38 protein-coding genes are annotated in these 43,956 nt (G+C 39.4%); 26 read left to right on the forward strand and 12 right to left on the reverse strand.

Annotated elements, in window-relative coordinates; genetic code table 11:
• From AC4MRQ_RS08520 to AC4MRQ_RS08560, 9 genes are all read right to left on the reverse strand, one after another.
• Positions 1-295: UDP-N-acetylglucosamine--N-acetylmuramyl-(pentapeptide) pyrophosphoryl-undecaprenol N-acetylglucosamine transferase (locus AC4MRQ_RS08520; protein WP_491197241.1), on the reverse strand; the 295-nt coding region annotated here is incomplete at its 3' end.
• Positions 296-298: 3 nt separating this feature from the next.
• Positions 299-1,471 (reverse strand): FtsW/RodA/SpoVE family cell cycle protein, encoded by a 1,173-nt coding sequence (locus tag AC4MRQ_RS08525; RefSeq protein WP_491197242.1) that lies wholly within the window; start codon positions 1,469-1,471, stop codon positions 299-301.
• Between the two features lie 9 nt (positions 1,472-1,480).
• A complete protein-coding gene (gene murD, locus AC4MRQ_RS08530) occupies positions 1,481-2,821 on the reverse strand; it encodes a UDP-N-acetylmuramoyl-L-alanine--D-glutamate ligase (RefSeq protein ID WP_491197243.1) in 1,341 nt (446 codons plus the stop codon).
• Between the two features lies 1 nt (position 2,822).
• Complete coding sequence (mraY, locus tag AC4MRQ_RS08535; protein ID WP_491197244.1) at positions 2,823-4,055, reverse strand: phospho-N-acetylmuramoyl-pentapeptide-transferase; 1,233 nt, start codon at positions 4,053-4,055, stop codon at positions 2,823-2,825.
• A 10-nt stretch (positions 4,056-4,065) separates the two neighbouring features.
• Positions 4,066-5,523: a UDP-N-acetylmuramoyl-L-alanyl-D-glutamate--2,6-diaminopimelate ligase gene (locus AC4MRQ_RS08540; protein WP_491197245.1), complete on the reverse strand. Its 1,458-nt coding sequence runs from the start codon at positions 5,521-5,523 to the stop codon at positions 4,066-4,068.
• A gap of 3 nt (positions 5,524-5,526) precedes the next feature.
• Positions 5,527-7,629 carry a penicillin-binding protein gene (locus AC4MRQ_RS08545; protein WP_491197246.1) on the reverse strand — a complete coding sequence of 701 codons (2,103 nt, stop codon included), beginning with the start codon at positions 7,627-7,629 and terminating at the stop codon, positions 5,527-5,529.
• Positions 7,630-7,998, reverse strand: a complete 369-nt coding sequence (locus AC4MRQ_RS08550; protein WP_491197247.1) for an FtsL-like putative cell division protein — start codon at positions 7,996-7,998, stop codon at positions 7,630-7,632. It lies immediately after the preceding gene.
• A gap of 8 nt (positions 7,999-8,006) precedes the next feature.
• Positions 8,007-8,915 carry a 16S rRNA (cytosine(1402)-N(4))-methyltransferase RsmH gene (rsmH, locus tag AC4MRQ_RS08555; protein WP_491197248.1) on the reverse strand — a complete coding sequence of 303 codons (909 nt, stop codon included), beginning with the start codon at positions 8,913-8,915 and terminating at the stop codon, positions 8,007-8,009.
• 2 nt (positions 8,916-8,917) lie between these two features.
• Positions 8,918-9,391, reverse strand: coding sequence for a division/cell wall cluster transcriptional repressor MraZ (locus tag AC4MRQ_RS08560; protein ID WP_491197249.1), 474 nt, complete (start codon positions 9,389-9,391; stop codon positions 8,918-8,920).
• A 242-nt stretch (positions 9,392-9,633) separates the two neighbouring features.
• On the opposite strand from AC4MRQ_RS08560, the gene glsA reads away from it, so the two are divergent.
• The 15 genes from glsA (at position 9,634) to AC4MRQ_RS08635 (ending at position 27,621) form a co-directional block, all read left to right on the forward strand.
• Positions 9,634-10,470 carry a lyso-glycine lipid O-acyltransferase GlsA gene (glsA, locus tag AC4MRQ_RS08565; RefSeq protein WP_491197250.1) on the forward strand — a complete coding sequence of 279 codons (837 nt, stop codon included), beginning with the start codon at positions 9,634-9,636 and terminating at the stop codon, positions 10,468-10,470.
• Positions 10,471-10,499: 29 nt separating this feature from the next.
• Positions 10,500-11,447 carry a glycine N(alpha)-acyltransferase GlsB gene (gene glsB / locus AC4MRQ_RS08570; RefSeq protein ID WP_491197251.1) on the forward strand — a complete coding sequence of 316 codons (948 nt, stop codon included), beginning with the start codon at positions 10,500-10,502 and terminating at the stop codon, positions 11,445-11,447.
• Between the two features lie 89 nt (positions 11,448-11,536).
• Positions 11,537-13,027, forward strand: a complete 1,491-nt coding sequence (locus AC4MRQ_RS08575) for a dihydrolipoyl dehydrogenase family protein (RefSeq protein ID WP_491197252.1) — start codon at positions 11,537-11,539, stop codon at positions 13,025-13,027.
• Between the two features lie 314 nt (positions 13,028-13,341).
• Entirely contained in the window at positions 13,342-14,589 is a 1,248-nt protein-coding gene (locus AC4MRQ_RS08580) for an aspartate aminotransferase family protein (RefSeq protein ID WP_491197253.1), read from the forward strand.
• A gap of 2 nt (positions 14,590-14,591) precedes the next feature.
• Complete coding sequence (locus tag AC4MRQ_RS08585; protein WP_491197254.1) at positions 14,592-15,575, forward strand: CoA transferase subunit A; 984 nt, start codon at positions 14,592-14,594, stop codon at positions 15,573-15,575.
• 20 nt (positions 15,576-15,595) lie between these two features.
• Entirely contained in the window at positions 15,596-16,372 is a 777-nt protein-coding gene (locus tag AC4MRQ_RS08590) for a CoA-transferase subunit beta (protein WP_491197255.1), read from the forward strand.
• A 50-nt stretch (positions 16,373-16,422) separates the two neighbouring features.
• Complete coding sequence (kce, locus tag AC4MRQ_RS08595) at positions 16,423-17,250, forward strand: 3-keto-5-aminohexanoate cleavage enzyme (protein ID WP_491197256.1); 828 nt, start codon at positions 16,423-16,425, stop codon at positions 17,248-17,250.
• 75 nt (positions 17,251-17,325) lie between these two features.
• Complete coding sequence (gene kdd, locus AC4MRQ_RS08600; RefSeq protein ID WP_491197257.1) at positions 17,326-18,366, forward strand: L-erythro-3,5-diaminohexanoate dehydrogenase; 1,041 nt, start codon at positions 17,326-17,328, stop codon at positions 18,364-18,366.
• Positions 18,367-18,383: 17 nt separating this feature from the next.
• Positions 18,384-19,667, forward strand: a complete 1,284-nt coding sequence (kamA, locus tag AC4MRQ_RS08605; protein WP_491197258.1) for a lysine 2,3-aminomutase — start codon at positions 18,384-18,386, stop codon at positions 19,665-19,667.
• A 72-nt stretch (positions 19,668-19,739) separates the two neighbouring features.
• Positions 19,740-20,603: a KamB family protein gene (locus AC4MRQ_RS08610; protein ID WP_491197259.1), complete on the forward strand. Its 864-nt coding sequence runs from the start codon at positions 19,740-19,742 to the stop codon at positions 20,601-20,603.
• A complete protein-coding gene (gene kamC / locus AC4MRQ_RS08615; protein ID WP_491197260.1) occupies positions 20,590-22,173 on the forward strand; it encodes a lysine 5,6-aminomutase reactivase ATPase KamC in 1,584 nt (527 codons plus the stop codon). Before AC4MRQ_RS08610 ends, kamC begins: the two co-directional genes overlap by 14 nt.
• Positions 22,174-22,185: 12 nt before the next feature.
• Positions 22,186-23,748, forward strand: a complete 1,563-nt coding sequence (gene kamD, locus AC4MRQ_RS08620; RefSeq protein WP_491197261.1) for a lysine 5,6-aminomutase subunit alpha — start codon at positions 22,186-22,188, stop codon at positions 23,746-23,748.
• A 4-nt stretch (positions 23,749-23,752) separates the two neighbouring features.
• Positions 23,753-24,487 carry a lysine 5,6-aminomutase subunit beta gene (gene kamE, locus AC4MRQ_RS08625; protein ID WP_491197262.1) on the forward strand — a complete coding sequence of 245 codons (735 nt, stop codon included), beginning with the start codon at positions 23,753-23,755 and terminating at the stop codon, positions 24,485-24,487.
• A gap of 185 nt (positions 24,488-24,672) precedes the next feature.
• Complete coding sequence (locus tag AC4MRQ_RS08630; protein WP_491197263.1) at positions 24,673-25,854, forward strand: acetyl-CoA C-acetyltransferase; 1,182 nt, start codon at positions 24,673-24,675, stop codon at positions 25,852-25,854.
• A gap of 411 nt (positions 25,855-26,265) precedes the next feature.
• Entirely contained in the window at positions 26,266-27,621 is a 1,356-nt protein-coding gene (locus AC4MRQ_RS08635; protein WP_491197264.1) for a serine hydrolase domain-containing protein, read from the forward strand.
• 172 nt (positions 27,622-27,793) lie between these two features.
• Here the strand turns inward: AC4MRQ_RS08635 and AC4MRQ_RS08640 are convergent, their stop codons facing one another.
• The 3 genes from AC4MRQ_RS08640 to AC4MRQ_RS08650 all read right to left on the reverse strand — a co-directional run bounded on the left by AC4MRQ_RS08640 (position 27,794) and on the right by AC4MRQ_RS08650 (position 29,766).
• Complete coding sequence (locus tag AC4MRQ_RS08640; RefSeq protein ID WP_491197265.1) at positions 27,794-28,138, reverse strand: antibiotic biosynthesis monooxygenase family protein; 345 nt, start codon at positions 28,136-28,138, stop codon at positions 27,794-27,796.
• 140 nt (positions 28,139-28,278) lie between these two features.
• A complete protein-coding gene (locus AC4MRQ_RS08645; RefSeq protein ID WP_491197266.1) occupies positions 28,279-28,929 on the reverse strand; it encodes a DNA-3-methyladenine glycosylase family protein in 651 nt (216 codons plus the stop codon).
• A 3-nt stretch (positions 28,930-28,932) separates the two neighbouring features.
• The gene (locus AC4MRQ_RS08650; RefSeq protein ID WP_491197267.1) at positions 28,933-29,766 is read right to left on the reverse strand and encodes a bifunctional transcriptional activator/DNA repair enzyme AdaA; all 834 of its coding nucleotides are present in this window, start codon (positions 29,764-29,766) and stop codon (positions 28,933-28,935) included.
• 139 nt (positions 29,767-29,905) lie between these two features.
• Between AC4MRQ_RS08650 and AC4MRQ_RS08655 the strand changes: the two genes are divergently transcribed.
• From AC4MRQ_RS08655 to AC4MRQ_RS08705, 11 genes are all read left to right on the forward strand, one after another.
• Positions 29,906-30,625 (forward strand): hypothetical protein, encoded by a 720-nt coding sequence (locus AC4MRQ_RS08655; RefSeq protein WP_491197268.1) that lies wholly within the window; start codon positions 29,906-29,908, stop codon positions 30,623-30,625.
• A 326-nt stretch (positions 30,626-30,951) separates the two neighbouring features.
• Positions 30,952-31,533, forward strand: coding sequence for an RNA polymerase sigma factor (locus AC4MRQ_RS08660; protein ID WP_491197269.1), 582 nt, complete (start codon positions 30,952-30,954; stop codon positions 31,531-31,533).
• 99 nt (positions 31,534-31,632) lie between these two features.
• Positions 31,633-32,679 carry a FecR family protein gene (locus AC4MRQ_RS08665; protein WP_491197270.1) on the forward strand — a complete coding sequence of 349 codons (1,047 nt, stop codon included), beginning with the start codon at positions 31,633-31,635 and terminating at the stop codon, positions 32,677-32,679.
• Positions 32,680-32,901: 222 nt separating this feature from the next.
• Complete coding sequence (locus tag AC4MRQ_RS08670) at positions 32,902-34,356, forward strand: DUF6242 domain-containing protein (protein ID WP_491197271.1); 1,455 nt, start codon at positions 32,902-32,904, stop codon at positions 34,354-34,356.
• Positions 34,357-34,533: 177 nt separating this feature from the next.
• Positions 34,534-37,722, forward strand: a complete 3,189-nt coding sequence (locus AC4MRQ_RS08675) for a SusC/RagA family TonB-linked outer membrane protein (RefSeq protein ID WP_491197272.1) — start codon at positions 34,534-34,536, stop codon at positions 37,720-37,722.
• A gap of 23 nt (positions 37,723-37,745) precedes the next feature.
• Positions 37,746-39,173, forward strand: coding sequence for a RagB/SusD family nutrient uptake outer membrane protein (locus AC4MRQ_RS08680; RefSeq protein ID WP_491197273.1), 1,428 nt, complete (start codon positions 37,746-37,748; stop codon positions 39,171-39,173).
• Positions 39,174-39,191: 18 nt separating this feature from the next.
• Positions 39,192-39,707: a hypothetical protein gene (locus AC4MRQ_RS08685; RefSeq protein WP_491197274.1), complete on the forward strand. Its 516-nt coding sequence runs from the start codon at positions 39,192-39,194 to the stop codon at positions 39,705-39,707.
• Between the two features lie 17 nt (positions 39,708-39,724).
• Positions 39,725-40,864: a TlpA family protein disulfide reductase gene (locus tag AC4MRQ_RS08690; RefSeq protein ID WP_491197275.1), complete on the forward strand. Its 1,140-nt coding sequence runs from the start codon at positions 39,725-39,727 to the stop codon at positions 40,862-40,864.
• A 19-nt stretch (positions 40,865-40,883) separates the two neighbouring features.
• Positions 40,884-42,194, forward strand: coding sequence for a thioredoxin family protein (locus AC4MRQ_RS08695; protein WP_491197276.1), 1,311 nt, complete (start codon positions 40,884-40,886; stop codon positions 42,192-42,194).
• Between the two features lie 78 nt (positions 42,195-42,272).
• A complete protein-coding gene (locus AC4MRQ_RS08700) occupies positions 42,273-43,439 on the forward strand; it encodes a thioredoxin family protein (RefSeq protein WP_491197277.1) in 1,167 nt (388 codons plus the stop codon).
• A 307-nt stretch (positions 43,440-43,746) separates the two neighbouring features.
• Positions 43,747-43,956, forward strand: a 210-nt coding sequence (locus AC4MRQ_RS08705) for a hypothetical protein (RefSeq protein ID WP_491197278.1), incomplete at its 3' end; no start/stop codon positions are given.

A 43,956-nucleotide genomic window follows, 5' to 3' on the forward strand; every position in this document is an offset into this window, starting at 1 on the left:
CTACATCAGGTTTAAATTTTTTAATAACCATCCGAGCTTTTAACAGACTTGCCAACAGCTTAAAAGGGAAAGCCAGGTTACGTAAGGTCAGTTTACGATGAAAACCGGCCACAGGCAAACCAACAATATCATAGCCGGCTGCCGGAACTTTTTCCATTTCCATCTTACCTTTTGCACCAACAAACAATATCTCGGCCTGAGGCTCAAGTTCTTTTACCTTATTAGCAATAGAGATTGCCGGAAAAATATGTCCTCCGGTACCTCCTCCGCTCACTATTACTTTGATTGGGCTCATATCTTATTCACTTTCTGCCTGAACAGCAAGATCTTTTTCTTCAATATTATTTCGACTAACACTCAAAATTGCACCAAAAGCCAGACAGGTAAACAATGTAGATGTTCCTCCCATACTCACCAATGGCAATGGCTGACCTGTTACCGGCATCACCCCCACGGCAACTCCCATATTAATAAAAGCCTGAACTACCAACAAAGCTGCCAATCCAATTACCAAAAAGGCCGGGAATGTTCTGCTACTTGCACGGATAATTACACCTGCACGAAACAGGAGTATCAGATAAGCCAGCATCACAAAAAATCCACCAATAAATCCCCACTCTTCAACGATGATGGCATATACAAAATCACTGTATGGATGTGGTAAAAAATAGCGCTGATGACTGTTACCTGGTCCTTTCCCCTTGATCCCCCCTGTTGCTATAGCCATTTGTGAGCGTTGGGACTGATAATCGACAGTTGCTTCTGTATTGTCATCTTCATTACCAACAAAACGTTCTATCCTTGCTTTCCAGGTGCTGGCCCGATGCAAAAAAGGCACATAATCTGATAACCAAAGAACAACAGCTACAAATAAAATAACAGCAGCCACCGTACCAAATAAATATTTCATCGATACACGTCCTATCATCATTACAATCCAGGCAGTTGCCCCAATTAGCGCAGCTGTTGAAAAGTCATCTTTAAAGATTAAACCACAAACAATGGCCACATGAATCATGATTGGTTTAAAAGCTTCATCTGCCGTTCGGTCATTGGCCTGATACTGTGCCAATACTTTTGCTATGTACATCATCAAAGCCAACTTGGCAATCTCAGAGGGCTGAAAGGAAATACCTACCACAGGTACCGTCAACCATCTGCTTGCCTGGTTAAGACTTACACCTGAAACCGCTGTAATAGCCAACAATAAGATGGAGAAGTACAGAAATACAGTAGCAAAGCGAGCAAACCATTTATAATTAATATGATGAACAGCTATAATTATGCCAATACCCAGCATCAGAAATTTGGCATGTCGAAATAAGTAATACACTGCATTACCATCCTGATGCTTATAAGCTAAGTTTCCAGTTGCACTGTAAACCACAAGACTGGAAAATACAGCCAAAGCCAGTATTACATACCAGATGATTCGATCACCCTTTATATATTTTCGTAATAACTCGTTCATACAAGTCTGTTATAAATTTCTGACACTTTCCTTAAACATGTCACCCCGCTGAATGTAATTATCAAACAAATCAAAACTGGCACAGGCCGGAGACAAAAGCACTACATCATTCTTTTTACCCAATCGGTAAGCCATTTCAACGGCTTCTTCCATAGACTGCGTTTCTTTTATATCGGACACTTTTCCTTTAAAAGAGCTAATCAGCTTCTCATTATCCGTACCTAGGCAAATAATTGCTTTCACCTTTTCTTCAACCAAAGGCATTAATTCTGTATAATCATTTCCTTTATCAACACCACCGGCAATCCAGATCACCGACTTTGTCATACATTCCAGAGCATACCAGCTTGAGTTGACATTTGTAGCCTTGGAATCGTTGATAAACTCGATACCACGCACCGAGACTACCTTCTCCAAACGGTGAGCCACACCTTTAAAGCTTGCCAAACTTTCACGAATCATTTTTTTACGGATATTCAAAACCTTAGCCACAATACCTGCCGCCATGGAATTGTATAAATTATGCCGGCCCTGTAACGATAATTCCTGTGAGAATATGCTCATTGTTTCATCATTATAATTAATGATTAACTCATCACTGGTTGAATAAGCTCCCTGTTTAAGAATATCCTTTTGCGTAAATGGCACTAACTCGGATTTAAATATCCTCTTCTGAAGCTCATCAGCAATCACCTTATCGTCCTGACAATAAACAAATACATCGTTTTCAGTTTGATTCTGTGCGATACGAAACTTACTGTCGATGTAATTCTCCATTTTATAGTCGTAGCGATCAAGATGGTCAGGCGTAATATTCAGCAGCACAGCAACGTCAGCTTTAAACTGATACATGCCATCCAACTGAAAACTACTCAGTTCAATTACAAACCACTCAGGTGTTTTTCCTTCAGCAATTTGCCGGGCCAGACTTGTCCCGATATTGCCTGCCATTTCAACATTAACTCCTGAATGTTTTAAAAGGTGATAGATTAACATGGTAGTAGTGGTTTTTCCATTACTTCCGGTTATACAAACTGTTTTGGCTTGCGTATATCGACCTGCAAATTCTATTTCTGATATAACTGGTATTTGTCTTGCATGCAACTGCTGAATCATTGGGATCGTATCAGGTATTCCGGGACTTTTCATCACCTCATTGGCACTGAAGATGATTTCAAGCGTATGCATTCCCTGCTCCCATTCTATGCCAGCATTGGTCAGCTCATCCTGAAATCGATCAGCAATGACACCACTATCAGACACAAACACATCCCATCCTTGTTGCTTAGCCAATAAGGCTGCTCCAACACCACTTTCTCCTGCACCTAAAACAACCAGCTTCATACTCATTCTATCGTACTTTAAGTGTTACGATTGTTAACACGGCCAGAATAATTCCAATTATCCAAAATCGCGTTACTATTTTTGATTCTGTATATCCTATTTTTTGATAATGATGGTGCAATGGCGCCATTTTAAATACTCGACGCCCTTCACCATATCTCTTTTTTGTGTATTTAAACCACGACACTTGTATCATTACTGACAGGTTTTCAACCAGGAAGATTCCACAAAGTATTGGAATCAATAACTCTATGCGAAGTAAAATGGCAAAGACAGCTATAATTCCACCTAATGTCAGACTACCCGTATCGCCCATGAAAACTTGTGCCGGAAATGAATTATACCAAAGAAAACCAACTGTAGCACCAATAAAAGCAGCCATAAATACAACAAGCTCCTCAGAGTGTGGAATATACATGATATTCAGGTAGTCGGCATAAATAACGTTACTTGACAGGTAAGCAAAAATCCCCAACGTTATCCCAACGATTGCCGAGGTCCCAGTTGCCAAACCATCCAAACCATCAGTAATATTTGCTCCGTTAGAAACAGCCGTGATGATAAAAATTACTGCAACTGCAAAAATCAGCCATCCCCATTTTTTAGCCTGATCGCCTAAAAACCAAAGAACTGATGAGTAGTCAAACCGATGATTCTTTAAAAACGGAACATTGGTTACAGTCGATTTCACTTCACGAGTAGCAACCCGTTCAACTTCTGTTCCATCATCCATTTGAACCGTAACGGTTTCACCAGGTACTTTTTCGCGGACAACAACATCGCCACTCGAAAAAAGTGTAATGGCAACAATTAAACCTATTCCAACCTGTCCGGCAATCTTAAAACGGCCGGCCAACCCTTCTTTATCCTTTTTAAATACCTTTATATAATCATCAATAAAACCAATGGCTCCTAACCAAACGGTTGAAATGATCATCAGGGTTATGTAAATATTATCTAAACGTGTAAACAGCAAAACCGGAATTAGAATAGAACCAATAATAATTACACCTCCCATTGTTGGTGTACCTTTTTTTGCATATTGCCCTTCTAAGCCCAAATCACGAACCACTTCACCAATTTGCTGACGTTGCAACAGGCGAATGGCCATTTTACCAAAAATGGTAGCTGTTAAAAGTGCGAAGATTACAGAAAGACCAGCCCTGAATGTTATATATTGGAACATACCTGCTCCGGGTATATTCATCTTTTCAAGGTATTCAAATAAGTAATAAAGCATGATTGGGGTTTTACTCTTCGTTAAATATTTCTTTTACTATTTCTCTGTCATCAAAATGATTACGCACACCTTTTATTTCCTGATAGGTTTCATGTCCTTTACCGGCAACCAGGATAATATCACCCTGATTGGCAACCATACAGGCTGTTCGTATTGCTTCCCGTCGGTTAACAATCGATAATACTTTAATTCTATCTTTAAAGACCACTCCTTCCATCATTTGTGCAATGATTTCTTCAGGATCTTCACTGCGTGGATTGTCCGCTGTTAAAATTACTTTGGAACTGCCACTTACAGCTTCTTTAGCCATTTCAGGTCGCTTCATCGGGTCACGGTCACCTCCAGCACCGACGACTGTGATCAGTTGTTGTTGAGGCTGGCGTACCATATTTATCGTTTCAACTACATTCTTCAATGCATCCGGTGTATGAGCATAGTCGACAATTGCTGTTTTTCCGGATTTAGAACGGATCGTTTCAAAGCGACCATCAACAGGTTTTAAGCGACTAAGGGCTACCATTACCTCATCCTTATCGAAACCAAGTAAACAAGCTGTTCCATAAACTGCCAAAAGGTTTTGTGCATTAAATTGACCAACAAATTGAGTCCAGATTTCCTGCCCATCCAATTCCAGTTGCATCCCTTCAAACATACTCTCAATGACCCTGCCTTTGAAACTTCCCATTCCCCGCAAGGAATAAGTATGTTTCGTTGAATCGGTATTCTGAAGCATTATGTTACCATTCTTATCATCGGCATTTGTTAGAGCAAAAGCATCTTTATTCAAGCCATCGAAGAATGATTTTTTAGCTTCTATATACGCTTTAAAAGTTTTGTGGTAATCCAGGTGGTCATGTGAAATATTCGTAAATATCCCTCCAGTAAAACTAAGACCTGCAACACGATTCTGTACCAAGGCATGCGAGCTAACTTCCATAAAGCAATATTCACAACCTGCCTCAACCATATCAGCCATTATTTTATTCAGTGATACTGCATCAGGCGTTGTGTGCGTTGCATCTAACTTATATTTACCAATGTAATTGGCAACCGTTGAAAATAGTCCGGCCTTATAACCCATACTCATCACCATGTGGTACAACAGCGTGGCAATAGTTGTTTTACCATTCGTTCCGGTCACTCCAACCAGCTTAATATTTTGTGAAGGATAACCATAAAAAGCTGCTGCCATTTCTCCAAGTGCAGTTGAACTATCCTTTACTTTTATGAATGTCACATTCTCAGATAGTTTATCCGGTACTTCTTCGCAAACAATGCATTGACATCCTGCATCGATTACCTGTTGTATAAATTGATGTCCATCAACTATCGTTCCCCTCATAGCAACAAACAATGAACCTGCTTCAGCCTGTCGCGAATCAAAAATAATTTGCTCAACAGCATGTTCTTTGAAGTTGATTTGTTCCTCAACAGCAACATTATTTAGTATATCTGACAATTTCCGCATAACCTATCCCATTCTTAAATAAATAGTTGAGCCTTTCCTAAAATTTTGTCCGGCCGTCATTGATTGCTGCACCACTCGTCCAACACCTTTTATAACCACTTTCAGTCCCAAATTTTCTAATATCGAAACAGCATCTTTAGCTCCCATTCCTTTAACATTCGGAACAATTCCATTTGGAAAACTCTTGGGTCTTAAACTAACATCATGCTCCCTGGCAGAGGTTGATATCCATTCGGCTCCTACTTCTTTTCCTTGCACCAAAACACCAACCTCACCCAAAACGGTTAATAATTCTTCTTTTTTACCTCCCTTTGAATATGGCTGATGTTTAGCCAATAAAACTTCATGATCCGTTTTCACATCAGAATGATGATAGCTTTGAGCATAAACCCGATCAGCAATTTCTTTAAAGACCGATCCTGCAACCACATTGGCATAATAAACATTGTTAGAAGGTGCATTAATAACAACAATACATGAATACATCGGACGGTCTGCCGGAAAATATCCCACAAAGGAAGCCTGGTGTTTCTTATCTTTATATGAAGTCTTTTCGTTTGATATTTGAGCTGTACCGGTTTTACCGGCAATCTGATAACCCTTACTTTTTATGTTTTTTGCAGTTCCTCTTTCAACCACTCCTACCAACATCTCATGCACTTTCTCAATTGTTTCCAAAGAACAGATAGAAGGATTCAGAACGATTGGTTCCATTTCTTTGATATTTTCACCATGGTGTTGCACAGCTTCAACAAACATTGGCTTTATCATCTTACCATTATTGGCGACAGCATTATAAAAAGTGAGCACTTGCATCGGTGTTTGTTGTATCTCATAGCCAATCGACATCCAGGGCAAAGTCACTCCCGACCATGTTTTATCACCAGGATACTTGATCATTGGCACTCCTTCACCTTTAATTTCAATGCCCAATGATTTATTCAGCTTCATTTCATAGATGCGGTCCACATATTTTCTCGGATTATCACGATAATTCTCAAAAATAATCTTGGAAACACCTACGTTGGATGATTTTTCAAACACTTCCTTAACTGAAAGTTTGCCATAACCTCCATAATGACTATCTTTCATTTTTCGATCATAAAAATAACAATGGCCTTTACCCGTTTCGATACTATCACCCAACTGAACAACTCCATCCTCCAAAGCTACAATCATGGATGCCAGCTTAAAGGTGGAACCCGGCTCGGTAGCTTCTCCGACTGCATAATTGTATTTCTCAGCATACTTACCGGAAGATGTCCGTCCAAGATTGGCTATAGCCCGGACCTTACCTGTAGCCACTTCCATTAAAACAGCGCAACCGTGATCTGCTTGATGCTTTTGCAATTGTTGCAGAAGTGCACTTTCGGCTACATCCTGCAATCCAATATCAATCGTAGTAACAATGTCATGACCATCTACAGGCTCCACCTGCTCTTCTGTTACCCAATTACCACTTACACGGGTTCGCGTACTAACCCCAGCTATCCCCTTAAGGTGATTATTATAAGCCATCTCAAGACCAAACCGACCACCTAAATCTTTTTCTGCATACAAACTCCCCACTGTTCGGGCTGCTAACTCACCAAAAGGCAGTCTTCGATTCTCATATTTTCGTTCAATAAAACCTCCTTTATTGGGCCCTAGTCGAAAAATCGGAAACTCTTTCACCTTTTTTAGGTCAGTAAATGAAATACGGCGCGGGTGCACCATATAATATCGTTTACCCTGAGAGCGAGCTCTTTTAAGACCGCTCTTAAATGTTGCTTTTGAACGGTCGCCATAAAAACGCGAAAGTAAATACGAAAGACTATCAATGTTTGAATTAAAGACATCCTCGGTTAAACCATGAGCCATCATATCCATGTAAATTCGATATGTTGGCACAGAACAGGCTAGCTTACGATAATCTGATGCCAGAATATCGCCGCGATTAGCATCAATAATTATATCCTTATTTTTTTGCTCTTCAACAACCTCTTCCCACTTATCTCCCTCAACAATCTGCAGATACAAAGCCTTACCCAGTATAACAACTGCTAAAGCTGAAATACCAATATATAAAAGGCCAAATCGTAATATGATGCTTTTCTTTATCTGCATTTACTTTTTCACTTTTAACCGACGAGGTGGCTCTGTTAATTCTTCTAATCCAAGATTCTTTTCTCTTACTCTTTTTAGTACCTCACTTTGCTTACTCATATACATTAGCTCTGACGATGTAGTAATGGCTTCGTAACGTAAGGACTTTAATTCTTTATTCAAGACAGCTATTTCCCGCATTTGCTCTTCCATCCTGTAATGATTACCGATATAAAGAAATGCGAAAAATGCCAAAAACAATCCAAACGGTAACTGCTTAGTTATTAACGAACGTGTAAAGAACCGACCATTAATAATATCGCGAAGCGAAATATTCTTTAATTCGTCAACATCCTCTTTCGAGAGAATAAACTCCGGTATTTTATTCATTCGCCATTTCATACCCGCTCTGCTATTCTCAGTTTCGCACTTCTGGCACGATTATTCATTTCAATTTCTTCATCGCCAGGAATTATAATTTTTCTATTAACTGCCTTAAATGGCACTTCCGATCGTCCGTATATATCTTTCTCGGCTTGATTTTTATCACAATCTCCTGATCGAATAAAATTCTTAACTAGCCGATCTTCCAAGCTATGGTAGGAGATAATTGACAATCGCCCCCCCGGCTTAATAGAATCTGTACTTTGCATCAAAACAGATTTCAAAACATCCATTTCTTTGTTCACTTCAATACGTAATGCCTGAAACACCTGAGCCAAAAACTTTGATTGCTCTTTTTTTGGTCCAATCTTTTCAGCGAGCAACTTTAAATCTGTAGTTGTTGTGAAAGGCTTTACGCCCCTTTGCTTAATAATTTCGGAAGCCAGCTTATATGATGACTTAATTTCGCCATATTGCCAAAATATACGTTTAAGCTCATCCAACTCGTAATGATTAACCAGGTCAGCAGCTGTCATTTTAAGTCCCTGCCCCATACGCATATCCAGCTTACCATCAAATCGGAATGAGAAACCCCGTTCGGCAGCATCAAAATGATGTGATGAAACCCCCAAATCGCCAAGTATACCATCTACTTTTTCAATATTCAAATAGCGCAAAAAATGAGATAAGTATTGAAAGTTGTGCCTTACAAACATCAATCGCTCATCTTCCGGTCTATTTTTGTAGGCATCTTCATCCTGATCAAAAACAACAAGTTTACCATTAGCCCCAAGCCTGGATAAAATCTCACGGGAATGCCCGCCGCCTCCAAAAGTTAAATCAACGTAAATCCCATCCGGTTTAATGTCCAAACCATCTACTGACTCCTTTAACAAAACCGGTATATGATATCCCTGCTCCATAACTAATCCTTTTCTTCTTCAGCGTCAAAGTTACCTCCAAGCAACTCTTCTGCCAACTCACCCAATTCATCTCCACTTAAGCCATCATCATCGAACTGCTGCTTACTCCACAACTCAATGTTACTTCCGACACCCAATAACACCACTTCTCCATTAACATCCACCATCTCCATCAATCGCTTGGGAACCAAAAAACGTCCATTTCCATCAAGTGTCACCTCGGCTGTCGAACGGTATAGTGCTCGCTTCAGGCGTTTATCTTTTTGACGAAAACTACTTAATTTGCTTTCCAAAAGTTGTACTTCATTCTGCCATTCATCTTGAGGAATTAAAACAAGGCAGTGATCAAAGAGGTCTTTCCTAACCACAAACGACGATTGATTGGCTTCACTCATCACTTTCTTGAAGAGCGAAGGCAACACTACACGCCCTTTAGCATCGGGCTTACAAACAAAATCGCCTATAAATGTGATCATTATAAAATACGTATTTCATTGGTAAAAGTATAAAACTTTCAAACCACATGCAACCACTTCAAACCACTTTATGACACTTGTTGATAACTTTTTAATACAATATCACTATACTTCACCAGCTTCTTAATCTCCTCAAAGATTTCGCGACAAAAGTAACACCAACAATCCAAGATAAAAACCTGTTAATTACATATGGTTTCTAAAATATTTCCTAAAATTGAAGCCCGAAAGAAAAATAAGGCATGGAAGAAACGAAAACAGAAGATAAGTTTATTGATATTGATAAAGTATTTCACGATAAGAACCCGAAACTTAAGCGATTCATCCCTAAGTTTCTAATCAATTATCTTAAGAGAATTACACATCAGGAAGAAATCAATAAATTTATTGCTGACAACAAAGATATTTACGGTATCGAATATGCTGAAGCCATTGTTGCTAATTTCAAATCGCGTTACAAAATAATTGGGGAAGAAAACATCCCAAAAGACGGACGTTTTGTATTTGTTGCCAATCACCCGCTTGGAGGGATGGACGGAATGGTGTTTGTAGCAGCCGTTGGCCGTTTTTTTAGAAATCTGAAATTTCCGGTTAATGACATATTAATGAACCTAACTAACCTGAGAGAGATATTTTTGCCAGTTAATAAGCACGGAGGTCATAGTCGTGAAGCAGCAAGGGCCATTGATGAGGCTTATGCAAGCGATAATCAAATGCTTATGTTTCCGGCTGGACTAGTTTCACGTAAGAGAAAAAACGGCGTTATAAAAGATCTGGATTGGAAACCAAATTTTATTAAAAAAGCAAAGGCTCACGAGCGAGATATTATTCCGGTCCATATATCAGGACGTAACACCAACCGTTTCTACAATCTCGCTAACTGGCGCAAAAAATTAGGTATCAAGGCCAACATTGAAATGCTTTACCTGGTAGATGAACTATACCTGCAACGCAACAAAACAATTAACATTACCTTTGGGAAACCAATTAAAATTGCCGACGTAAAAGTTGCCAAAACTAGTAAAGAATGGGCTCAAAAAATAAAAGATGAAGTCTATGCCTTATCAAAAATAAATTAAATTTGTAGCCTACAGTAAGAAATCACCGAATGAGAGTAAAAGAAATAATACCTCCTGTACCAAGGGAAGAATTAGAAGCTGAGCTGACAAAGGAGACGTTTGTAAGAAACACCAACAAGGGCGATAATAAAATATACGACTTTACTGCCCTCCAGGCTCCGTCATTAATGCGCGAAGTAGGGCGACTAAGAGAAATCACTTTCCGTTTGGCAGGTGGCGGGACTGGCAAAGAAACAGACATTGATGATTATGATACGGCTGAGGTACCTTATCGTCAATTAATTGTCTGGGACCCGCAATCAAAAGAAATCTTAGGTGGATACCGCTATTTACTTGGAAGTGATATACCAGTCGATCAATTAGGAAATGTTAAACTTGCGACTTCCAGGTTGTTTCAGTTTTCTGATAAATTTGTACGGGAATACCTCCCATATATGATTGAGCTGGGGCGTTCTTTTGTACAGCCAACATATCAATCATCAAAGGCTGGTACCAAAAGCTTATTTGCACTGGATAATCTTTGGGATGGCCTTGGCTCATTAATCGTTAGCCACCCTGAAATGAAATATTTCTTTGGCAAGGTGACCATGTATACCCACTTCAACCGTTATGCCAGAGACCTGATATTAGGTTTTATGCAAAAATATTTCAGTGATCCTGATAAATTATTATATCCTCACAATCCGGTTGAGATTGATTTAACAGATCAAGATCTTAAAGAAATATTCTGCGGAGAGAATTACCAGGAAGATTACAAAATTCTAACAAAGCGTGTTCGTGAGTTTGGTGAGAACATTCCTCCCCTGATTAACGCCTATATGAATCTATCTCCTTCAATGAAAACTTTTGGAACAGCCATTAATGATCGTTTCGGAGATGTTGAAGAAACAGGTATAATACTTACCATCAACGAACTGTACAAGCAAAAAATTAACAGACACGTTGACACCTTCGATCCAAATGAACCACACGATTAGCATAAATTCATATAGAGATATAAATAAAGAAGAGTTGCAAATAAACAATTGTGACTCTTTTTTTTTATAGTGTAATAAGTTTATAACCTATGAATAACACGTACGACCTTGTAGTTATCGGTAGCGGACCAGCAGGATTCTCATCAGCCATACGCGCTCTGGATTATGGATTAAACGTTTGCATAGTGGAAGGCAAACACTTGGGTGGCACAGGCATTATGAATGGAGCCCTTACATCCAAAACTATGTATGAACTCTCCATGGATTACGCTATCGCAGCTCGCGTTGATCGAGGCTACCGGGTAAGTTCACTAAGTGTTAATTTCGAAAAAGTTAAAAAAACCGTTATACAAGCTGCCAAAGAGAAGCAGTATCAGATGCTTAGTCAGATAGAAACCTTCTCGCCAGAGCAAAACAAAAAAGGCTCCTTAACCATAGAATACGGTTGGGCCACATTTGTTGATTACGACCATATCGAGGTCAAAGGCTCGAAAGAAAATAAGCTTATTAAAGGTAAGAATTTTGTTATTGCAACAGGTTCGCGCCCACGGCTGTATGACGGACTTCAGATTGATGGTGAGCGTGTCTTCACATCAGATGGCATCCTGAATCTAAAAGAATTTCCGGAGCGGATGCTGATTATCGGATCTGGTATTATAGGCTGTGAATTTGCCACCATTTTTTCAAATTTCGGACAAACAGAAGTTCATTTGTTAGATCGTTCTAACAGAGTACTTCCTTATGAAGATGACGATGTGAGTAGCTTTGTGTCGCGCAATCTTGAAAACAATGGTGTAAACATTCACCATACAGCCACACTACGACATATCCGTAAACATCCTGAACATTTAGAAGTCGTGTTAGATTATCAGGCTGGCCACAGTAAAGTAATTGAAGTTGATGTTGCCCTGGTGGCCATTGGTAGGGTACCAAATACCGAAGGCCTTAACCTGGAAAAAATCGGGATTGAATTACACAAGAATGGCACCATCCCTATTAAAGACGATTGTTTGTTACGCGACGGTAGAGGCAATTGTCATGTGTATGCCGCAGGCGATGTTACCGGTCACAGCCAGTTATATAGCGTCGCAGAATTCCAGGGAAGGCTTGCAGCAGAAAAAATCGGCGATGTCCCGCAATATCCATTAGACTACTCTCATATGAGTACACTGATGTTTTTTAAGCCGGAAGTAGCTGCCGTTGGTGCAAATGAAAAAATGCTCCAGGAAAAGAAGATTCCTTATAAAGCTGCATACTATTCTAACAAGTTGGTCAATCGCGCCATTGCCATGCGTAACACTAATGGTTTTGTGAAGATTCTGGTTAGTAACGATGACGAACAGCGCATACTTGGAATGCGAGCAGCCGGACCTCAAGCCTCCGCATTTATTGTTTCGGTAGCGCACCTAATCAATCAAGGTAACAGCCTGCATGAAGTATTAAAAATATTCTATCCACACCCCAGCATTCCGGAGGGAGTACAAGAGTGTTTAAGAACACTTAGTGGCAAATCGGTTTTCAAACCAGAAGCTTTTCCGGATCTGATTAGCATAAGGAACTGGCAACCAAACCAAAGCTAATTTTCTACCATTTAGAATAATTATAAATTAGACTTCAAAGGCTTCCTTTATGGAAAAAATGCGCTTTGTCATGTTGTATTTTTAACTATAACCATATTTTTGTGTATATTTTAACATTACATCATTAATAGTTACAATATACTAACATGCATTGGGTGTTTAAATTCATACTTGATAAACTGGAACGGATAGAAGTAACTGACTTCTAGATCTGATTGTTACTGCCATCCTGGTATGTGACCCATCCGTTTTTACCCTAATGTTTAAAAGCTCACAGCAGCTACACACATCGCATAAGTTAAAAAAACAATACTATGGAAGCAAAGAAGCTACAACTTGAAAAGTCTTTAAACGAATTAGAAAAAGGTAAATCTCTAATTCCGGGAGGAGTATTAGGTATACGTCGACCATACAACTTCGTTGAAGGTGAATTTCCAATATATTTTGATCATGGTAAAGGTGGTCGCGTTACTGACATAGATGGTAATGAGTACATTGATTATTTATGCGCCTATGGTCCGATGATTCTTGGTAATCGCGAAAAAGAAGTTGACGATGCTGTAATAGAGCAGATTCAGAACAAAGGTTTCTGTTTCTCTTTAACACAAAAATATCAGAACATGCTGGCTGAAAAAATGAATGAGCTGATTCCATGCGCGGAAATGAGTTTATTTGTTTGTACAGGTTCCGATGCCACTTCAACTGCTATTCGCCTGGCACGTTCTTACACTAAACGTAACAAAGTAATGCGCTGTGGTTATCATGGCTGGCACGATTGGTGCGTGGAAGTTAAGGGTGGCATTCCAGAGAAACTTTACGAAGATGTATTTGAGTTTAGATACAATAACCTTGAGTCGCTCGAAAATCTTTTAAAAGAGCACGGCAATGATACAGCTGCCGTTATTATTACTCCACTTGGTCACCCTCTGGCAGCGCCAATATCAGAACCAAAAGAAGGCTTCCTTGAAGGAGTTAAGGCCCTGTGTGAAAAGTATGGCGTGGTTTTAATCTTTGACGAAATCAGAACAGGCTTCCGTGCCAGTATTGGTGGTGCTCAAAAACTTTATAAGGTAACTCCAGACTTAGCTGTATTTGGGAAAGCAATGGCTAATGGATACCCTATTGGAGCGGTAACAGGAAAGGCCGAAATTATGAAAGAAGGTGAATCAAATGTATTTATTTCATCTACCTTCTTCCCTAACAGTTTAAGTTATGTAGCTGCACTTAAAACCATTGAAATCCTTGAACGCGATAAAGTTTTAGACAAAATCTGGGAAAAAGGTGAAGAGTTTAATGGTAAAATTGAACAATTACTTACTAAATATCCTGTAGGTGCACGCATTAGCGGTATAGCACCAATGATGTTCATTACATTTGATAAAGACAACGACGGTTCATATAAGAAGAAACGCAACGACTTCTATACACAACTAATCCGTCGTAAAGTATTCTTACAACCATATCATCACGGGTATATCTGTCACCGTCATACACAGGAAGACCTGGACCATACGGTCAATGCCATTGAAGAAGCATTACAATACCTAACTGAAAAGTACTAGAAATGAGCTATACAACATTAAATAAAGGTATTGGCGAATTGTTTGTGTCGCCCAATGCTGATGAAATGAGAGGCTTTTTAAGGAATAAGAAAAAGCAAATGAAAAGTAAACTGACTTCTGTTTCTGAAGCAGTTGACACTTATATAAATGACGGTGATTATATTGCTATTGGTGGTTTTGGGGGTGTTCGTATCCCCACTGCCCTAATCCATGAAATTATCCGTAAAGAGAAAAAAGAATTAGGGTTTGCCGGCCATGTTTCAACTCATGACTGTCAGTTGTTAAGCGCTGGCAAATCTTTTAACCGTTGCGATGCAGCTTATATTGTTGGCTTAGAGGCTCGCGGATTATCAAAGAATTCCCGCCGCATGTTTGAATCGGGAAATGTTAAGGTAACTGAGTGGTCAAATGGAGCTTTATCCTGGAGATTTAAGGCAGCAGCCATGGGTCTGCCATATTTACCATCACGCGTGATGTTGGGAACAGACACCTTTAAGCATTCCGCAGCAACTGAAGTTGAGTGTCCTTTTACAAATCAGAAACTGGCTGCTTTGCCTGCTCTTTATCCCGATGTGGCCATCCTTCATGTACATCGGGCTGATATTTATGGTAACTGCCAGATAAATGGCATTTTGGTAGCAGATGATGATATTGCCAAAGCTTCAAAGCGCGTAATTGTAACCACTGAAAAAATTATCTCCAACGAAGAAATCAGAAGAGAACCTTCGAAAACGGTAATACCATACTGGTGCGTTGATGCTGTTATTGAATTACCATACGGATCATATCCGGGCAATATGCCAGGCGAATACTTCTCTGATGAAGAGCATTTAAAAGACTGGCTGGTAGCTGAGAAAGACGAAATGCAACTGGAGGAATTCATTGGTCATCACATCTTATCATCAAAAGACTTCTACGAATACCTGGAGAAAAATGGTGGCATGAATAAGATGCGCAAGCTAATGCAAGCAGAACACCTGTATTAATCCTTTTAAACCAAAACAACATGGAAAATACATATAATCCAATGGAATTAATGATAACCGTTGCAGCCCGTAACCTTGAGGACGGTGCAATGGTTGTGGTAGGTACTGGTGTTCCTGTAGCAGCTGCTATGTTGGCTCAAATGACACAATCACCTAACCTTACCATCATGTTTGAGGCTGGTGGTATTGCTCCTCTCTTGCCTACAATGCCAATATCTGTTGGTGACTCTCGCACCACCCACAAAGGCTTAAAAGCAACTTCAATGGCCGAAATTATGGAACTGTGTCAGGCTGGTGTAGTTGATTATTGTTTTTTAGGGGGTGCACAGATTGATAAGTATGGAAATCTCAACTCCACAATGATTGGAGATGATTACAATAAACCCAAAACTCGTTTCCCCGGCAGTGGTGGCGCCAATGACCTTGCTTCTCTATGCTGGAGAACCATGGTGGTTACTCCTCAAAACCCAAAACGCTTCGCAAACAAAGTCGATTTCATCACCACTCCGGGATTTTTAGAAGGCGGCACATCAAGAGTTGATTCAGGTTTACCGGCCAATACTGGTCCGTATAAAGTGATAACAGATATCGGTGTGTATGGTTATCACCCTGAGTCCAAAGCTATGATGCTGCTATCCCTTCATCCTGGAAAATCTCTGGAAGATGTAAATGCTAATGCCGAATTTGACATCATCATCCCTGATAATTATGAAACGACTGTTGAGCCAACTGCTGAAGAGCTGAAAATCCTTCGTGAAAAAGTTGATCCATCAGGCGTTATTATCGGGCGTGGTTAAACTCCTTCTTCACCTTTAAACCTTTAAATCAACAACTAAAAAGCAAGAAAATGAAAAAGATGATAATCACCTGTGCAGTTTGTGGAGCCGAAACCACACGCGAGCACAATCCAAACTTACCATTAACTCCTCTTGAAATTGCCGACGCAACATATGATGCTTATAAAGCAGGAGCATCAATTGTACACTTACACGTACGTGATGAAAATGGCGGACCTACTCAGGACCCGGAAGTTTTTAAAGAAGCAATTCGTTTAATTCGTGAGCGTTGTGATATTGTTATCGAAATAACTACAGGTGGTGCTGTGGGTATGACCGATGATGAGCGCGTAGCTGTAATCAAAGAACTACAACCTGAAATGGCATCGCTGGATTGCGGTACTGTGAATTTTGGTGATGAGTATATTGTTAACACATTACCAACCATGCGCCGTTTTGCAAAAGAGATGAACAAATACAACGTTCGTCCAACTTTGGAGTGTTTTGATATTTCCCATGTTGCAGCAGCTGACATCTTAATTAAAGAAGGTTTGTTAAAACCTCCATATCACTATGGTTTTGTAATGAATGTACCTGCAGCTATCCCATATGATATTGAATTATTAAACCTTTTAGTAAGCCGCATCCCTGAAGGAGCCTTTTGGACAGTAATGGGTGTTGGTCGTGCCTGTGTGCCTGCTCATTATGGTGCTTATGCCATTGGTAATGGCTTTATCCGCATTGGATTTGAAGACAATGTCTACTATGAAAAAGGAGTATTGGCTGATAGTAATGCCCAATTAGTGGAACGAACAGCCAAATTATCGCGTGATGCAGGTTATGAAATCGCAACACCTGCGGACGTAAGAGAGATGTTACAATTGAAGGGAATTAATTAAGTAATGCTTAAATCCGCTAAGCGTTTTTAATGCGCTAAGCGAATATAGATTTGCTTTTTTATCGACAGATATAAAATGAAAACAGGTAATAAATACGGAACACATCGCGTCGTTGAACCGCAAGGTGTTTTGCCACAACCGGCAACAAAGGTTGACAATAACATGAATCAACTCTTTGATAATGAGATTTTGATTGATGTTGATGTTTTAAATATTGACTCAGCCAGTTTCACTCAGATTAAGGAGCAGGCCAATGGCAACATTGAAGAAATTAAAGCCATTATCCTTGATATTGTGAGTAAACAAGGTAAAATGAAAAATCCGGTGACTGGTTCTGGCGGTATGTTAATCGGTTCAATCGATAAAGTTGGCCCGGCACTTAATGGCAAAATTGATTTAAAGGAAGGTGATCGCATTGCTACTTTAGTTTCATTATCACTAACACCACTTTTTATTGAAGAAATAATTGACATTAAGCCAGAGATTGATCAGGTAAAGATTAAAGGTAAGGCCATCTTATTTGAAAGTGGCATTTATGCAAAACTGCCTGATGATCTATCAGAAACATTGTCATTGGCAGTATTGGATGTATGTGGAGCACCAGCGCAGACAGAGCGTTTAGTTAAAAAAGGTGATACTGTTGTAGTACTTGGTGCAGGCGGAAAATCAGGTATTTTATGCTGTGAAGTAGCCAAACAAATAGTAGGTGAACAAGGTGTGGTTATTGGTGCTGATTACTCAGATGAAAACATCGAACGCTTGAAACAAGTGGGAGTATGTCATCATGCCATAAAGTTAAATGCAACTGATGCACTTCAGTGTTACCAAACCATTGAAGAGCTAACCAAAGGCGAAATGGCAGACGTTGTTATCAACAACGTTAATATCCCAAATACAGAGATGGGTACCATCCTGATGTGTAAAGATCGGGGAACAGTTTATTTCTTTAGTATGGCGACTTCATTTACTAAAGCTGCCCTGGGAGCTGAAGGTGTTGGTAAAGACGTGGATATGCTAATCGGTAACGGATATGCCATTGGACATGCAGATATAGCCATCGACATCCTTCGTAAGAATGAAAAAATCCGAAAGTTATACGAAGAGTTATATACGTAAAAGAAAAAACTACATAAATGAAACGACTATTTTCAAACGTTGATTACAAAAGCATCCCATTGTTTAAGGATGTAAGTGAGGAGGACTGGAATAATTGGAAGTGGCAAATGCGTAATGCTATTCGTGACATTCCTAGTTTGCAAAAGGTGTTGCCATTAAGCGAAGAAGAACAGGAACACCTTGCCAAAACATTAAAGAAATTCAAAATGGCTATTACGCCATATTATGCAGCTTTAATGAGCAAGGATGATCCAAACTGTCCAGTTCGCAAGCTTGCCGTTCCGGTGTCAAATGAATTACATATTGCTGAATCGGATTTAAACGACCCTTTGCATGAAGATGTTGATTCACCGGTTCCCGGATTAACACACCGTTATCCTGATCGTGCTTTGCTATTGGTGACGCACGAATGCTCAATGTATTGCCGTCATTGTACACGTCGCCGCATTGTAGGTGAAACCGATGAGGATATGGCCAGAGGTCATTTAGAGCAAGCTTTTGAATACATTGCTAAAACACCTGAAATCAGAGATGTGGTGATCTCTGGTGGAGACCCCCTTATTTTAAGCGATAACCGTATCGATTATATTTTAACAGAGTTGCGTAAGATCGATCATGTGGAAGTGATTCGAATCGGCAGCCGTATGCCTGTTGTACTGCCGCAGCGTATCACCGATGATCTGTGCAACACCATTAAGAAGCACCATCCGGTATATGTTAACACGCATTTCAACCATCCAAAAGAAATTACGGAAGAAGCACGTCAGGCTTGCGAAAAGCTTGCCAACTCAGGTGTTCAGATGGGTAACCAATCAGTACTTTTAAAAGGGGTTAATGACTGTTCCAACGTTATGAAAGCCCTCATGCACGATTTATTACGCATCCGTGTAAAACCTTATTACATCTACCAATGCGATTTATCTGAAGGTATTTCACATTTCAGAACAACCATTTCTAAGGGTATTGAGATTATTGAAAACCTTCGCGGACATACATCTGGTATGGCGGTACCAACCTTTGTTGTAGATGCACCAGGTGGTGGTGGCAAGATTCCGGTTATGCCGGATTACCTGATTTCGCAAACTGAAAAGCGTGTAGTATTGCGTAACTACGAAGGTATGATTACCAGCTATACTCAACCTTCGGATTACCAGGGACACAAAATGGAAGATTGCGATTTCTGTAATAGTGATGCATTGGTTGCCAAAGATGGGGTAGCTAAATTATTAAACGAAGGTGGAACCATCAAGCCTCAATCCATGCGAAGAGAGATTCGCACAAATGGTAACGGTAAACATTAAACTCTCTAAAACAATTCATATACAACTAAACCAGTGGCTGATTGAAATTCAATCAGCCACTTCTTACAAACCATGCATAGCGTCAATTCTCCATATCGCTTTATAAACAATACCACCTTTGTGATGGGTAATCGCAAAAATGCTGGTAAAACAACCTTTATGAATTGGGCTTTAAACCAGATCAGAAAAGTTGAAGCACCGGCTTTTACAACAATTGGCATTGATGGGGAAAAATATGACCAGATCGATGGCAGAACGAAACCATTGATCAAAACAGAGGAAGGCGACGCAGTGGTGACCAGTTATCCGATGCTTAAAAAAAGTAACGGGCAATTCAGAATTGAGAAAGCCTTCCCAATTAAAACACCCCTTGGTCAATTGGTAGCGGCAAGAACTCAACGCAGCGGCACTATTGAATTAATTGGACCGGAACACAATGAGCAACTTCAGCAGGTAACCTACTTTTTGAAGAATGAATTAGGTTACCGGTCAATAGTGATTGATGGAGCTGCCAGTCGCCTGACACCGGTAAGTGCTATTGACGATGGTGGTTTTTATTACGTTGTGAATATCGACAGGCGAAACCTGAAGAAAGCAATGGAACAAATGCAACTCCTATCATTTAGTGCCAGCCTAAAAAAAGCCGGCAAAGGATGTGATGATTTACATTTGGAAGGTGCATTAACAACCGCAAAAATTAACATCTTAACTGCTGAGCACAAAAATATTGTCATCGATAACCTGACTTCGATCTTCTTGACTTACGAACAGCTAAAGAAATTAACAAACCAGGTTCAGATAAAAGTCAAAAACTCAATCAACCTAAAAGGCTTTGTAGTGATATTAAAAGATGTGAGCCAAAATGAATTTGAGCTTATGTATCAAGGCAAAGGAATTAAAACCGAATTGATTTATAATCCTTATGTGCATCAATAAAGTCATAGAGTTTACCGATTTCATGAGCTTTTACAGTAAGTACAAGCCATTAACGCCGTATGGAATCGAGCATAAGGATAGTATGCCATATTACACTTCGGCTGAGGAATTGGACAATGTTCATCTTCTTACAGATAAACTCATCGATTTAATCAGTTCAAAAGAAAATTCGTCCCTCAAAATCGAAAACCATCTGAGCCGCATTGACAGGCTAAACACATTGGATAAAGATGTTTATGACATTATTGACATTCATCTGATTAAGAAATTCCTTATTCACTTTAGATCCATAAACACCCTCTTAACAAACGACATTAAGGAAACAATCGGCCTGAATTACGATTTCGATTCCGTGTTGCACGCCTTAACACCTGATAATGATAATGGAGAATCGTTTTACCTATCCTCATCATTCGATGAAAAGCTAAAGGCTGTTCGCAACAACATTGCTAAACTCGATACTGAGCTTAATGCTATCCGTCAGACAACTTTATCACAAATTCAGGATCAATACCAATTAAATTTTAATGGTAGTGAATTTGTATTAGTTGACAAAACTCACGAGGAGCTGTTGGATGCCAAAGAACTCACCTGCGAGTTTTACGATTCACACCTTATTAAAGTAAAGCCCGTTTATGGCAAAAACTACCTGTCTAAACAGGTTGAGAAAGAACAACTGCTAATTAATGAGTCTGAAGTTGAGAAAAAGATACTCAACAACCTATCAAACATTATTCAACAGAAAAAAGAACAATTAGCAGATGCCATCGAGTCCATCCGATTATTAGATGTAACAATGGCTAAAGCTCGTTTGGCACTCAAATACAAACTTACTAAACCTGCCTATCGATCTGATAAGATGATGGTGAAACAAGGGATTTATTATCCTTTATGGGAAAAGCATCAGGACAAAAAGCTTTCTTATACACCATTAAACGCATCATTCAATAGTAATACAGTATTACTATCGGGTTCTAATATGGGTGGCAAAACTGTCCTATTCAGAACCTTGGCATTTCTGCAATTGTTAACGCAATTAGGGTTCAGGATTCCGGCTACTGAATTCAATACCAAGGTGTATTCTGCCATCCATATTTTAGGTACCGCTTCTAATAATGGCATCGAAGGTCTTAGTTCATTCGGTCAGGAAATTCACCAACTAACGAACGCACTCAAAGACCATGAGACACGATTGCTATTCGTAGATGAATTGGCTAAAACAACCAATGCCACCGAAGCTAAAGCTATCCTTTATGCGGTTTTAAAATATACAACCCAAAATAAGAACCTCAACGGTTTCTATTCCACTCATTTTATTAATGTCCCCGGCATTGAAGGTGTAACAAAATATCGCATGAAAGGACTCAACAAACAAGCCTTTGAAAGACATTGCGAGCAACAGTCTGACGAAATCAGTGAGAAAATCCGCCTGATCAATGCTTTTATGCAATATGAAATCATTGAAGATAACGATAAACAACAAGCAAAAGACGCATTAACCATTGCAAGCATACTGGGACTGCAATCCGAAATAATGAACTACGCAAACGACTATCTGGAAAGAAAATAAAGACAAAATAATATGACAGAATCAAAACTAAATCTTGATAAAAACAAAATTAGCAGAGCACGGGAACTCTCAAAGCAAATTACCCGGCCTGTTAACGACTATATCGAAAAGCACACCACAGTTGCCATTGAGCGTGCTACGCTTCGAATGTTAGGTGCCGACGGCGTAACAACTGATGATGTACCAGTGCCCAATGCTATTGTGAACGCTTTAGGTGATAACATTCAGTATGGTGCTTCGAAGTATTACATCAATGCCATGCTGCGTAAAAATCTCACTGTTGAGCAATTGAATAATGAAATTGCCAACGGATTGGACATCTCAAGCATTGAATTGACCGACACATCTTTGATTCAAAAGAAAGCTGAGGAACTGGTAGCGGCTTTTTCGCACCGTGTTAAAGGTAATGTGGCTTACCGGACTTCTAAAATAACCGAGTATAAAGAGAAAGAAAATGCACCTCTCCTCTACCTCATCGTTGCTACCGGTAATATTTACGAAGATGTCAACCAGGCACAGGCCGCTGCCCGTCAGGGAGCTGATATTATTGCAGTAATCAGAACGACCGGACAAAGCCTGCTTGATTTTGTTCCTTACGGAGCAACAACCGAAGGGTTTGGAGGTACTTATGCGACACAGGAAAACTTCAAAATTATGCGTAAAGCATTGGATGAAGTAGGCAATGAAACGGGAAAATACATCCGACTGGTTAATTATTGCTCCGGTCTGTGCATGCCGGAAATTGCTGCAATGGGTGCCATAGAGCGTTTGGATATGATGCTGAATGACTCGATGTATGGTGTGCTTTTCCGTGATATTAACATGTACCGTACCTTTGTTGACCAAAAATTCTCTCGCATGATTAATGCCTTTGCCGGTATTGTGATTAATTCAGGTGAAGATAATTATCTGACCACATCGGACGCCTACGAAAAAGCATTTACAGTAACAGCTTCTCAGTTTATCAACGAACAATTTGCTTACGACTCAGGCTTGCCAGCCAAGTTAATGGGCTTAGGTCATGCCTTTGAGATGAATCCGGAGATAGAAAACGGTTTCTTATACGAGATGGCGCAAGCACAAATGGCACGCGAGATCTTCCCTGAAGCACCACTGAAATACATGCCTCCAACCAAGTATATGACAGGTGATGTATTTAAAGGCTATATCATGAATGCCATGTTTAACTTCATTGCCAAATCAACCAACCAGGGCATTTTATTGCTTGGTATGCTTACAGAAGCTATTCATACACCTTTTATGCAGGATCGCTTCCTGGCTGTTGAAAATGCACGTTATATCCTGAACAACACCAAGGATTTTGCCAATGATATTGAATTCAAGAAAGATGGAGTTATGCAAACACGTGCACAAAACGTGCTGGATGAAACCATCGAATTCCTGGAGCAAATCAACGGGAAAGGCCTTTTTGATTCAATCGAACAAAAAATGTTTGCAGAAGTAAGCCGACCAAAACATGGTGGTAAAGGCTTTGACGGGGTGAAAGAAAAAGCAGCAGACTACTTTAACCCGGTTTACGATTACTTGGAAGTTGAACTAGGATTAAAAAAGTAAGGAAATGGATAACATGATACGTCCCTATGGAGATACAATGAACGATGGTGCAGTGCAGCTTTCGTTCACTTTGCCTGTACCTCACTCAGCAAAAGCAGATGAAGCAGCTAAACAATATGCACACAAACTGGGTTTTGAAGAAGTGGAAGTGGTTCATTCCAACCCGCTTTCTGAAAACTTCTCCTTCTTTGTCGTGTATGGTAAGTCACAACAGCAGATCGACTACGATAAAATAGAAGTAGAAGCCGTTGAAAAGTCAATGGATTTTTATGAAGTGAATAACTACATTAAAGAAAATATTAAACGTAAAGTGGTAGTTGTTGGAGCCTGTACAGGAACAGATGCTCATACGGTGGGTATTGATGCTATAATGAACATGAAAGGCTTTGACCAGCACTATGGTTTAGAGCGCTATCCAATGATGGAAGCCTATAACCTGGGTGCCCAGGTGCCTAACGAGGAACTGATTAAAAAGGCTGTGGAGTTAAATGCTGATGCTATTTTGGTATCGCAGGTGGTAACACAAAAAGAAGTGCATATTCAGAACATGACTGATCTGGTTGAGTTATTGGAAGCTGAAGGCTTACGTTCTAAACTAATCGTCTGCGCCGGTGGTCCGCGCATCAGTAACAAACTGGCACTGGAATTAGGTTATGATGTAGGTTTTGGTCGTGGCACCTATCCTGAAAATGTAGCTTCGTTTATTGTGGAGAAAATGGTGGAAAGGAAATCCAGCTAATGGCTTATAGTTTCTGGCAGTCCCTAGCGCAGGTTTGTAACCTGTGCTAACATTAAAAACAAGAAGGCAAGGATAACAATTAGCTACGCTGATCTTCGATTCCGCGCCAGCAACAAGATCGAATTAAAAGAATCAACCAACTAAGCACCGTGCACTAAAAAGCACCGTGCACTAAAATATTAATCATGAAAGAAATTTATATCATTGATGCTGCCCGTACAGCAATTGGAAATTTTGGAGGAACTTTATCTACTATTTCTCCTGCGCAGATGGGAGCTACTGTTGTAAAAACTCTTTTAGAGCGTAACAAACTTAATGGTTCTGAAGTTGATGAAGTTCTAATGGGAAGCGTATTACAAGCTGGTCATGGACAGAATATTGCACGACAAATCGCCATGCAAGCTGGTATTCCTAAAGAAAAAACAGCCATGACCATTAACATGGTTTGTGGCTCGGGATTACGTACTGTTGCCATGGCAGCACAAACAATTAAAGCAGGAGATGCAGAGTTGATTATTGCAGGCGGTGCTGAAAACATGTCGCAGGCTCCTTACATTCTACCTAAAGCCAGAACAGGCTACCGCATGGGTGATGGTAAATTAGTTGACACCATGGTATTTGATGGCTTGACTGATATTTTCAACAACTATCACATGGGTATTACGGCTGAAAATCTGGCTAACAAATACAACTTAACGCGCGAAGAGCAGGATGCTTTTGCAGCCCAGTCACAAAACAAAGCCGAGAAAGCTATTAATAAAGGGCGTTTTGAAGATGAGATTGTACCACTAGAAATACCACAGCGAAAAAAAGATCCTATCATCTTTAAACAGGATGAGTTCGTACGTTTTGGTGTAACTGCCGATTCATTGGCTAAACTACGTCCTGCATTCTCAAAAGAGGGAACTGTAACTGCTGCCAATGCTTCAGGTATTAATGATGGTGCTGCAGCTATTATTGTTGCCAGTAAAGAAGCGGTTGAAAAATATGGATTAAAACCAATGGCAAAGATTGTATCTTATGCATGGCATGGCACCGAACCTTCAATAATGGGTATTGGCCCGGTAGAAGCTGTTCGCAAAGCGTTAGATAAAGCCAGCTGGAATAAAGACGAACTGGAACTGATTGAAGCCAATGAGGCATTTGCTGCTCAGTCTTTAGCTGTGATGAAAGATTTAGAATTGAATCCTGAAATCACCAACGTGAACGGAGGTGCTATTGCCATAGGTCACCCTATTGGTGCCAGTGGAACACGTATCTTAACCACACTTGTGCATGAAATGAAGAAGCGAGAAGTAAAAAAAGGTCTTGCTACACTTTGTATTGGTGGTGGTATGGGCATTGCCATGTGTGTGGAAAAATTGTAAATTGAAGTTTATTGTCCTATTTTAAACTTAAACCTTTAGTCTATTGGAAGAGTCCGCTATTATAGTGGGCTCTTTTTGTTTACGCCTGCAAATACAAAAGTGAAACAGGAATATTACGAATCGTATCTTTATATCCATAATGTAAATAAAGATACGATCCGTTTTGGTGAACAACCATTCTTAATATACTCTTAGGTGTAGGGATTCGATCTTTATATGCATTTTTTCAATAAAGATCGGATCCTTGAATTATCAATCAATTCACTATTGACATGGTCTGAAAACACTCTGAATCTTACAAAATAGCAGTTTGGTCGTTTCGGGATATCAGATGGCTGAAATAGGTTAAAACATCCCCAAAGGTGTGTATATGTTTGTAATATATAATTAACCAAATTAAAGAGAAATATCATGAAAACTAATTTATTTTTTAGCACATCAAAACTCTGGTTGGCCCTGGTAGTACTTTTAACAGGTTATAGTGTAAAACCAGAAGCACAGAACATCAAACAAGATAAGGAGGCCATTAAACCTATGGATGGTTACCCTGCCAGTGCAGAGTCGCAGGTAACATTGATGAATGCATTTGAGCAACCATTCAATAACTGGGCCTTTCGCAATGCAACCGTGTTCCCTTCCTTAATGGTTCCGAGGGGTGGAGATATTTTTATGTTTTCTGAAGGCGAACATACTGATATCGTTAACCATAAGTTCTCCGACACCAATGACATGACTGTAATGGATGCACTAGTGGGGGATGATACTGATGGTATTATCATTATTAAAAATGGCGAAATAAGATATGAAAAGTACTTTGGCGATTTTAAAGAAAATAACTCACACATATGGGCTTCATCAACAAAATCATTGATGAGCATGCTTACCGGCATCCTGGTTGAAGAAGGCCTGATAGATCTTAACAGAACTGTTGAATCTTATCTGCCGGAAATGAAAGGCAGTGCCTTTGATGGTTTGACCCTTCAGCAGGTAATGAATATGGTGAGTGCCATTAATTATTCGGAGGATTATGCTGACTTAAGACCCGGTACTATTCATTTTGAATATTTCAGAAGAATTGGTTTTGTTCCCGCATTTGACTTGATGGCAACAGACCCATTAAAAGATGATACTCCGAGAGGAATTTTAGGATTCCTTCCTAACCTGGAGCGTCATCCTAATAAAACTCCTGGCGAGCAATTTGAGTATCACTCGCCAAATGTTGATATTATCGGATTAATTATTTCACGCGTCACTAATCAATCACTTGAAGAGGTAATATCAGAACGAATCTGGCAGAAATTAGGTACTGAACACGATGCTCAGATGTTAACTGATGCCGCATTTAATCCTATTGCAACAGGAGGTTTCATGACCACTTTAAGAGATTTTGCACGTTTTGGTTATGCAATTCTGAATGATGGAATGATTAACGGACAACAAGTATTTCCAAAATCATTTATCGATGAAACAATAAGCCTTTCCAAGGAGGAAAGATTAGCCTGTGAAAGAAGTGTTTACAGAGCTGATCCTGATGGTGTAATGTACGACAATCAACTCAGAGGTTACAAAAACTTTTGGTGGATCCACGACAGTGATGCTAAAGTATTTACGGCAAGGGGTGTTTATGGACAAGGACTATATATTGATAAAGAAAATGATGTGATTATTGCTCATTTTGGAAGTGCCTCATCAGCTTCAAACTCTGCGCGTCCAAGCAATAAAACAAAAATGAAAGCATTTGAATATATTGCTAAAAACCTGAAATAATAATTTAACTGCCGTTCTGAATTCAAAATATAAGCAAGCCCACCAAAACAGCGGGCTTGCTTTATGAATATTACTTCCTTTACTTCCTTAGCATCTCAATGATGCTTAGGAAGTTGTTCTACATGTCTCTTTTGTTGTAATTGAAATTGTAATTAGTCTAATTATATCAGTATCATCCATGGTACGCATTGCTATCCTTTGGTGCATTTATCCGGTCTGAAAGAGAATAATCACGAACAACATTACAAACACGTATCCGGTAATCCGAAAAAATATGATCCATTCCAGCCTCTTGTCCCTTCCGGTGTAAAGTTTCGGTTCGCCACTTTTCAGTTGCTTCTTCACTTTCCCAAAACGAAAGTGATAATAATTTACCGGGTGTTTGCAAACTCTCAAAACGTTCAATAGATATAAATCCTTCAACATTTGCCAACAAAGGCTTTAGCTTTGCGGCTATATCCAAATACTCCTCCTTATTTTCTTCCTTTGGAAAAACTTCAAAAATTACTGCAATCATGTTATTAGTGTAAATCAATAGTTTTTAATTCTAACGGTTTTAAGCAATTCAACAGAACTTCCTTAGCATCTAAGGAATGCTTAGGAAGTAATAAATCAACTTTGATATTTAGTCCCATGCATTAAATACTCAATCACCATTTATTTATTTTTTTTAGGTGCATAATCTCTCATTTCCGGGATGGCTCCACCCGCAATGGCCCACAAATACAAGCTGGCCACCGATGCATAAGGTGAATAGCGGTGCCAATATTTATTGAATAACTTAGGTCTTATAGCGCGATGATGATAAAGCATTCGCATGCCTCTATGAATAGCTAAATCACCATAACTAAGTACATTCATACGCTGCATCGAAAACAACATGATCATTTCTGCTGTCCATGTGCCAATGCCTTTTAATGCGGATAACTCCAAACACACCTCATCATCGTTTAGTTTTGAGAGTTCATCAAGCCTCAACTCTTTGTTAGCCACTTTTTGAGCCATATTTTTAATGTAATCTACTTTGCGAAAAGTGAGCCCAATGCTCTGTAAATCTGTATCTGAAAAACTCAGAATGGTACCTGCATTCACTTCATTAGTTAAATCCAATAACCGTTTCCAGATGGTTTCTTGTGCTTTAGTTGATATTTGCTGACCAATAATGGCATGCATCAGTGCACAGAACAAATCTGGAATAACAGGCCGCTTAATTATTCCTATCCGATCCATTGCTGCCCCTAACACTTGATCTTTCTTTTTCAGGTGGTCAACTTCTTTCTTACCATATTGAAAATATTCTGTATTCATAGATTATATACTTTTGGCTGCCTCCCATGCTATCATGGCTTTCTTCCGCACACTCCCCCACCGGTATCCACCAATAACACCCGATGCACGTATCACCCGGTGACAAGGGATTAAATAAGCTACCGGATTACTACCGATTGCTGTACCTACAGCACGGGATGCCGAAGGTTGACTTATCATCTGGGCAATTTCTCCATAGGTTGATAATCCACCCGCTGGTATTTTAAGTAAAGCATCCCACACTTTTAACTGAAAGGCCGTTCCTTTAAGATGCAACTTAACTTGTTGCAGTTCCTGCCAGTTGGCATTAAAAAAACTAACAACAGGTTGATGTAATTCGTCTTCACCAGCTTTTAGTGTTGCATTGGGAAATAGTGTAATCAACTCGTTTAGCGAATCCTGCCTATCATCTGAAAAACCAATATAACACACTCCCTTAGCAGTTGATCCAACCAATACCTTTCCAAAGTTTGATGGTGCATAATGGTAGTTAATGGACAGGTTCCTACCACCATTCTTGTACTCACCAGGTGTCATCCCCTCTATATTAACAAACATATCATGCAACCGCCCTGTTCCAGATAATCCTATCTCATGTGCCGTTCCTGAAACGGTTTGGTGTTGCAATAGCTTTTTGGCATAGTTGACATTCAAAAACTGCAAGTATTTTTTGGGTGAAACACCAACCCACTCGGTAAACAGTTTCTGAAAATGAAAGGGACTTATATGTACATGATTGGCAATAGCATTCAGATCAGGCTGTTCCCTGAAATTATTCTCCAAGTATTCAATGGCTCTGGCAACTGTATGATAATAATATTGTTTCGTATCTTCCATGATGGTAAATATAAGCTATATGCAAAACTAGAACGCGCAGTCCGTTCAAAAAACCCGATTCTTGCGATTATAGTATGAAGTAAGTTAATAGCATCTTTATTATCTTAGTGTATGCTAATTAACCTCTCATCGCTACACTATGTCATATGAACAGGCCTTTGAGCAATGGAAACCAATCCTTGCCAAGATTCCAAATCAAGTTGTTAAAAGCCCCAAAATACCTATTAAAATACTTTGCGGCGAAGCAGAATCGCTATCGGTTACATGCCGGAATGACAAAACACAGTTATTAAAGGCCGGACTTGATTGGCAAAAAGTGGAGGATCTAATGCCTTTAAGTAATACTCTCAGGCACTGTGAAGCCATCTGGCGAAGTGTATCCGGCAAAACGACTGAGCAACAACAATGGCTGGAAATAAAAAAGGAAGCACTCGCATTAAAAAAAGAATTGCTCCGCCACTTCTTTTATGCATTTCACTGCCATCCTTCAATAAAAAAGAAGTTAAGAACAATCAACCATAACCGGGTCAACAAGCATTTAAGTCATGACCTGCTTCTGCTGGCCAATATAGCTCAAAAGTACAAACCTGTTTTGACCAGTATCAACTTCGATTTTGATCAATGTACAAAAGCAAAACAGTTGGCTCATCAACTTGGAGAAAAACTAGCCAACAGTCGAACTGGTAACAACTCTCAGGCTTCCTTTAAAAACTGGCGCGACAGAGTCTACACTCTTTTAAGCCAAAAAATGAAAGAGATACGAACATGTGGGAAGTATACATTCCATAATGATGATAAGAAATATGCACAATACACCTCATTTTATTACAGGAAGCACTATGCTAATAACAGGAAGTAAAAAATATAATATTTTTATGCTCCTGCTCATATTTTTAATTCCCTGTAAAGTATTTTATACTCCTGTAATAATCAATAGTACTCCTGTAATGAAATTAAGGTCTCCTGCAGCTTATAATTTTTAATTGGTCTTCCTCGCCATAATTTCAACATGTATTAAGGAATCAACGTTGCGAGCTTAGATCGGTAATTCATTCTGTTGAAATATCATATAGTTATAAGTTTAAATGAACACATCCGATTGTTATGGATATCATGTCCTGAATTTATTTCATCATGTAAGGCTGAAAGTCAATAATTAAAATTCACTATATTGCGCCGATAACCATGGAAAAATTCGGAAAACAATCGGATAATCTGCTAATTCCGGAAATATTGGAGGGTAGTCAGTATGCTTTTAATCAATTATTTGAAAAGTATTACAATTACGCTTTTGATGTTACCACACTTTATTGCACCTATCAGGATGCAGAAGAGGTTATTAGTGATGTGTTTGCCAGAATATGGAATAACCGGCAACAATTACAAGGTATCAGTAACTTTAAAAGCTACTTGTTTATTTCACTTAAGAACCAATGCCTTAACTACCTTCGCAAAAAGAAAATAGATACAATTGTCATCGATAATACTTTTGATCATCTGAGAGAAAAGGATCTGAGCCCTCAATCCTTAATGGAGATGGATGAATTAAACGAGAAAGTTGAGCAAGTCATTGCCGAACTTCCTCCTAAGTGTAAAGAAGCCTTTAAATTAGTTCGCGAAGATGGTTTGAAATACAAAGAAGCTGCCAGGAGATTATCAATTACCGAAAACACGTTGGATGTACATCTGAAAAAGGCAACAAAACGAATTATGGAAGTAATAAAAAATTACGGACTCAAATTAATTATACTTCTTTTACAATCATAAAACACTACTAGTGTGCACATTAAAAATATTTTGATTTTTTTTCAAAAACGAGTAACGGAATATCATTCAATCTGAGTCTTTAAAGTGAAGAAGAATAAAATGGCAAAATTAGCAGACATAGAGCATTTGATCACCAGAAAAATAAGTGGTGATATTACGCCTTCTGAAACCGAAGCACTATTCAATTGGGTGGCAGAAAGTGATGAAAATGCTCTTGCTTACGAAAAAATGATGCGGAGTATTGGCATTAAACAAAAGCAACTGCGAAAAAGTGCTATCTGGGAAAAAATTGAAAGCAAATCATCCCAAAAGAAAATTGAACATCACAGCTCGTTTAGTATAAGTAAATTAGTAAAAGTTGCCGCTATCTTAGTTTTGATTGCGCTTATACCCCTTGCGTTAGGTGAGTATGGAGAGGATGAGCTAGGACATGGCTTCACAAATAAAGTAACCGGAACAGAGCTTGTTACTTCATTCTACCTGCCTGACGGATCAAGAGTATTCCTGTCGAGAGGCAGTGAGATCAGTTACAATGATAATTACAACTTAAAAAACAGAGAGTTACTGCTGAAAGGCAAAGCCTATATAGAAATTGACGAAAAAGCAACACACCTTCCACTGATCGTTAATTCAGGGAAACGTTGCGCCATTGCTGTTAAGGGCAAATTAGCCATAGATAGCGAATCCGATAATCTTGATGTTGCTGTTGAAGAAGGCGAGGTAACAATTGTAGATACAGTATACAAGAAGGTTATTATCCCTATGTTTAAACTACAACCTTCTATTAAGAACGGAGAAAAAAAGCAACCAACAACACCGGTCAGTACTAAAGTTAAGCAAGGACAAAGAGCAACCTATTCCAATGATGATAATATGGCTAAAACAAACGTAGGCAACTACTGTGATGTTTTCAGCTGGAAAGATAAAGTGTTTTGTTTTAGTAATTTAAAGCAACATGAGTTGGCTTTTAAGATAGCCGATTGGTATGGGAAGCAAGTTGAATTTAAAGGTAACTTAAGCCCTTATCAAAACTACTCGGGAAGTTTTGATCACCCTTCGGTTCGGGAATTAATTGACGAGGTTTTTGGTTCTGAAGTAAAAGAGGTAAAAGAGACAAAGAGGAAAATAACAGTTATTTTTTCATAAGATAGCTAACACATTAATAAGATAAACGCTGGCAATGCTACACGGCCGGTAGCAATGTTATTGCGATTGAATTATTGATACCAATCAATGATAATGGGATAAATGTATCCTGCTAAAAATGAAAAATTCTTAGTTATTAATAAAAAACGACAGTAGTCTGTAACAATTATTTCCCTTAATCATTTACAAACTACCGTCTTCATTTACTAAAACTTAAATTGTATGAAAACAAATTTATTAAAATTTGTAATGGGAATCCTATTACCCGCTACATTAGTTCTGACTTCTTGTGAAGATGATGATCCAAAGTCTTCATTAACTGGTTTAACTTCATTTAGCTTTATGGCTGATGATAACATTCCGGGACTTGAAAATATTTCTTTTGAAATCAATCAGACTAACTACACCATTACCAATACAGATGAATTACCATACATGGCCGATGTTTCTGCATTAGTAGCCAAGTTTGAAGCAATTACCAATACTGTTGTAACAGTTGGTAATGTTGAACAGGTTAGTGAAGCAACTGAAAATGATTTCAGTTCGCCTGTTAATTATGTGGTTACAGCTGAAGATGGTGTTACAAAAATCACTTACCAGGTTGACGTTAAAGTGTCGCAGGTAAATCCGGAGGGTGTAAGCTGGGTTAAAGAGCAAGCTGCTATTACCAGCGATGCTTACCAAACTGTACAAAGCGTTTTTTTCAATGGTAAATACCGTGCTTTATATGGCAGTACTGCCAACGATCTGGCAAGTTCTAAATACTATACTTCTGAGGATGGCCAGACATGGACTGAAGCGACTGTTGATGCAGCTACATTCCCTGTAGGAAAGAATCACACCATGTTTGTTCATAACAACAAGCTATACATAAGCGGATATTTAACGATCGGCTCTCCCTGGGGATTCCCAATGGGCGTAGGTGCTGCTGAGTTATGGGAAAGTACTGACGGCGATACATTCACCAAATTGACAGATACCTATACTTTTGATGGCGGTAAAGTTAATTCAGCCTTCTTTTCTGTTGATAATAAACTTTGGGTTGTAGGTGGACAAAAAGTTGTATTTGGAAGTATTTCAGGTGCTAAAGATCCTGATGCAGAGCTTTTCGGTCCTCAAGGGCTGTCAAACCGTATTCACAACTCAGGCGATATGGTTGCATGGGAAGAAGCTGATACTGATATCCTGCCCGAAGAAGCACCACGTCGTTATTCAGCTAACGTTGTTCACAATAACAAAATGTTTATGATTGGTGGCCAGATAAGCGGTGGGTTCCTTTCAAGTGACGTTTGGAGCAGTGCCGATGGTAAAGCATGGAGCAAAGTATCTACAGGTGGCTTTACAGCACGTATGGGTGCAGGTGTTATTTCTTACGACAACAAGCTATGGCTAATCGGCGGACAAACCGGTTTAGGTGTTTGTACATCAGAAATTTTAGTATCTGAAGATGACGGAGCTACATGGGTAGCACCTGAAGAAGACGCTTTATTACCAGAAGGCTTTACTCCTCGTGCAGGTCATTCAGTTTATTTAGATGATAATAACAAAGTATGGATTGTTGGTGGATACAGTGCAGAAAAAATCAGCACAACTGACCCTGACACCCAGGAAGTAACTTACTCTGAAGAGCTGACATCATTAAATGATGTGTGGAGCGGTAAGTTAAATAAATTATAATAGCAGGAATGAGGGTATCCGAAAATCAGGAAATTATAAAAGGGAACTTGACTAATAGTTATATACTTTAATTTTCGGACACCCTCTTCTTTACTTTTTCAATCTATTTTCATATCTAATCTTAATCTATTTTTATAATCTACCTATCAGCATATGCCGGGTACTAAATCTACTGCCATGTACAAAGCATTTTATATAATTGGCTTATGGCTTTTAACCACCATCAACCTCTTAGGACAGGAATCGGTTAAAGCAACCGAACTGCGACCTGCAACTGTTAAAGGGATTGTTATTGATTCCCAAACGGGAGAGCCCATTCCAGGGGCTAATGTTTACATTAAAGAAACCATGCGAGGCGATGTGTCGGGTATGGATGGAGAGTTTCAGATTCTCCAAATTCTGGAAGGACAAACCATTTGCATCTCATGTATTGGTTGCAAAGACCAATTAATAGTTTATAAAGGACAAGAATTTATTAAAGCCGAATTAATTGAAGACGTGGTAGCACTTGGCGAAGTTGTTACTGTGGGATATGGCGTGCAGGAACGTCGAGACCTAACCGGCTCGGTGTCTAAGATTACTGCTGAAGATATAGCCGGCCTTGCCCCCAGCTTCGATAATGCATTGGTTGGTAAAGTGGCGGGAGTTAACGTAAACCTGAGCAGTGGTGCACCCGGTAGCGCTACATCTATTACTATTCGGGGTCTTTCATCACTTAATGCCGATAGTAACCCATTAATTGTTATCGATGGAGTACCTGTATATGGAACGGGTAAAACAGTTAACAATATTGATTTTGGTAATGGTACAGTTGCCGGAGCTTCAGTAGGAGGCAACTCGGTGAGCAATGGTTACTCACAACCTCTGGAATTTGAACGCAACCCTTTAGCTGCTCTTAACCCCGACGATATTGAATCAATAGAGATACTAAAAGATGCCTACTCAACCGCCATCTATGGCTCGCGAGGAGCCGCTGGTGTTATACTAGTTACAACCAAAAAAGGAAAAAAAGGGAAACCACAGATAAACATTGGTCACTCGGTTGAATTGAGCCAACCAATCGGAACACCGGACCTGCTAAATGCAGATGAATTCAGCTCAATTTATACGAAGTTTAATGAGGCTATTGGCTCAGCAGCAACATTTCCTACTACCTATAACACTGATTGGTTAGATCAGGTATTAAGAACAGGAATCACTCAAGAAACCAGAGCTTCAGTATCAGGTGGAACGGATAATACATCTTACTACATAAGTTTTAACCGATTTGATCAGGAAGGATATATTATTAATCAGGATTTTAGCCGTAATAGTGTTCGAACTAATTTTGATATCAGCCCTGCTGACTGGATAAACTTTGGAACTAACTCAACCTATTCGCTAATTGAAAACTCAGCATTAAATAGTCAAAAAGTATACAGGGATGCAGTAATGATGTCCCCTAATATACCAGTTTATCATCCTGATGGTAGTTATTTCTTCCATACCCCTAACATTGGAGATTTCGAAGACAACATCAATAACATTTCAGGACACCTTGGCAATCCCGTTGCTTTGGCTCATGAAGATAATACAGTTAAGGACACACGTGTTATTTCAAACTTTTACGCAGAACTAAAACCTTTACCCTGGCTACGTTTTAAATCTGAATTTGGAATCGACCTATACAGTACTAAATCATACAACCGTAACCTGGCAACCCCTCAAAATCCTGATGGTACAGGCACATCAGCATCCAATCAGAATCTGAAATATGTGGTTAATAATGTATTGACCATTCGAAAGATCACCGACAACCACATGTTGAATGCGATTATTGGGCAAAGCTTTGAAACATCAGAAGAAAGCCGCATGCGCGTAACGGGAACAGGCTTTTTTGATGATAGTGAAAAAAGTATACAATCAGCAACTGACAAACGTGTATTAGATGCAATTACTCAGGAGTGGGCAGTTGTATCGTACTTTACCCGCTTAAATTACCGTTATAAGGATCGTTATCTGGCAGGATTTACCTATCGCATTGATGGCTCCTCACGTTTCAGTAAAAACGAACGATATCGTGGTTTTCCTTCTCTATCAGCCGGATGGATTCTAAGCGAAGAAGGCTTTATGGATAATTCCAGAGGTTGGCTGAGTGAGTTAAAATTACGCGCCAGTTATGGATTAACCGGGCTTGATGGTTCATTCGGAGGTTACTACGGTAACCAGGGACAGTGGACAAGAGATAACAGAACAATGAATGGTGGAACATTACAATACAATGGAGTGCCACTTCTGTTCAATTCCCAATCGGTTAACCCTAATCTAGAATGGGAAACAACAACGTCACTCGACTTAGGTGTGGATGCATCTTTGTTTAATGGCAAACTGGACATTACACTTGATTATTTTTATAAAAGAACCAACAATCTGCTTGCCAGTGATATGGTGCCTCTCTACATGGGCTGGAGTACACAGCAACAAAACGTTGGTGACATGAAAAATGAAGGAATTGAATTGTTGGTTAACGGTACAATTTTCCAAAACCAAGATTGGTTATGGACCGGTTCATTTAACATCTCTCACATCAAAGATAAGCTCTTAAGTCTTAATGAAGCAGGCTATCAAATGGCTCAAAACCAAGGTCTGGAACGTAAAGTATTTGTTGTTGGCGAAAGCCTTAATCAGTTTTACATGTATGATTGGGTTGGTGTTGATCCAATGACAGGTAATCCGCAATGGCGCTACGATAATGGTACGATTAGTGAAGTACCTCCGCAGGCTGTTTTCGATTCTGATAACCCATTGGCTAATCGATATTCTGCCGGAAGCAGCATGCCGGATTTCTACGGTGGTTTCAGCAATAACATTCGTTACAAAAACTGGGAATTGAATTTCGCATTCTCTTTCTCAGTTGGTCAGGAACTGTATAATGGAACGCAAGCAACACTAATGACATATACCTTGCCTGAATCAAATAATCTTTCAAGAGATATTCTCGATTATTGGAAAATTCCCGGACACCAAACTGATGTTCCAAAATTAGATAATGCAACAACGGTATACGTCGACCCAAATTGGGCGTCCAGTGGATTAAGTGGTTATGATGTAAGTCGTCTGAACGATCGTTTTCTGGAAGATGCCTCTTACCTGCGACTAAGAAACATTACGCTTGGCTATACATTTAGAAATAATTGGGTTAAGAAGCTTTATATGGATCGGATCAGAGTATATGCTCAGGGAACCAATCTGTTTACTTTAACCGGATATAGCGGAATTGACCCTGAAGTAAGCGCCTATGGCTCAAGTGCCGTTCTCGGTGGTTATGATGAAATTACTATGCCACAAGCAAAATCAATAAAGTTTGGAGTTGACATTAGCTTTTAAGAATAACCAATAAGATTAAAAGTATGAAGACAAAATATATTATACTGGGATTGGCAAGCATTTACATATTCTTAACTGCTTGTGACAAACAATTGGATTTGGCACCCGAAGATACCATCATTGAAGACAAAGTATTCGAAAAGTTTTCAACTGCTGAATCTGCTGTAGCCGGAACTTACCACTTGTTGTTTAGTGCTTCAACAAAGGACTATATCATGGCAGAAGCTACTTCGTCAACATGCGAATATAGTGCAGCAGCAGCCCGGACTTACGATGAGATTAATAACGGAGCTATCTTACCGGAAGATGCTAACTTGCAGCAAATTTATGAAGCATATTACGCAGCACTTGTACAGGCAAACCTGCTTCTTTATAAAATTCCTGAGCTGGGCATGTATGATGAGATGTACATGCTGCAGCATATGGCCGAAGCTAAGTTTATCAGGGCTTATGCCTATTTGCGTCTACTAGGTTGGTATGGTGACGGAGCTCTTATGGATCAGCTTCAAAAAGATGGTGTTGTGCTATATCTTGAACATTATAATGGTTTCGACCGTGACAATGACATCCGTCCCCGTAATTCCAATGACGAAGTTTTTGCACAAATCATAAAAGATTTGCAAGAAGCAATTGAAGACTTACCTGCTCCAGGCGAACAAACAGATATTGAGAACAGAGTGAGCAGAGCCAATAAAGCCACATGTGAAGCATTGCTGGTGCGCACGTATATGCACAAACGCGATTATGCCAATGCATTGAATCATGCCAACCAATTTATGACTTATAGCGAATATACGCTAGAGGACGATGTTCTGAAGATATTCCCTCCGAACCCAAATGACGCTGTTATTCCATTTTCAACGGAGCATATCTTCGGATTCCCTGTTAGTTCGAATGGTGGAAACTGGCAATTTGGAGGCAATAACATCTACTATAATTATAACAATTATTGGTACAGTGAATCACTCATTAACAATTTTGAAGACACCGACTTGCGAAAGCTTAACTTAATGAATGAAATCTTGTATCAGGGTAACACTGTTTATGTGACAAAAAAGTATCCGAATGACAGTGGTCGCGACAACATGACTATGATGCGTTTACCTGAAATCATTTTGTCAAAAGCAGAAGCTCTTGCCCGCACCTCAGCCACTGTAACGCAGGAAATGGTTGACCAGTTGAATAAGATTCATTTAAGAGCTAATCCCGATGATGATGCATATGAAACTGGTGATTTTGCATCGACCAGCTTATTTATTGAGCGGGTATTGCTCGAACGGGATAAAGAGCTGGCTTTTGAAGGCTTCACCCGTTTTGATCACCTGAGAACCGACAGACCATTGTATAATCCTGATTTGCCGGACAACAAAAAGGTACTTCCGATTCCGTTGCGTGAAGTTCAGATCAGTAACGGAGTGGTCAAACAAAACGAAGGTTATACATCCAACTAACAAAAACTAACACACATAATGAACAAGAACAAAATCAGCAGAGCACTGGTGGTGATTGCTATTGCCCTTTTGTTTGCACCTGCTATTAAAGCTCAGATGCAACCGGCCAAGCGCATAGCCCCCAAAGTGATCAAAGGAATGACAGTGAATGCACCTGTTGAAACGGTATGGAAGTACATCTCTTCACCCAGGGCTCTTTATCAATCCATACCGGAAGTTAAAGACTTAAAATGCCCGGCCATTGCCAGGGATGCCAAACTAAGTTTTTCCATACCTAACGATGCCAATCGACAGCAGGAAGTGAGTGTATTAGACAAAAACGAACAATTAATCGCCTATTACATCACTCGTTCAGATTACTATGATCAGCCCTGGGTTATTCGCCTTATAGTCGGAGCCGATGAGGATGATTCGTATCTCCAGTTTGAAGGCATATTCGGCATCAGGGATAAAGCAAAGGAAAAAGAGATGATAAAGCTTGTTGAAGCCGAATGGTTCCTGATGAAAAAAGCGATAGAAAAGAAGTTTGAATAACACTAAATAAAAAACGAATGAACACGAGACTAACATTAGCAATGGTAATAATCACATTGCTGAGTGCCTGTAATAATAAACAAACTGATACCATTACCCTTAGTGGTAAGGTGAAATTTCCTGACAACCGTTTTAAAATGTATATCTCACAGTACCGTGACGGTGAGAAGGTGGTGACTGACTCTTTCCAGTTAGCTGATGACGGAAGCTATCATTACCAAATGAATACTACTGTACCGGGTGAATATACATTGGATTGCCAGAAGTGGCAGTCGGTTCGTTTTTGGGCTGAAGATGAAAATCTAGCTATTGATTTCCGCGGACAGGACACAGCTAAAATCAAGATTAAAAATCCGCCATATGTTTACATTCACGGCGGTCCTAAAAATGAGGTAATGAACCACCTCAACTTTCTTAACTACCGTTCGTACCAGGTGATGATCGGCTTATCTCAGACTGTGTATAAGGCGACAAAAGATATTCCTGAGAAATATGGTGAGATAGCCGGAAAATTATATGGTGTTGCCAGCGATGACGATAGAGCCCGTTTCCGGTTTTTAGCTAAGGAATATGCCGACAGAAACAGCGTACTTGCTGTAGTTAACCGTCTGCGCGACAAAACAGATAAAGAACTGATTGACGAAACCCTTGCAACTCTTAAAAAAACTAACCCAACTTACCCACCTCTTTTAAAATACATTAAAGACAAGGAAGATGCCCGTGCTGCTGCCGAAAAAGTAAAACTGGGTAAAGTAGCTCCTCATTTCTCTTACCCTACACCTGACGGAGTAATGGTTTCTCCGGAAGATTATAAGGGAAAGATTGTGGTGATTGATTTTTGGGCTTCATGGTGCGGTCCATGTCGTAATGAAATTCCTCACTTAAAAGAAGTGTATGAAAAATATCACCCTGAGGGAGTTGAGCTATTAAGTGTTTCCATCGATAAAAAAGAAGGAGACTGGCACAAAGCACTTGCTGAAGAAGAAATGGCCTGGACGCAGGTGTTAGCACCAAAAGCCGGAAAGCAAACGATGAAAGACTATCAATTCAGTGGCATTCCTTTCATTATCATCCTCGACAAGGATGGCAAGATTGTTGCCAAACAGCTGAGAGGCAAAAAAATAGACGAAAAACTTGAGGAACTGCTAACTAAGTAATCAACAAATAAGAACTAAGATGAAGAAAGTAATTTCTATAATAACAGTGTGTTTGCTTCTCGTAACTTTTACGCACGTTACAAAAGCAGATAATACAGACGGAGAAGGTATTCACTTTACACATGGATCATGGGAGGAAATAATTGCCAAAGCAAAGAGCGAAAACAAATTAATCTTTGCCGATTGTTACACTACGTGGTGTGGCCCATGTAAGATGTTGTCCAAAAAAGTATTCCCGCAGAAAGAAGTTGGTGACTACTTTAATGCCAATTTTATCAATGTGAAAATTGATTGTGAAAAAGGTGAAGGAGTTGATCTGAAAAATAAATTTGGTGTATCAGCTTTCCCTACCATGTTATTCATCGACCCTTCCAACGAAAAGGTATTACACCGTGTGGTAGGATTCCGTCCGGCAGAAGAGTTAATTAAAGAAGCTAAGGGTGCTCCTGCTGAAGCTAAACGTGCCGAAGCATTGGCAGCAGCATACAAAAAGAATAAGAAGGATCTGAAAACAGTTGAGGATTACCTGAGCTATCTTGTTAAAGTGAGTGATCCCAAAGCTGAAGAGGTGGCCTTGCATTATCTGAAAATGATTCCGAAAGCTGACTGGCACAAAAAGGACTATTTCTGGTTACTGAGCCGCTATGTAAAAGATCCGTTTAGCAAAGAAGCGTCATACTTTTTTAAGAACAAGCAGAAGTTTATTGAAGAGAATGGCTTTAAAGGCGAATACTTTGAGTCTGGTTTATATTACGGCCATGCTGGTGATCTGACAGATGTTAAAACCAAAAGTGAATTTAATCAGAAGAAATTCGATAAACTGTTGAACCTAATGGAAACAAACGGTTTTGACCGTATTGATGCCGTGAAGGATTATACCAACAGAGCTTTACTGGTTAATGTTGGCGACTATGACGGTTACATGGATGTGGTTGAAAAGAAATTTGCTGAAGGATTTGCTAAAAATCCTAAGTATTATGCCGAAGTTGGCTTTAACCTGCTAAATCGTCTTAAGGATTGCGAAGATAAGGCCATCTACAAAAGAGCTTCTGACCTGATGGATGACGCCATTGCAGCACAATATAATAATGCAGAACTGGATATGTTCAGCTTATCTATTGCTTATCGCGACAGCTATGAGTTCTTACAAAAAGCCGGCATTACAGGCGAACGTCTGGCAGTTGCCAAAGCAATGAATGACCTGTTTGTTAATATTACACCTAAACATCGTCAATTACTGGACAAAACGTATAAAGAAGCGCAGGAAGCCAAGGCTGAAGGCAAAACAGGTGGCCGTGCTATCCCGGCAATGAGAATGGGAGGCCACTAAAAGATTGGTTTATATTTGGTTTTATTAGACGAACGCTTTGGATTCATTTTCAAAGCGTTTGTTGCAAATGTTAGAAATATGAAGACTTTATTAACGATATTTTTAAGCCTCATTATTGGAGGAATTTTCGCTCAGTCCGAAGAAGGCATTCAGTTCACACATGGCAGCTGGAGTGAAGTAAAGCAGCTGGCTAAAGAACAAAACAAGGCAATCTTTATCGATTGTTATACATCATGGTGTGGGCCTTGTAAGATGCTATCAAAAAATGTATTTCCGCAGGAAAAAGTTGGTCAACTGTTTAACACACATTTTATCAATTATAAAATAGATATGGAAAAAGGTGAAGGACCTGAGCTCAAGAAGCAATTCAATATAAAGGCCTTCCCCACTCTTATCTGGGTTGATAAAGATGGGAACGAACTTCATAAAACAGTTGGTGCGCCTAAAGCTGAAGACCTGATAAAAACAGCACAATTGGTTATTGATGGTAAAGGACTGGCCGATTTAAAGCGTCAATACGAAGCCCGACCCGATGATTATCAAACCATGCTTCGTTACATTGAAGCATTGGGTAATGCCTACGAAAAGCAGATCATTCAATCGGTATTGCAGGCTTATTTTGAGAAAGTAAAAGGCAGTGCATTGCTTGAAAAACAAAACTACAACCTGCTTAAAGATTATGCGGGCGATATTTATTCACCGGCTTTTATCTGGTTCGATAAACATCAGAATGAGTTTAAAAAACAATATCCGCCGGAAGAAATCGATCAGAAATTATTTCAAAGCTACCTGAGCTATGGACATTCTCTGGTTAAGAAAGACCAGGTCGATTATGATGGCTTTAAACAATATGGTAAAACATTAAAGAAGCGTAAAGTCGTAGGTCGTGAGAAAATGATCGCCTACATAGAAGAAAGCATTTGTCGTGCAGAGAAAAATTGGGACGACTATATTGACAAGGTAAATGATAATATAAATCTGGCTTATCACGATGCCGACAATTCATTCCTTTACTACAACTGGGCTAAGGCCATTGACAACGATGCAAATGCCCAAAGCAAACATTATCTGCAGGCCGCTCAATGGATGGAAAAGGCCTTTGAGGTCAGCCGGTGGCCATTGGCCAATAACATCGTTTACCTCGAAGAGAAGCTCAAAATTTTAAAGAAAGCCGGGCTTGACAAGCAGGAAATCAATCAGCTGGAAGAACGCATTAAGCAATTGAAGCAACAGGTGAATAACTAAAGCCAGTCGGTAACGATTACCGCTTCCTGATCAAAGCCTTTTAACTGCAGCTCACAGTATGAATTATTGAGAGGGAAGCAGAATAAAATATGAATGAGGATATCCAAAAACTTTACTGTTATTCCGGATATCCTCATTGCATTTAGCAGGAATCATTACTCTCAAAAGGACAAAATCTTTGCCCTTGATAGGGCAGAAAAATCTGTGGAATCATACTTAAGTTATTAACACATCTCCTTCTTCTTGCATCTTTACCGGTACTTATTTATTTTGCCGAAGTTTTAAACAGTTTCTTAATCCACATCGTATGGCAGATTTATTTAAAGACCTTTATTCTGAACAGTTCTTCGAAGTTTTAACAGAGGCAGTTGAAACAGTTTTACATGACTTTAACAAGGATCAGTTTCTACAGGAAATTTATGCTGTCGATTGGGACGAACTGGAGTTGAAACAACGAATGCACCACATATCGCACACTCTTGCAAACTATTTATCTGATGACTATCCCAAAAGTGTT

It is taken from the genome of Carboxylicivirga sp. (genome assembly GCF_982718395.1).

Coding starts and splice junctions, on each gene's coding strand:
- AC4MRQ_RS08525 (WP_491197242.1), bottom strand. CDS start 1,471: ATGAACGAGTTATTACGAAAATATATAAAGGGTGATCGAATCATCTGG.
- murD (WP_491197243.1), bottom strand. CDS start 2,821: ATGAGTATGAAGCTGGTTGTTTTAGGTGCAGGAGAAAGTGGTGTTGGA.
- mraY (WP_491197244.1), bottom strand. CDS start 4,055: ATGCTTTATTACTTATTTGAATACCTTGAAAAGATGAATATACCCGGA.
- AC4MRQ_RS08540 (WP_491197245.1), bottom strand. CDS start 5,523: ATGCGGAAATTGTCAGATATACTAAATAATGTTGCTGTTGAGGAACAA.
- AC4MRQ_RS08545 (WP_491197246.1), bottom strand. CDS start 7,629: ATGCAGATAAAGAAAAGCATCATATTACGATTTGGCCTTTTATATATT.
- AC4MRQ_RS08550 (WP_491197247.1), bottom strand. CDS start 7,998: ATGAATAAAATACCGGAGTTTATTCTCTCGAAAGAGGATGTTGACGAA.
- rsmH (WP_491197248.1), bottom strand. CDS start 8,915: ATGGAGCAGGGATATCATATACCGGTTTTGTTAAAGGAGTCAGTAGAT.
- AC4MRQ_RS08560 (WP_491197249.1), bottom strand. CDS start 9,391: ATGATCACATTTATAGGCGATTTTGTTTGTAAGCCCGATGCTAAAGGG.
- glsA (WP_491197250.1), top strand. CDS start 9,634: ATGGAAGAAACGAAAACAGAAGATAAGTTTATTGATATTGATAAAGTA.
- glsB (WP_491197251.1), top strand. CDS start 10,500: ATGAGAGTAAAAGAAATAATACCTCCTGTACCAAGGGAAGAATTAGAA.
- AC4MRQ_RS08575 (WP_491197252.1), top strand. CDS start 11,537: ATGAATAACACGTACGACCTTGTAGTTATCGGTAGCGGACCAGCAGGA.
- AC4MRQ_RS08580 (WP_491197253.1), top strand. CDS start 13,342: ATGGAAGCAAAGAAGCTACAACTTGAAAAGTCTTTAAACGAATTAGAA.
- AC4MRQ_RS08585 (WP_491197254.1), top strand. CDS start 14,592: ATGAGCTATACAACATTAAATAAAGGTATTGGCGAATTGTTTGTGTCG.
- AC4MRQ_RS08590 (WP_491197255.1), top strand. CDS start 15,596: ATGGAAAATACATATAATCCAATGGAATTAATGATAACCGTTGCAGCC.
- kce (WP_491197256.1), top strand. CDS start 16,423: ATGAAAAAGATGATAATCACCTGTGCAGTTTGTGGAGCCGAAACCACA.
- kdd (WP_491197257.1), top strand. CDS start 17,326: ATGAAAACAGGTAATAAATACGGAACACATCGCGTCGTTGAACCGCAA.
- kamA (WP_491197258.1), top strand. CDS start 18,384: ATGAAACGACTATTTTCAAACGTTGATTACAAAAGCATCCCATTGTTT.
- AC4MRQ_RS08610 (WP_491197259.1), top strand. CDS start 19,740: ATGCATAGCGTCAATTCTCCATATCGCTTTATAAACAATACCACCTTT.
- kamC (WP_491197260.1), top strand. CDS start 20,590: ATGTGCATCAATAAAGTCATAGAGTTTACCGATTTCATGAGCTTTTAC.
- kamD (WP_491197261.1), top strand. CDS start 22,186: ATGACAGAATCAAAACTAAATCTTGATAAAAACAAAATTAGCAGAGCA.
- kamE (WP_491197262.1), top strand. CDS start 23,753: ATGGATAACATGATACGTCCCTATGGAGATACAATGAACGATGGTGCA.
- AC4MRQ_RS08630 (WP_491197263.1), top strand. CDS start 24,673: ATGAAAGAAATTTATATCATTGATGCTGCCCGTACAGCAATTGGAAAT.
- AC4MRQ_RS08635 (WP_491197264.1), top strand. CDS start 26,266: ATGAAAACTAATTTATTTTTTAGCACATCAAAACTCTGGTTGGCCCTG.
- AC4MRQ_RS08640 (WP_491197265.1), bottom strand. CDS start 28,138: ATGATTGCAGTAATTTTTGAAGTTTTTCCAAAGGAAGAAAATAAGGAG.
- AC4MRQ_RS08645 (WP_491197266.1), bottom strand. CDS start 28,929: ATGAATACAGAATATTTTCAATATGGTAAGAAAGAAGTTGACCACCTG.
- AC4MRQ_RS08650 (WP_491197267.1), bottom strand. CDS start 29,766: ATGGAAGATACGAAACAATATTATTATCATACAGTTGCCAGAGCCATT.
- AC4MRQ_RS08655 (WP_491197268.1), top strand. CDS start 29,906: ATGTCATATGAACAGGCCTTTGAGCAATGGAAACCAATCCTTGCCAAG.
- AC4MRQ_RS08660 (WP_491197269.1), top strand. CDS start 30,952: ATGGAAAAATTCGGAAAACAATCGGATAATCTGCTAATTCCGGAAATA.
- AC4MRQ_RS08665 (WP_491197270.1), top strand. CDS start 31,633: ATGGCAAAATTAGCAGACATAGAGCATTTGATCACCAGAAAAATAAGT.
- AC4MRQ_RS08670 (WP_491197271.1), top strand. CDS start 32,902: ATGAAAACAAATTTATTAAAATTTGTAATGGGAATCCTATTACCCGCT.
- AC4MRQ_RS08675 (WP_491197272.1), top strand. CDS start 34,534: ATGTACAAAGCATTTTATATAATTGGCTTATGGCTTTTAACCACCATC.
- AC4MRQ_RS08680 (WP_491197273.1), top strand. CDS start 37,746: ATGAAGACAAAATATATTATACTGGGATTGGCAAGCATTTACATATTC.
- AC4MRQ_RS08685 (WP_491197274.1), top strand. CDS start 39,192: ATGAACAAGAACAAAATCAGCAGAGCACTGGTGGTGATTGCTATTGCC.
- AC4MRQ_RS08690 (WP_491197275.1), top strand. CDS start 39,725: ATGAACACGAGACTAACATTAGCAATGGTAATAATCACATTGCTGAGT.
- AC4MRQ_RS08695 (WP_491197276.1), top strand. CDS start 40,884: ATGAAGAAAGTAATTTCTATAATAACAGTGTGTTTGCTTCTCGTAACT.
- AC4MRQ_RS08700 (WP_491197277.1), top strand. CDS start 42,273: ATGAAGACTTTATTAACGATATTTTTAAGCCTCATTATTGGAGGAATT.